Source organism: Candidatus Binatia bacterium (genome assembly GCA_036504975.1).
Classification (GTDB): domain Bacteria; phylum Desulfobacterota; class Binatia; order UBA9968; family UBA9968; genus JAJPJQ01.
Genome location: DASXUF010000049.1, coordinates 1 through 57671, shown reverse-complemented (window position 1 = coordinate 57671; position 57671 = coordinate 1). Strand labels below are relative to the sequence as shown.

The following is a 57671-nucleotide window of genomic DNA, read 5'->3' as shown; positions in this document are numbered from 1 at the left end:
GCGCCGATCGAGGCCACAGTCCAGGGCGAGCCGCAGCAGATTTTTCCTTTTCTCGGCTCCAGCCGTCTCGAGGAGCCGCTCAATCGCTACCCGGTGACGGCGGTCTTTCACGGCCACGCGCATCACGGGAATCCCGAGGGGCGCACCCGGAGCGGGGCTCCGGTCTACAACGTGGCGCTCAAGGTCCTGAAAGAACATTTTCCCGACCGGCCGCTGTTCCGCGTGCTCGAGATTCCTTCCGGAGGGAGCGACGGTGGCGATGGGGCGCGCGGTGAGGCGACGGCATGAATCCAACCGACCCGGGCGCCGATGACTTCGATCATAACGAGGGTCAGCAATTTTATTATCGGGCGCTCACCGCCCTGAACGAATCCAAAGTCCCTTTTCTCCTCGGCGGCGCCTACGCGTTGGAGCGTTATACCGGAATCGCCCGCGACACGAAGGATCTCGATCTTTTTGTTCGCCCGGAGGATTGCCGCCGCGCGTTGACGGCGCTCTCCGACAACGGCTGCCAAACCGAGCTCACGTTCCCGCATTGGCTCGGAAAAGCGTATTGCGGGGAATATTTCGCCGACATCATCTTCAGCTCCGGCAACGCCGTCGCGAAGGTGGACGACGAATGGTTCAGGCACGCCATCGATGACGAGATGCTCGGCGTTCCCGTCAAGCTTTGTCCAGTGGAAGAGACCATCTGGTCGAAAGCGTTCGTCATGGAGCGCGAGCGCTACGACGGCGCCGATATCGCGCATCTCTTGCTTGCCCGCGCGGATAAAATGGACTGGCGGCGCCTGCTCAGCCGCTTTGGCCGGCACTGGCGGGTGCTCTTTAGCCACATCGTTCTTTTCGGTTTTGTCTACCCCTCTAAGCGATCGCAGATTCCCGAGTGGGTTGTGGGCGAGCTGGTAGGGAATCTGAACGCCGAAATCAGCGCGCCCGCTCCGACGGAGCCCGTCTGTCAGGGCACGCTCCTTTCCCGAGAACAATACCTTATCGACATCGAACAATGGGGCTACAAAGACCCGCGCCTGATTCCCGGCGGCACCATGACCCCAGCGGAAACCGACCTCTGGACAGAGGCGATCGACCATCAGAAAAAAAACTAGCGGCATAGCTGCCCGACGAGCCGTGCGCTACAATGGAAAGATGGATCACCACGTCGTCATTCTCGGCGGGGGATTCGGCGGCCTTTACACCGCCCAGTCGTTAAAAGACGCGCCGGTGCGCGTGACCTTGATCGACCGGCGCAATTTTCATCTGTTCCAGCCTTTGCTCTATCAAGTCGCGACCGGCTGGCTCTCGCCCGCCAACATCGCCTCGACGCTCCGGGCCGTTTTAAGGCGGCAGAAAAATACCGACGTTCTCCTGGGCGAGGCGATCGATATCGACGTGGGCGGCCAGCAAGTCGTGCTGAGCGACGGCGCGATCGGCTATGACACGCTGATCGTCGGCACCGGCTCGCGCCATCACTACTTCGGCAACGAGCATTGGGAGGCGCTGGCGCCCGGCCTCAAGACGGTCGAAGACGCGACCGAGATCCGGCGGCGGATTTTTCTGGCATTCGAAGAAGCCGAGCGTGAAGTCGATCTCGGCAAGGGCCGTTCTTATCCGACGTTCGTCATCGTCGGCGGCGGGCCGACGGGAGTCGAGCTGGCGGGGGCGCTCGGAGAAATCACCCGGGACACGTTGAGGCATGACTTTCGCCACATCGATCCCGCCGCCGCGCGAATTTTATTGCTCGAAGCGGGGGACCGGATACTATCGACGTATCCCGACGAGCTTTCCGCCAAGGCGGAAAAATTCCTCGCCCGCACCGGCGTGACGGTGCAGACGGGGACGGCCGTCACGGACATACGTCCCGACGCCGTCGTCACCAAGCGCGGCGAGCGCGTCGAAGAGATTCCGTGCCGGACCGTCGTGTGGGCCGCGGGCGTCAAGGCTTCTTTCCTGGGAAAAACCTTGGTGCAGGCGGCCGGCGCGAAACTGGATCGCGCCGGCCGCGTGATGGTCGAGCCGGACTTGACCGTGCCGAACCATCCCGAGATTTTCGTGATCGGCGACCTGGCGAACTACTCGCATCAAACGGGCAGGCCGCTTCCCGGCGTCGCGCCGGTCGCGATGCAGCAGGGGCGCTACGTCGCCAAGCTCATACGGAACCGCATCGAGGGAAAATCTCTGCCGCCGTTCCGCTACCGCGACCGCGGCAACATGGCGATCGTCGGCCGCGGTACGGCCGTCGCCGATCTTGGGAAACTCCATTTCGCCGGCTATTTCGCCTGGCTCGTATGGCTCTTCGTCCATCTCATCCACCTGGTCGAGTTCGAGGACAAAGTGCTGGTCTTGATCCAGTGGGGCTGGTACTACGTCACCCGCAATCGAGCGGCGCGCCTCATCACCGGCGAGCAGCGGGTGCCGTGAGGGCGGAAGATCGCTCAAAATAGCGGCACGGCTGAGATTCACGATTGCTCCGCTGCTTGGGCCGCAGTCTCTTGCTAAAAAGACGACGCCGACACTATATTGATGTATGGACGCCGGTTTGTGGACCTTGGAGTGTCCCAACTGTGGTGAGCACTTCGTTCTTGTGTTGGGTCACGGAGAAGAGCTGATCACGTTTCTAAAAATCAAATCGTGTCCGAACTGCAACAACAAGCCGACCGTTTCCCCTCCGACCTGGCACCGAATCGTAGATTTCCATTTGCCGAAACACCTCGCCTGACGCCTCTCTTTGCTCGGATAAATTCTCTCTGTAACTCAAGCCGTTTGTCCCTTAGACCTAAAACAGGTAAAGGGACATCATGGCCGAAGCCGTTGAAGAGAGTCGTTTGCCCGCGGCGGCCAATCGGGTACTGCGGCTCGACCTGATCGCTCAGCGGCTCGCGCTCGCCGCGCTGATCGTTGCCGTCTGGTGGTTCGCGTCGCTCTCGATGCCGCACTATATACTCCCCGGGCCGGCGCGCGTCTGGCGGGCGCTCGCTCTCATCGCCGCCAATGGCGACCTGTGGCGCAATCTGGGCGTCACGTTTTGGCGCGTTGCCGTCGGCTTTATCTTTTCCGCGATGATCGGCCTGCCGTTCGGCATCCTTCTGGGCGCGAACCGGCGCGTCGGCGAATTTTTCGAGCCGGTCCTTCCGGTGCTGAACACGGTGTCCTCCGCGATATGGGCGATCTTTGCGATCATCTGGTTCGGGATTTCCAATGCGACGACGATTTTCGTCGTCTTTATGACCGCTATGCCGCTCATCCTCACCAACGTCTGGCAGGGCACGCACACCGTCAATGCCGATTTCATCGAGCTGGCGCGGGTGCTCAGGATGCCGGACCGGAAGATCATGACCAAGATCTACCTGCCGACGATCTTGCCTCACTTTTTTTCCGGGGCGCGTCTCGCCTTCGGCTTCGGCTGGCGCGTCTCGCTGGTCGCGGAGACGATCGGCTCTTCGAGCGGGGTTGGATATCGCCTGCGCCAGGCCGCCGACCTGATTCAGACCGACCAGGTGTTCGCGTGGACGCTCACGCTCGTGATCATGATGGCCACGATTGAAATGGGGATCTTGACTCCCTTGGAAAATCATCTGTTCCGCTGGAAAAAGGAAATGGAAGCGCAATGACCGACGCGATTACTGAAACAGCCCGCCAAACGTCCGCCGGCGCCGGCGCGGCCCTGCCGGCAATCAGTTTGAGCGGCGTCGGCAAAAGTTTTCCCGGCGCGAACGGAAAGCCGCTCGAAGTGCTGAGGGACGCCGATCTAACGATCGCCGAACATGCGATCGTCGGCCTGCTCGGAACGTCCGGCGCGGGCAAGAGCACTCTGCTCAACATCATCGCCGGAATCCTCAAGCCCGATCGCGGCCGCGTCTGCATCTGCGGCGCGCCGAGCGAAGAGCTGAACGACTGGTGCGCCGCGAGCTACATGTTCCAGGACGAGCGTCTGCTGCCGTGGCGCAGCGCGATTCGCAACGTCGAATTCGCGCTGGAAGCCGGATCGACGCCCAAGGCCGAGCGCGTCCAGCGCGCCCGCGAAGCGCTTCGTCTCGTCGGTTTAAACCTCTTCGAAGACGCATTCCCTTTTCAGCTTTCCGGCGGCATGCGCAGCCGCGTGGCGCTGGCGCGCAGTCTCGTCACAGAGCCCCGCATTCTATTGATGGACGAGCCGTTCTCGCGTCTTGACGCTCAGACGCGCGGCCTGATGCACCGGGAGCTGCTCGGCATTTACGAGCTCAAGCGCATGACCGTGGTTTTCGTGACGCATGACGTCGAAGAGGCGGTGGTCCTCGCGGATCGGGTCGCGGTGATGACGCCGCGGCCGGGCACGATTCGCGAAGTGGTGGACATCGCCGCGCCCCGGCCGCGCGATCCGCTGGAGCCGGAAGTGGCAAACTATATCAAGCGGCTGCGAACGCTCCTCTGAACAAGTAAAAAGGCAAAAAGAAAAAAGTAAAAAAGGAGAAGAAAGCGGAGATGAATGTAAAGAACTTTTATGTGGGCCTTGTCGTCCTCGGCGCGGCGGTGTTCGCGTCCGTGCCGTCGTTCGCCCAGAACATGAAGGTCGGATACTGGACCAGCGGCTTCAGCCTGGGGTTCGGCGCCGTCATGGAGCAGATGAAATTCGCCGAGAAGGAGGGACCGAAGGTTGAATGGGTGCGGTTCTCGGAGGTTAACGGGCCGACGCGGGCGATCGTGTCGAACGCAATCGACGTTGCGTTTGCCGCGCCCTCCACCAACTCGATGGGCATCGCCGCCGACGGCGTGCCCGTCACAATCGTTCTCGCGACCCAGATCGCCGAGGCTCAAATCGTCGCGCTCGACGGCTCGCCGATCAAAGCCATGGCGGATCTGAAGGGCAAGAAAATCGGCATGTCTCCTCCCGGCAGCGCAACGCACGCGATTACCACGGCCATTCTCGAGCAAAACTTCGGCTTGAAGCCGGACGCCTACAGCGTCGCGCCGGGGAACGAAGCGCAGCTCGCGCAGTTTCTTACACAAAAAGAGATCGATGCCGGCGCGCTGCGTTCGGTCACGATCGCGCAGATGCGCGAGGCGAAGCTCCGCCGGTTGGCGAGCGTCGTGGACGAGTGGAAGAAGCTCACGAAAGGGAATGCCCCGCCGATTCTCGCGGTGATGATCGTGTACAACAATTATCTCGCCAAGAACGCGGACGCCGTCGCGAAGTTCATCGCCGCGACCCGCAACGCCCTCCAATACGGCTCGAAAAACAAAGACCGCGTCGCCGAAATGCTCGAAAAGGCGGCGAATATGCGCGCGGAAGACGCGAAGGCATACGCCGGGCAATGGGACGGCGCCTATATTGCGAGCCTCGAACCACAGGACATCGCGTCGCTAAAGCGCATCTATGAAATCGTTCGGGCGGCCGGCGGAGTGAAAAACGCCGTGCCGGATAATGTGTTTGATCCCGGACCCTACAATCGCGCCAAGCAAACAAACCGGTGAAAACGCCACGAGGGCGTTGGACCATCCCGAACCGGCAGGGACATAGGTACGGAACAGCGCTCGAAATAAAAACGGGCGGAAGAGAAGGCTTTCTCTTCCGCCCGTCACTGGATGTCGTAGCGATTGCGATTATTGTGTCAGTGGACTTCAACGCCAGCCGCGCCCGGCGCTGCGCCGGCGCTGGCCCCGTGACCTCCTATATCGACTCCGGCCGAGACACACCCGGACATGATCAACAAACCCAGGAGAAGCGGGAGAACCAGTAATCTAGCTTTCTTCATCGCCTTCACCTCCTCTCGAACGGTCTATTCATCACCATCCTACTATTCTGCAGCGAGAGTTAAAAGCGATCAATCGGAGTGAATACCCGAGCAAGGTTAACCGCGACGGCAGAAAAAGCGAGCTCTTCGTTATAAAGCGGCACGATCACGCTAAGAGATGGGTTCATTCTATACCTCCAAGCGGGGATCGGTTGGATTCAACTCCCACGGGAATTCTTTTGATCTCGTCCGCCGGCGCGGCCCCGAGAGCCTCCATGCGGCCGTCGCCGTAAACCATGAGGCAAAGCCGGCGCGCGGAACGAACGTTCCGGCAGCCCTCGGCCGATCGTTCCGGCTCGATCAGCTTCGCGGCCAGCAGCGTGTTTCCATAGACGAATTGCAGCGCGGCCGTGATCGCGCCGTCGTCGTCGCCGAGGGTGTAGATGCCGCGATGCGCGTAAAAGCCATAGGGAGTCCGCCGGGACTCCGGCGCCGGCGCAAAGGAAACGGTCCATCGGGCGCCCGTTGAAAGCTCCGCCGGCAAGGCGCGAATAATTCGCTTCGCGGTCGTCGCGCAATTAAGAACGCGCTCGTTTCTCGTCCAGGTGGCGGCGGAAAGAATGGCCGCAAAAAAAAGAACGGCGACTGCATAGGCCGTCTCTTTCCCAGGGATGGGCATGGCGTCGATGGCCCGGCCCAGCGCGTAAGCCAAGAGGAGAGCGTAGAAGGCGACGGACAGATATAAATAGGTTTCGGAGGGATGGGAGGCAAACAAAAGCACCGGCAACAGCGGCAATGCGATCGCGGAGACCAGGAACGCGATCGCCGCCCGGTCGAGGTTGCGGAACAGTTCCGGGTGTTTAACGGCGTAGCGAACGGCGGCGGCGAGCCCTATGGCCAGTAACACCACCAGGGCGGCGGCCGCAAGAATAAAATTATCAAGATCGATCTCCGAGGGCAGCGGCAGATTCAGCCATTCGTTCGCCAGCACCGAATCGAGCGGAGACAGCAACGCGAACAGGTACATGGCGATATTTTTGACGACGATCCACGGCGCGGGTACGGTCTTCGCCGCCTGGGACCACCCCTGCGACACAAAAACGACTCTCAAGACAAGATACGCGGCCATGAGCGCCGCCGTGAGCCCGCAGCATGCGATCAAGAATCCCCTGGGAAGAATTCGTCTCTGAAAAAGCCAAACATAAATTATTAGATAGACGGCCATCAGCGGGAAGACGACGACGCTGGAGTCGTAGGTCAAAAGCGCCAGCCAGCCGCTGATGATCGCAATCGATAGCCAAAGCGCCCAGCGCTTCGCTCGCAGCGACACGATGAAAGTCACGATCGCCAGGAGGAAGCCGGTATGGGCGATGGTGTTGGCCCATAGCGCGCCGATGACGGGTTGGTTGGCGAGCGGATGAAGGCCGAACCATGCGGCCGCCGCCACGCTCACCGGTGTGCTAGCGAACAGCAGCCAACCGAGCGCGTAAACGAGCGCGACGTTGATCAGATGAAACGCCAGGTTTCTAATTCGAAAGAGGAGCGGGCTCCCTTCGCCGGCCCGGTAGGTCCATAGACTGAGCAAGCGATTCAGCGGGCGGTATTTGGGCGAATTGAAGTGCGGCGTCGTGAAGATCCGGGAAGGGTCCCGGCTGTCCTCGAAAGCCGCCCGGTGAATCTCGAGAAAGTCGTCGTAGGCGCAGAAATAGGCGCGCGTGACGTTGGCGTAAAGGACCGCGGTCGCGAGGCAGATGACAAAAACGAAAATGAGATGCCTCCACTTGTGAGCGTTCATATTAGTCTTGTGTTGAAACCGTTCACTCTGCAGCGACAACCTAGATACCTTTTAAATGTTACCAAGCACCGGACAAGCCGTTGAACCTCCGCGTCCCCGTGCCTGCGGCTTTCAAGCTCGCCCGGAACGGCTCGCGCTTGAGGGCTTGGTGGTGCGACCGTACTTATTGATTTCCCGCGAGGTGGCGCACGTTGGAGTTCTTTTTCTCCAGCCAATCGCGGTCGATGTAGAGGCGCGTGGGCGAGAGCGCGCCTTTTTTCACGCGCTCTCTCAGCGCGGCGTCCTCTTCTCTCATCAAATGCGGGTTGATCAGGCCGCGCGTCACGGCTTCGAAATAAAGCCGTCCGCGGCTTTCGAGCAGTGCGGTCACGCCTTGAGGCGCGTCGCGGCGCGTCGGTATCTTCATCTTTTGGTACAAAGCGGTCAAAATCCGCTCGACGCTCTGGCGCGAAGCGCCGATCAGCCATCCGATGCCGTCGTTGGTGACGCCGAGGCAAATGTAAAGCAAGACAGTAAACTCCAGGTTGCTGACTTCCCGCGAAGGCGAGTCGCGCAAGTTCTGGCTGAAAATATCCGTGAACGACAGCTCGTAAATAAAAACCTGCTCGACGGCGTTTTGCACGAGCCGTTTCGGCATCGCGCCCTTGTCCACGAAGCCCCAAACGACCGGCTTCACCTGTTCGTCGCCGATGAGCTTTTCGATCTGATGGAGATAGCTGGGATCGCCGGCGTGGACGGTGCGGAAAAGAATCCGCGTGCTGAGCTTCTTGTCTCGCGCTCTGGCTTGGAGGATGCGCCGCGCGATCGCCACGCCCGAGACGCGCGGCACGACGAAGTCGAGGTCGAGGACGATGTTCTCCACGCTCTCGTCCGCCGCCTGCGAGAAGGCCTCCTCCGGCGTCTGCGCCCGGTAAATCTCGGCCTCGGGCCAGCGCTCCCGGATCCAGGCGCTCATCTGATCGATGGAGTCGGGCGAGTCGTCGGCGACGAGAATACGGAGGCCTTCTTTTTTGGCCTCTTTCTTGGCTTTTTTTTGTGTCTTCGCCACGGCGGATGAAAGCCGAGCGGTAGAAGCGGCGGCTCCGGTGGGGCGGGATCAGATCGCGCCGGAGAGCTTCGATCCGTTCGTCGCCCGCGAGTTGGACTCTTCCGGCAGGCGGATGACGACGGTGGTTCCTCCCGCTGAGGAGGTTCTTTTGTATTCGATCTCGGCGTCGATGTCCTCGGCGCGCCGCTGCATCAGGTCGATGCCGAAGCTCTGCTCGAACGGACCGCCGCCGCCGCGTCCGTTATCGGCGATCGATATCTCGATGACGCCGGTTCGCGGCCGTCGGATGCGCAGCGCCAGCGTGGTTCCGTGAGCGTGCTTGCGCGCGTTGATCAGCGCCTCCGAAACGATTCGGTAAAGCAGCACCAGATGCGATTTGTCGCGCAGGCTCGCCGCGATGGTCTCGTCGGTGATGTCGGCGGCGCATTCGAACTCGACGCCGAATTTCGCCACGCGCCGGCGCATCTGGATTTTTGCGTCTTCGAGACGCTTGCGGACCGTCGCCACAAACCCCTCGGCTTCCAAATCCTTCGGGTAGAGGTGGTTCATGATCCGGCGCAGTTCCGTGACGACGTCCTTCAGACGGGTCTCGGCGTCGGCAAAGTCGCGCTCGTCGATCGCGGTCGCGAGGTTGCTGCAGAGCGTGTTGAGGACCTCGTGATGGATCTCTTCGCCGATGCGGAGCGCCTGATTTTCCAAGTAGCTCAGCAGGTGCTCGCGCCGGTTTTCGAGCCGGAGCACCTCGCCCTGCAATTCGTCGACCCGCTCCAGCAAGGTCGCGAGACTCACCCCCAGGGCGGTCTCCAGATCGACGCGCGCGCGGTCCTTGTCCTTGACGCGATAGACTTTCTCGGCGAGCTTGCCGGAGACGTCGTGGATGACGGTGAAGATTTCCTGATTGCGAAAAGTGGCCAGCGTCCGGATCGTCCGCATCACGTCGAGCCGGATGCCGTAATGCTCGTCCGAGAGGAGCGACATCAGCTTGATGTAGTGCTTGGGCTTGAACCATTCGGGATGGTGCCGGGCCGACTGATAGCAGAGCGTGGCCGCGTTCCAGCGCACGTAGTCGGATTCTTCGTCCAGCGCCTCGAACAAGAAGTCGATCTTTTCCTCGGCGTCGATGAGGGCGCGATCGTCCTCGTCGCGGAGCCGGTAGTGGATGCCGCCAGCGCGGTGCGGCATGAGAAACAACCGGCAGTAGAACTCGGCGCGCGGCGACAGCCGGACCGTGGAGAGCGCGTAGCTCAACAGCGACAGGAGCGCCGCGGCCATGTTGCGCGTCTTCGGCTGGGACTTCGGATCGACCAGGGCCGATTCCAGCAGCGGCGGGTCGGACGGATTCAGCAAGGTCTCCGCGGCCGGATTCGCTTTCTGCCGAGCGCTCTCCGGCCGCCACGCCGCCCCGGCGATTTCCAGGACGATGGCGATGGCCCGGTCGATGATCAGCGCCAGGACGACTTTAGAACCTTCTCCCGGCGCATCGAGCACGGGGCTCTCTTCTCCGACGCGCGGCTTGACGCCCGGTTGGTATTTTTCGCGGCCGTTCCGTCCCTTGCTAGCGGCGGGGCGCGCGCGCCGGTTCCACGGGGAAGCGGACGGATGCCACGCGGGGAGCGGCGTATTGGCGCGGAGAATTTTGAGAATCGTCCCGGCGGAATCGGCGGCCGCCAGCGTCGCGGACGATTGTTCCAGGATCGCCTGCAGCAGCTCCAGAATCTCGCGGTGCGCCGATGGGATCGGATCCGCTTCGGCGCCGGTCTCCGTCGAACGGTTGCAAGTGAGGCCCGGCAGGAGACGATGGACGGCTTGAAGATCTTTGGCCAAGCGTTCGTGACGTTTGATCGCGCCGCTCACGGTTTCCCGCTTTAGCTGTTGGAGAATCTCGTTGAGAGAGCGGAGCGTGTCTTCGACCCCCGTTCCCGCCTGGAAGGGCCTTCGTCCCAAAGCCAGCCGGGTGAAGAGCCCCTCCAAAGCCCTGACCCTGAGCTGCACCAGCCGGCTTTCCTTCAGAACGATTTCACCCAGCACCGAAATCAACAGCGGAACCCTGTGCGCTGTGTCGAACAGGATCTCGGTCAAGGGGTCCTGATAATGCAGTTTCATCTCGTCGAACAGCTCGCGAAAGGCGAGAAAGATGAGGCTCGGATTCGTGTTGACCAGCGCCGCCAGCATGTCGGGCGCCCAGGGGACCTTGGCCGCCTTGTCGACCCACGCCGCGCGATAAAGCTCGCCGTTAAACCGGATAAGAAAATCCCGGAGCGTTTTGGAATCGCGAGCGACCGCGACCTCGCGCAGGAAGAACTGAAAACCGTCGCTGATGAAGGGATCTTGCGCTCTGAAGATATCCTCGAAACTTGATTTTCGGGCAGCCATTTCCCTCAATTCCTGAGGCCTTTCCCTCAGAGAACGATGTATCACATCGCGCTCGCTAAGGGCAGTCTTGGCCACAGACGCACCAGGAACTCACTTTACCTACGGAGGAGAAGCAAAGGTTATGAAGTTTCGTTTTTTGCCGCCTTCCATCCGGTTGGCGATAGCCCTTACAGCGATGGCGGCGATCCCGCTCTCGGCCGTTCCCGGAGCCGCTCAAAATCCCGGCGGCTTTATCGAAAAAGCGACTAGCACCAACGTCAGACCCACGTACACGGCGGCGCAAATTCAACAATTTCTTCCCACCTCGAGGGGACCTTTCAGTTTTCCGACGCCTTATAACACGGAAGGCATACGACTGACGCTGCCAAGCGACTGCGCCGGCCAGGACTGCGTTTTCTCCGTCGGCTATTCCTATTGGCGCAACATCAACAATCACCAGGCCAGCAATACCATGCTGATTGTTTTAGGGTTGGACGTAAACCATGGCGGCACCGGGCCGACTCTGTTCAGCTACAACAAGGTTACGGATCAGGTGACGAACCTAGGGCCGCTGTTCCCTTCGACGAGCAACTTTAGAAATCACAGCGGCGAAGGCTGGTACTTCAGCGCGACCCAGCCGAACATGCTGTACGTGATCGGCTACGGCCCGCAGCTTTATCGCTACGACGTGATCTCGAAGACCATGACGACCGTGTTCGACGTCTCCACGCAACCCGGGCTGTTCGGGACCAACCGGTACGCGATCCAGATGCACTCGAGCGCCGACGACAAGGTTCACTCGGCCACTCTAAGGGACAAGGCGACCGACCGGGACCTCGGCTGTTTGGTCTATAAGGAAGCCGCCGGTCAGTTTTTATTTTACCCGACCCTCGGGCTTCACTACGACGAATGCCAGATCGACAAGAGCGGCCGTTATCTGCTGATCAAAGACAAGGTATCGAGCGCCACCACAGACGTCGATAACCGCATCATCGACCTCAGCACGAACATCGAGACGCGTCTCCTGGAAGCGAACGGGGCCGTGGGCCATTCGGATAACGGCTTTGGTTATACGGCGGGAGCGCTGATCAATAGCGCGGTACCCGGCGTGGTGACCGTTTGGAAGTACGGCCAGAGTCCCTTGCAGGGCACGCAGGTTTATCGCACGACGACCTGGAACGGCGGCATCGGACACATCGCTCATTCGAACACCAAAGCCGGCCTGGCGCAGAACCAGCAATACGCGTGCGGCAGCAACGCCAATCGCGTCAACGACCCGCGCTTGAATGAGGTCGTTTGTTTTCGTCTCGACACTTCCATGGATGTTTTGGTCGTCGCTCCGGTCATGACCAACTTGAACGCGGCGGGAGGCGATGGCGGCGGCTGCGGTGATTATTGCAAGCTGCCCAAAGGCAACATCGACGTCACCGGACAATATTTTATCTGGACGAGCAACATGGGAAGCAATCGGCAGGATGCGTTCATCGTCAAAGTTCCGTCCCAGTTGCTGGTCGCAGGCACCAGCCCGCCGCCTCCGCCGACGGACACCACGCCTCCGGTCATCAGCGCCGTCTTGGCGCCGCTCATCACATCATCGGGAGCCACGATCACGTGGACGACCGACGAAGCCAGCGACTCGCAAGTCGAATACGGCGCCACGACCGCTTATGGCAGCGTGACGACGCTGAACGGAAGCATGGTGACCTCCCACTCGCAAAACCTGAGCGGCCTGGCGGCGAACACGCTGTATCATTACCGGGTCAAATCTCGGGACGCCGCCGGAAACCTGGCGACGTCGACGGACAAGACGTTCACGACTCTCGCCAGCGCTCCACCGCCTCCGGGAGACGTTACGCCGCCGACGGTCTCCATCACGGCACCGGTTGCCGGCGCCATCGTCCAGGGTCAGATCTATGTCACTGCGTCGGCGTCGGATAACGTCGGCGTCGTAGGAGTCCAATTCAAGATCGACGGCAAAAATCTCGGCACCGAAGACACGGTGCGGCCCTTCGCGCGCTACTGGTACACCGGCAACTTTACCAACGGCGCGCATACGATCACCGCAGTTGCTAGGGACAAAGCCGGAAATACCGCGACCTCTCAGCCGGTCACCGTCACGGTCAAAGGCGCGAAGATCACGGGTCCGGTGACCTGGACCAATCTGGTCAACGCCACCGCGACCGCCAATTCGCTTAAGGAGAGCTGCGGCGGTTGCGGCAACTCCGGGGCGCAGTCGCTCCAGTCGATCCCGTCCGGCAACGGCTACGTCGAGTTCACCGCTTCCGAGACGACGACGCAGCGCGCGGTAGGGCTCAGCCGCGGTAACACCGACACCTCGCGTGCGGACATCGATTTCGCCATCGCCTTATGGAACGGCTCACCCAGCGGCTATGTAGAGATTTACGAGAATGGAGTATACAAGTTCGGCTCGGTCTCCTACGTCCCCGGAGACGTTTTCCGCGTCGCCGTGGCATCGGGCGTCGTCAAGTATTCGAAGAACGGGTCGGTCTTCTACACGAGCGCCAAGGCGCCCACTTATCCGCTGCTGGTCGATGCCAGCCTGGCGGGACCGCAAAGCACGATTGCCAATGCCATGATTTCCGGCTACTGAGCGCGGTCAAGCTCTGCGCGGCGCGGTGCTCCAGAACGGCCGCTCGACGCCGAGAACGAAGCGTCCCAGGCCGACCAGGAGCGCGACGTTGAGAATAAGAAAGTAGCGCATCGCCGAGGCCGCCCGGCCCACCAGCGGCACCCGATGCAAGAGCAGGGCGCCGAAGGCAAGCTCGTAGAGCACGACCTGGCCGAGAAAGATGAGCGCGAAAGCCGGGACGTGCAAGAGGCGCAAGTTGGCCACAAAGCCGGTGAGCATCAGCCACGGGCCGAACCAGCGCAGCACCTTGTGCGAAAAGTAGGCGAGCGCGATGGTTCCCCGCCACGGGAGCAGCAATCTCCACGTCCAGCGCAGCGCCTGAAAATTGCCCGCGCCGATCCGCGCGTGGCGGTAGAATTCGTCTCTGACTTCCTCCGGCGATCTTTCCCACGCCCGCGCCTCGGGAACGAAATAAATCCGGTCGCCCGAAGCGAGCCGCATGAACATCGGAATCAGGAAGTCGTCGACGATCGCGTCTTTGGGCAGCGGCCGATAGCGCTCGCGATGAAACGCGTAAATCGCGCCGTTGGCCCCGACCAGGCTGCCGAAGCGCGATTCGAGCGTCTTGATCCACGTTTCATAGCTCCAGTAGGCCCCGTCGAGATTGCCGTTGTCCGAAGGCGCGCGGAGATCCAAACGCCCGACGGCGATCGCGCCGGCGGGATAACGCAACAGCGCCTTGACCAAGGCGCGCACCGCGTCCGGGCGAAAGAACGTGTTGGCGTCGGTCAGGACGACGATGTCGTTTCTGGCCCGGGCGATGAGATCGTTGAGCACGCTGGCCTTTCCCCTGCGCTGTTCGAAGCAGAGGAGCCGCGCCCCGTGGCTCTCGTAAGCGCGCACGATCTCGCACGTCCGGTCCGTCGAGCCGTCCGACCCGATGAGTATCTCGATCCGGTCGGCGGGATAGTCGAGGCTCAAAAGATTGGCGATGCGCTCTCCGATGGTGGTCTCTTCGTTGTAGGCCGAGACCAGGACGCTCACCCGAGGCCACGCCGCGGGCTCGACGCTCGGCCGTTCTTTGGAGCGAACCCATCGGCTCGCCGCCCAGAGGACCGCCGGATAACCCGCATAGGTGTAAAGCAGGAGCCCAAAGGAGGCGAACATCAAGAAAGCCAACAGCGACTCGTAATCCATGACTATACCTCAACCGCAAAGCCGTACTTTTTCATAGCTAAATTTTACTTTGCCGCCGGCAAGACACAACGCAGGGTATTCCGTAATTGGCGAGGGAAAGAACCCGATTTCGGCAGGGAAAAACTCTTACCGGTATAACGAGACCGTTTTCGTCGGCGCCATGGGTTGCCGTGCGAGAATTTCAGCCGCAGTCTCGCCGATGACGCGATCGATCGCCCGCCGGGCATGGTCCCAGGAAAATCGGCCGGCCCGCTGATGCGCCCGCGCCGAGTAGAAGGAGACCCGATCGGGGGTTTTTACCAGCCGCGCGATTTCATCGACCAACGCGGCGGCGTCGCCGGGCCGGACCAAAATTCCGCCGTCGCCGAGCACTTCGCGCGTCGCTGGAATATCATAGCAGACGCAGGCGTGGCCGCTGGCCATGGCCTCGAGCAGCGAAAGTCCGAAGCCTTCGTAAAACGAGGGGAAGGCAAAGATGTCGGTCGTCGACAGCGCCCACTTGAGATCGCTCTTTCCCACATGACCGAGAAGCTTCACGCGATCGTCCTCGGCGGTGGCTTTTTGCATTCGGTCTCGATCCGGACCGTCTCCCAAGATCAAAAACTCCGCGTCGATATCCCGGCGCCGGGAAAATTCGTCCACGACGGCGGCGATCCCTTTGCCCGGATGAAGACGCCCGACGAAAAGAATCTTGGGCGCCGGGCCGGCCGGCTTCCGATCGTACAACGCCATGTGCTCGGGCTCGGTCCCATGCGGCACCACGGATACCTTGGGATCCGCCAGGCCATGCAATCTCATGAGGTCGTTTTTCAACGCCGACGACGGCACGATCACCCTGGCCGCGCGCTTATTGCAGAGCGTCTCGGGGAGCGCGAAGTGAACCAGCCCGGTCAAAAACCTGGCGCGCCGATAAAGCGGCATCCGCGCCGCGGCGAGGCGGATCTCGGCGAATACCGAGCCGCCCGCCAAATTAATGAACGGCACGCCGCGGAGCGCGAAGCCGACGCTCGACCATACCAGGGCGAGGTCGACGAGCCCGTCGCGATAGAGCCGGTTGACGTCGCTCGACAGCGCGAAGCCGGCGACGTTCATGTGGCGCCGGCGCTTTTCACGAATCACCCGGACGAAATCGGCGTCGGGGATTTCTTCGCCCGCGGTCACGTACGTGATCTCGTGCCGCTCGGCCAGATAGGGCAGCATTTCCTTCGCCAGCGTGCTCATCCACTCCTCGACCCACGCGAGCCTGAGGCGCGGCGCGGCGCGATGTTTGCCGATGAAATGCCTGGGCATGGTCCTGCGGCGCAAGTTGCGGCCGATCACCCGGCCACGAGGTAAGCGAAAACGGATGGCGCTATCGCGCCGCGGCGGCGGAGGATGCGCTTGATCGGAGGCGCGCAGCGGCGGATCAGGGGATTCAATTGCCGGTAGCTCACCGCCGCGGTGGCTGCGATCATGCGCAAGAGCTGCGGATACAACTCGTTGCGGTAAAGATTGACGTCGACGACGCGCCGGCTGGAAGTCGCGAATACCCGCCGGTACTCCGCGGTGCCGGTACCGAGATTCAATTGCTTGACGATCCGGCATTCGTGCAGGTCTTCGAAGATCTTATACAGCAACACCTTCCCGGGATTGAGCTTGATGTAGCGCGCGTCGTGGCCTACCAACTCGACGTAGAGCTCCCCCCAGCGCATCGTCGCGTCGCAGAACGCCACCGGCACGTCGCGAATGAACAGGACATAGGAGCGCCATCTCCCGCGTTCGGCAAGGAACGAGAATTTTTTCAGGTCGAAAGGCGTGGGCTCCATGGGATTCGGTCCCCCTTGCCACTTGTAGCACCGGCTGGCAACCGACGCGCTGTCGCGGAAGAAATCGCTCACCTGATCGGGAGCGTGGTAAACTCTGAGCGTCACCTCGCCCGGCGCCGAGTCCTCCAGCAGCCGGACTTCCCGCTTGAGGTTGTAGCGGGTCTTTTTGGTGAACTGGTTCTTGAGGTAGGTCTCAAAGCTTTCCGCGATCCCGACTTGAAAAGTTTCATAAACGCTGCTGGCGAGAGAGTAGCTCTCGCCGCTGCCGAAGGGCGCGCCGGTGATATACTCGGCCAGCGGATTCTCCATGGGCAACTCGAAAATCTGGCCCACGTGCCAGGGCGTATTTTCGAGCAGCCCTCGACAGAAGCCCTCGAGGATCACGGCGGGCGCGTGGCCGTGACCGGCGTAACCGAACAGCCTCAGCTGCCGGCAGGGAAACCGGCCGATGCCGAGGCCGCCGAACTGCGGACGAAATTCGGTTCTCAAGAGAGCATAGGTCATGTAGCCGACGGGCCGGCCCGCCGCATAGGCGACCATCGCCCCCGGCGTCTTGCCCTCGAAGCCCGCGGTGAGAAATTCCGGATCCATCCCAGCGAGCGGGGCGGGTAAAAAACCGCCGGCCGCCAGAGTCGGCCGGAGCGCGAGCAAGGCGTCGCAACCTTCGTGGCGGCGAATTTCCACCTCTTCCGACGCGCCGGCTATCATCGCGCCGGCCGGCGCTCCGCGGGCCTGAAGTTTCAGCGCCGGATCCATCTCCCGCGCGCGGGCAGTTAAACTTTGCATCGTGGCGATTGCTCCTTTGAGTCTTTTTTAAGCGCGCCGCGTGTGAGATCGATTATGGCGTGCTTCGAAGTCGCCGCCGCCAGGACCTTTGCGGCTTCATCGCCGGAGTTGCCGATCACCAGGACTTCGGCGTGGGCGAGCAGCGCTTCGGCGTTGTCGCACATCAACGAAGAAATGTGCGGGATCTCTTCCTCGATGTAGCGGCGGTTGGCGCCGATCAGGCGCGCCAGCGAGACGTTGCCGTCGAGGATGCGCACGTCGCAGCCTTTGCCGATGAGCGTCTCCGCCAGCGCGACCATCGGGCTCTCCCTGAGATCGTCCGTCGCCGGCTTGAAAGAAAGGCCGGCGATCCCCACGCGCCGCTTGCGCGTCGCCAGGACCGCCTCGACGGCGCGGCGGATTTCGCTCTCGTTGGAAGGCAGGATCGACGAGAGCAGAGGCGCGGCGACGTCGGCGGAGCGCGCCGCGTAGACGAGCGCGCGCAGGTCTTTGGGCAGGCACGAGCCGCCGAACGCAAAGCCCGGACGAAGATAAGCCTCTGAGACGTTCAGCTTTCGGTCCATGAGGAAAACTTTCATGACCTCCCGGGCGTCGACGCCGAGCGCGGCGCAAACATTGCCGATCTCGTTGGCGAAGCAGATCTTCAGCGCGTGGAACGTATTGGACACGTACTTGACCATCTCCGCGGTCTTGACCGAGACGTGCACGAAAGGCGCATCCACGCCCGCGTAAAGAGAGCGCAGCGACGCGGCGGTCGCCGCATCTTCCGAGCCCACGAGCGTGAGCGGCGGATGGGCGAAATCTTTGAGCGCGCTGCCCTCGCGCATGAACTCGGGATTGACGGCGACGCCGAGAGAATCCCCGAGATCGCGTCCGGCGCCGGCGCGGAGCGCCGGAATGAAGACCTCTTCCGTCGTCCCGGGGAGGACGGTGCTTCTTAAGACCACCCGGAAGGGTTCGGCGCGGTTCGAGAGCGCCCTGCCGATGTTCTCGGCGACGCGCTCGAGCGCCGTCACGTCGAGCTGTCCGTTCGAGCGGCTCGGCGTGCCGACTGAGACGAACGCGAGATCGCTGTTTTTCACCGCCTCTCCGGCCGACGCGGTGGCGCGGAGGCGCTGGTTCCACACGACCTCGGCCAGAAGTTCTCCCAATCCCTCTTCCACGACCGGCGGCACGGCGTCGTTCACCATCGCGACTTTTTCCTGGCTCGAATCCACGCCGACCACTTCGTGGCCCGCTTTGGCGAGACAGGCGGCGGTCACGGAGCCGACGTATCCAAGTCCAAAAACGCTAACCCGCATGAGTCATGACCTCCCGGCATCTCGATTCGAATTCACGCGCCGCGCGGCGCCACGAATAACGCTCTTCCACGAGCTTCCTTCCGGAGGCGCCGAGGATCTTGCGTCGCTCCGGGTCGCGCAAGAGCGCTACGACGGCTCCGGCAAAATCGAGCGCCGCGTCAGCTTGAAGAAAATGCTCGCCAGGGACGAGCGGCAGACCCTCGGCGCCCACGGACGTCGAGACGACCGCCTTTCCCATCGCTAGCGCTTCGAAAATTTTGAGCCGCGTTCCGCCGCCGATCCGGAGCGGCACGATGTAAACCGCCGCTTCCGCGACGTAGGGACGGATATCGTTCACGGTGCCTGTCACGCGGACGCCCGCCGCGCCCGCCGCGGCGAGCAAGCGCGGCGTCGGATTGCGGCCGACGACCGATAATGCGACTCCCGGCATCTCACGACGCACCTTGGGCAGAATTCTTTCGATAAAATAGAGGATCGCGTCTTCGTTGGGATACCAGTCCATCGAGCCGGTAAAGACCAGCGCCGCCGGCGCTTCGTGGTACCCGTTGGGCGTAAAGTAGGAGACATCGACGCCGGTCGGAATCGACCGCACGACGGCGCCCGGCGCGCGCGCCGCCAGGATCGCGCGGTCCGCGTCCGAGACCGCCACGGTCAAATGGGCGCGAGCGCAGGCCCGGCTCTCGTAGCGGCGCATCTTCCGCCATTCGATCTCGAGCGGCGCGCGCCGCCACCATCGGGTCTCGATCTCGCAGAGCCGCTTCCAGATCATGTGCTCGACGTTGTGCGAGAAAAAAACCATCGGGACCGGGCCGTCGAGCGGGACGTTGGCGGCGGCGAGCAAGAAATCCGCCACGCAAACGTCGATCTTTTTCTCCGCGATCAGCCGCTCGGCCGCGCTCTTCACCGCCGGGATGCGCCATTTCCACATATCGACCGGAAACGGCGAGAGCCACGAGCGCGCGAGCGCCCCGGCGAAGCCCAAGCTGCCCTGCTTCGGCGCTTCGTACGGCAGCGACACGACTTCCTCGCAGTCGGGAAGCTCGGCCGCGAGATCCCCGGGATTTTCATTCCGCCCGTGCGTCGTCAGCAGAGTGACGTGATTGCGGCGCGACAGCTCGGCGATCGTGTGGAAGCTTCTCAGCCGCCCGCCGGTATTCGGCGGCCAGAGGTTTCCGACCTTGACCCAGAGAATGCGCATGATCACGCGGCGCGGAGGACCGTGGCGCGGTCTTCGCCTTCGAGAAAAATCCGTTGCCACATTTCCAGATTGATCAGCAACCAGAGGCGATCTCCGTGTTGCCGTTCTCCGCTGCGATGCTCTTCGGCCAACCGCCGGAGCATGGCCGGCCTGAAAAATCCGCGCTCGCGAGCGCGCGCGCCGAGGACGAACTCCTCGACGACCGACCAGAAGGGGCCGCGGAGCCATCGTCCCACGGGGACCGGGAAGCCCATCTTCGGTCGCTCGAGAATTTCCCGCGGGACCAAATTTTTGAGCGCCTCCCGGAGCACGGCCTTGGTCGTCAAGCCGCGGACTTTAAGCGCGCTCGGCAAGCGCACCACACGCTCGACGAACTCGTGATCGAGAAACGGCACCCGGCTCTCGATCGACGCCGCCATGCTCATCTGGTCTTGCTTCATCAAAAGCTCCACCAGATAGGTCTGAAGATCGGCGTGGCTCATGCGATCGAGAACGCCGCCGGCCTTTTCTTCGTAGCAGCGAAGGCCTTCGGCGTAGGGATCGCGGCCGTTAAGGCGCGCGCCGTCGGCCAGCAGTTCTTGCCGGAGATGATCGGGAAAGACGGCGAAGTTCTCGTAGAAGAGCCCTCTCGGGCCGGGTTCGAGCGCGAGGATTGTCCGCTCGGCGTAGCGGCGAAGCGGACGCGGCAGGCGCCGCGCGATCTCTCGCGTCGCGTTGCGTAAGGATCGCGGCGCCAGCGGAAAATAGATCCGTCCGAGGCGCGCGTTCCAGGCGGTCACGCGATACCAGGGATAGCCGAGGAACAGCTCGTCGGAGCCTTCGCCGGTGAGCACCACCTTGACGTGGTCGCGCGCCAGGCGCGAGACGAAGTAGAGCGGCACGCTCGAAGTAAAAGCGATCGGCTCGTCTTCATGCCAGATGAGGCGCGGCAGCTCGCTGAAAAACTCCTCCGGCGAGACGACCACTTCGCGGTGCTCGGCGCCGATCGCGCGCGCCGCGAGCCGCGCGTAGCCGAGCTCGTTCGCTTCGGCCTCGGCAAAGCCGACCGAGAACGTCCGGATCGGCTCCTTGACCATCGGCGCCATGAGGGCCGCGAGGCCGCTCGAATCGAGGCCGCCCGACAAAAACAATCCCAGCGGCACGTCGCTCATGAGATGGCTCCGAACGGCGTTCGATAACGCTTCGCGAACGCCGCGGGCCGCTTCTTCGTGCGATGCGCCGGCTTCGTTCGCCGTGAGCGGCAGCCGCCAATAGCGCCGCTCGACAAAACCTTCGCCGGGAGACCAGGAAAGAGTCCGGCCCGGCAGCAGCTTGCGAATGCCGCGGAAAAAGGTCTCTTCGCCCGAGACGAAGCGGGTGGCGAGAAACTCCGGCAGGATCGCCTCGTTGAATGCCGGCCGGAGCGCGCCCGCCGCGAGAATCGCCTTGATCTCGGAGGCGAACAGCAACTCGTCGTCGGTGACGGCATAGTAAAGCGGCTTGATGCCCAGCCGGTCGCGCGCCAATAAAAGTTTTTTTTGCTTCCGGTCCCACAGGGCGAAGGCGAACATGCCCTGGAGCTTTTCCACCGCGCGCTCGCCGTATTCTTCGTAGAGATGGAGGATGGTCTCGGAGTCGCTCCGCGTGCGATAGCGGTGGCCGCGCGCTTCGAGGTCCGGCCGGAGCGCCGCGTGATTATAGATCTCGCCGTTGTAGGTGATCCAGACGGCGCCGTCTTCGTTGGTCATGGGCTGGTGCCCGCCGCCCACGTCGACGATCGCCAGGCGCCGATGTCCCAGCCCCACGGGGCCCTCGCTCCAGAGTCCCGCGCCGTCGGGGCCGCGATGGCTGAGCGCGTCGCGCATGCGCTTGACGCGCGCTTCGTCCACCACTCCGTGCGGATTAAACTTTACGATGCCGGCGATGCCGCACATGCGAGCTTCACTTTTGCTTGAGGACGACGACGCTATCGTCGCGCACGACGATCCGTTCTCGCTCGCGGCGAAAGATGAGACCCGTGGGGCCGATGGGGCTCAAGAGTTGCAATACATCGGGGCAGGGCGCCGACGGATGCTCCAGAGGAAAAAGCAAGGTCATGACGCGGAGCGGGAGCCGAACGGCGGCCGACCAGATCAGAGCCGGCGCCGGAACACGCCGGCCGTAATCCGGCGAGAACCACCCCTCGATCGGGTCGACGCTTCCTTCGACGAGGTCCATCTGGAACGGCGCCGTTGCAAACGGGCGCACGAGGAGAGCCTGGCCGCGTTGGCCGCGCGCCCTCACCCAGTTAGCCGGCTCGATCGCGACCTTCATCGGCGCGAACTGAAATCGAACCTCGACGCGGTGCGTGGCGCCGCCTTGAATATCGTCGACGATGACCCAGTAGCGCGACTTGACGAAAATCACCCGGCGGCGATGCACGACGGGATCGGAAATCTCGCCGTAGGCGTCGTGCGCGGCGTCGGCGAGATCGTAAGCTTCCGTCGAGAGCCAGCGGCGGAGCCGCGCGCTCGGATGCGCTTTCCAATCGAAAGGTCCGGCGGGCGCCGCTTGGCCGAGGCCGTCGACCGTCACGGTGCTGTGCGCCCACGTGCCGCGAAAAAAATCCCGCCACTCGGCGTCGGCAGTGTAGCAATAGGTTCCCGGGTCCACGAGGTACGGCTCGCCGAAGACCGAGCATTGGATGCTGAGCAGATCGGCGTGGCCGTGGCCGCTCTTCGGACCGTTCACGGCGCCGGCGTCGAAGATCAGGTGATGCGAGTCGCGCCGCCAACCGCTGCGCATGACGACGTAGCCGCCGTCGGCAAAAACCCGCGAGCGCTCCGTTTGCGGCGGCGCCGGTTCGAGCCGTTGGTACGACTTCAATCCGGCCGGGCCGAGCAGCCACAGCGATTCCGGGGTCGGGCCGCCGCCGGCCCACGCGTAGTCGGCGCGGCGGAAAAAAGCCGCCGCGACCGAGAAGACGCCGCGAAAATCGTCCGGCTGGCGGATCGCGAGCGGCGCGAGCCCGCCCCCGTCGGCGTCGCCGATTTGCGGCACGGAGCCGTCCGGGCGGCGCACCGCGACGAGAAAATCGAGCAGGCGCTCGAGGCGCTCGCCCACTTCGGCCGGCACGGCTAACCGGTTGCGCTCGGAGAGGATAAGAAAGTGGAGGTAAATCTCCGCCGTGTAGCGCTGGTAGCAGGTGGACTGCTCGAAATAGACGCCGTCGGAAAAAATCTGCCGCCCGCTCTGCTCGATCAAGATGCGCGCGCCGAGATCGCGCCAGCGGCCGGCCCACGGCAGCTCGGGGTAGAGAACTCCGGCGTAGAAAAGGCCCAGGGCCTCGCCGGTGAGATGGGTGTTGGGCGCGAAGTAGTAAGATAAATATTTTTCCACGTGCGCGGCGTGGAGCGAGAGGCCTTCGAGCAGCGCGGCGAAAAGCTCCGGCGAAAGCTCCTCCGAGTCGCGGAAGAGAGAGAGCGCCCACGACCAGGAGACGATGCGCAGCGCCGCCTCCAGGCTGCTCGCCCAGTTGATGCCGATGCCGGGCGGATTCGCCTGCATCCATTGAACCAGGTACGCCGCAAAGGCTTCGGCGTACCTGGCGTTTCCGGTGAGACGGTAGGCGATGCCGAGATGGATCAGCCACTGATGGCGGTTGAGCTCCCACACGATTTTGCTGTCGCCCACCATCGCGGGATCGAGCGGTCTCACGCGGCTCCAGTGCACGAGCGGGCTTCTCTGTCCGGAGACCGGATCCAAATGCCAGTCGATCGGAGCGCCGAAGGAAAGCCCGCGGTAACCCAGCAGATCGAAGCGTCCGCGGCAGATTTCATCCGCGGCGGCGATCGTCTGCTCGCAGGCATGGGCCATTTTTTCGCTCGCGAGGTCCGGCGTCTCGTCGCCGGCGGCGCCGGCGAAAAAGCGGCGCGGGCCGACTTCGTGAAATCGGTCCCGCACGAGCAGGGCGGTTCGGTCGGGATTCCCATCGCGCGCATGGAAAGAGAGTTCCCCGTTGCCGTTGACTCCGACTCGCTCCAGCCATTTGTTCGCTTCCTGACGGCCGCGATAGGCGATCTCGGTAATGCCCATATTCTTGAGTCGCGCCAGTTTCATTGCCATTCTCCCGTGTAAGCCGCCGCCCACTCGCCGCGCACCTCCGGCCAACTGTACTTTTGGACTTCTGCTCTTGCGTTGCGCGCCAGCTCTCGGGCGTGATCGGGATTCTCCAACAGATCCTCGACCGCTTCGGCCATCGCCCGCGGATCGTCCGCGGGAACGATCGAGCCCGTCTCGCCGTCGCGCACCATGCCGGCGACTTCGCCGGGCGCGGTCGTGACGACCGGCAGCCCGGCTGCGAACGCTTCGAGCACCGACAACGGCTGGTTGTCCACGACGGAAGAGTTGACGAAGATATCTCCCTGGTCGTAGAGGCGGGGCATGATCCAAGGCTCCACGCGGCCGACGAAGCGGATTTTGTATCCCACGAGCGCAGCGGCCAGACGCTTCAGCCGCTCGTCTTCGCTGCCTTGTCCCGCGATGGTCAGCGTGGCGTCCGGATAGCGATTTGCGAGCAAAACGAACGCCTCGATCGTGTTGTCGACGCGATAATAGGGTTCGAGATTGCGGGTGGAGACGAGCCGGGGACGCAGCGGATCCCGCTCGCGATAGCGGTAACGCGAAGCATCGACGACGTTGCGGATGACGCGCGCCCGGTAGCCGTGACGGGCAAAGACCTCTTTCAGATAATCGGACGGCACGACGATCTCGTCCGCCAGGCGCAGCCACGGGTGCACGAGCCTTCCCCAGTTGGCCAAATGGTCCGCGGCTTCGCCGCTGTGATAGTTGAGGACGACCCGCTTGCGGAGGCTCTTGGCCGCGAGCATCGCCGGCAGCGGCGCGAGAAGAAACGACCAGTAGGAAGCGGAGAAGACGTGCACCACGTCGGCGCGCTGCAACTGCAACAGGCTCGGGAAATAAAGCGCCTGGTTGAGCAGCGTCCGCGCATAGGGATATTGGCGGATTCCCTGCAGCGGCGCGGGGAAGCGCGGGTTGATCGGAATGAAAGCGACCTCGTAGCCGTCGCCGCGCAGCCGCTCGAGCAAAATATTCGCCTGCACGCCCTGGCCGCCGAGGATATCGAGACTCGCCGCGACCAGCGCGATCCGCGGGCGACGCGCGCGCGTGTAGATCAAGGGAGCGCTCGCCAGGGACTCAACGGAGAACATCGGATGCCGGCATTGTTAAGGCAGATTTGGCGCGAGCAACTGCGCAGGTACCTTGACGATAAACGCGTCCAGCCGGTTGCCGCCCATGTTGCTCGTCCAGATAAAATAGCGGCCGGTGACGTCGATATTGCCTTTCGGCTGCTTGCAGTACTCGCCGCAGCCGCCGTCAATATCGCCTCCCCGCGCTTTGAGGTCGGTCATGACGGGAGCTACCGGAAGCGCGTTCAGCGACCCGTCCAGCCGAAAGCAGATGATCTCGTCGCGCCGCCCCGCGTCGCCGCCGGCGCCGCTGCCGCAAGCGTACTGCTGCTCGGCGAGGACATTCGGTTTGGCGTTGCCGTGCGCGATGTGAAGGAGCGAGGAGGCGGAGCCGGGCGTCGCATAGTAGGCGAGCACGCCGTCGAGCGGCTCTTTGGCGAAGTTGTAGACGACCTTCGTGTAGGGCCGGCTGTCCGCGCTGTCGCCTCCGACGACGTAGCCGTAGCCCATGTCGACGTGGACCACGGCGCCGAATTTCGTCCCGAGAATTTTTTGCTGGTTGGAGAGCAGCGTTCTTTGCTTGCCGGTGTCCAGATCCACGACGCGGTTGTCCATGTCGTGGAGTCCGTCCCATTGCTCCAGGATAAAGAGCCAGCGGCCGCTCTTGTCGATCTGACACTCGTCGAATTCCTTTTTCTTGGGGAAGTAGGAGAACCGGCGCGTGTTTTCGTTGTACACCAGGCACCCCATTGCCTCTTGATCGCCTTTCGCGGTATTCACGCCGTCGCTGCACCCGGCCTTGACGCACTGGAGCGTCCCGGAATGAACCCGGTCGTCGCTGCTCGAATGCGTCTGCCCCACCGTCTTGTCCTTGCCGAACTTCTCGGTGACGTCGAAGACGGTCGAGAAATTTTTCGCCAAGACGTCGTAGCGCTGGAGCTGCGGCCCATTATTGGAGACATAGAGTTTCGTCGGCTGAGTCGCGCTGAAATACCAGCCGTCGCCGCTGTGCGAGTAGAACGGGCTCGACGGCGGAAACAGCGGCCCGAGCTTTTTCACTTCGTCGGTCGGCTTATGGTAGCTGAACAGCGTCGGGCCGGTACCGCCGTATTTCTGCTCGAGTCCGAGAAAAATCAACATCGTATCGCTGCCGGCGTGGTTGTTGATGTTGCTCCAGTACGAATATCCCACGGGGAAAAGGCAGGCGTTGCCGCCGCAGTCGGAGGGAACGGTGATGCGGATTCCTTCCGTGTTGTACGGCGCGGGAAACTTGAACTTGCCTCTCCCGGACGGAACAAAGCTTTGAATCTGCGCTTGGGTCAGCCTTGGGCGCGCGGCGGTGTTGGTGGATTTCTCGATAAACCCGCCGGGAAACGAGGGCGCTCCGGCCGCGGACGCGCGCCAAAGCAAAACTCCGGCCGTCAACAGGACCGCGGCGAGAGGACGAAGATCGAACATCGGACTCATCGAGATGGTTCCTACAATCAGCCTGTCGATGAAAGTTGCCGCGCGGCGCCGCTTTGAGCCGCTATTTGAGATTTGAGATTTGAAATTTGAGATGCCGCAGGCCTTCCGTCGAGAAACGTCCTGCACCACAGCTCGAAGGAGATCAACGTCCAGATTTCCAGGTCGGCGATCCTTCCTCTTTCGTGCTGTTTCAGAAAGTTATCGATGAAGTCGAGGTTGAAGATCCCGCGCTGCCTGCTCCGCTCCGAGAGCAGCAGGTCATGGACGAAGCCGCTCAGCCGGCCGCGAAACCATTGCCCCAGCGGAATCCCGAAGCCCTGCTTGGGCCGGTCGATGATCTCGTCGGGCAAGAGCCCGCGCAGCGCCTGCTTGAAGATATACTTCGTCACGCCGCCGCGCAGCTTCAGCTCGGGCGGGATCGTCGCGGCGAACTCGACGAGCTTGTGATCGAGCAAAGGATCGCGCGCCTCGATGGAGTGGGCCATGCTCATCCGGTCCACTTTGGTCAGAATATCGTTCGGCAGGTAACCCATCAGGTCCAAGTATTGGAGGGCCGGAAGCCAATTGCCGTTGGCTTGCGATAGCGCGTCGAGCTCCCGCCGCCACGGCTCGTAAGGGTCGGTCATCGCGATCGCCTCGGGACGAAATAATTTTTTCTTCTCTTCCTCGGTGAATAGGATGACGCTGTCCAGATAGCGCTCGGCCCCCGCGAGGGAAAAATGGTACAGCAGGTTGCGCCCTCTCATTCCCTCGGGCATGAGCCGGGCCGTGGCGCCGAAAATTTTCCGCAGCAAAAGCGGCACCCGGTAGCGCCGGTCGTTGCCTTCGACGACGTACTTGTCGTAGCCGCCGAATAGCTCGTCGCCGCCGTCGCCGGAAAGCACGACTTTGACGTGGCGCGCCGCCAGCTTCGACACCATGTACGTGGGAATGCACGACGGGTCGCCGAACGGCTCGTCCAGATGCCAGGCGAGATCGTCGATGATCTCCAGGACGTTGGGCTCGAGCACCAGCTCGTGGTGCTCGGCGCCGAACCTCCTGGCGATGGCGCGGGCGTGCGCCAGCTCGTTGAATGCGGATTCCTTGAAGCCGATGGAAAAAGTTTTCAATGGAGCGGAGCCGAGATGCGCCATGGCGGCGACGACCGCGCTCGAATCGATACCGCCGCTCAAGAACGCGCCGAGCGGGACGTCGCTCACCATCCGGAGACGGACCGACTCTTGCAGAAGCTCACGCAGCCGCTCGACGAAATATTCCTCGCTCCGGCCGTAATCCGGCTCGAAGCAGACGTCCCAGTAGCGCTCGACGACCGGCTTTTGTCCCGCCGCGGCGATCAAGAGATGCCCCGGCGCGAGCTTGTGGACGCCCTCGATGATGCTGTCGGAGCGGGACGTGCACATGAAGGTGAAAAGGTGGTTGACGCTTTTCCAATCGAGCTTGCGCTCGACCTCCGCGAGCTGAAGGATCGCCTTCAGCTCGGAGGCGAAGACGAGCCTGCCGCCGATTTCGGCATAGTACAGCGGCTTCACCCCCAAACGGTCGCGCGCCAGGAGCAACGTTCGCTTGCGCGCGTCCCAGAGGGCGAAGCCGAACATGCCGCGCAGTTTTTCCACCGAGCGCGCGCCGTACTCCTCATAGAGATGGACGATCGTCTCCGTGTCGGTCGCGGTGTAGAACGAGTGGCCGCGCCGCTCGAGATCGCCGCGCAGCTCCTTGAAGTTATAGATCTCGCCGTTGAAGACGACCTGGATCGAGCCGTCCTCGTTTCTCACGGGCTGGCGTCCCGTCGCGAGATCGATGATGCTCAAGCGGCGCATGCCGAGACCGACGCCGGGGGCGACGTAGAAGCCCTCGTCGTCCGGCCCGCGATGCGCGATCGCGGCGCACATGCTTTGCACCTCTTCCAGCCGAACCGGTCTGTCGCCGAGACTCATTATTCCTGCGATGCCGCACATAAGAAATATTCCTCTAGTACGAATTAATACGAATTAGTCACCCCAACGCGAACCATCTTAGTCAGAGTGAGATCGACGGTTCCTCAGGGACGAGCCTTCAAGCCGCAGGCAATAGGGCAGTGCCTCGTAGACTTTTTGAATCGTCTCTCTGCAGCGAGCAACCTAATTCTGTGTTTCAGAGTACCAATCACCACGCAAGTCATTGCACCTTTGCGGCCCCGTGCCTGCGGCTTTCATTCTCGCCCCCTGCGGACCCGCACCCGCGTGTAGGAGGGGGGCAGCCCGAGAGTGCGAGCCCGAAGGGCGAGGTCACAGGGACGTGTGGTGACACGGCAGGCCCTGGCGGATGGAGTTGGCACCTCTGGGGTGGCCGGCGAGGGTGGCCCTCGAGCCACAGAAACTATTGAGCTCGCCCGGAGCGGCTCGCGCTCTCGGGCTGCTCGTGGAAAATATTGCTAGTACCCCCTTATCAGTTGTCCTACTTTTGAAGCGCTGGTTGGGAATCGTTGCAGCAAGCCGATGAGCGCGATGCGCTCGTCCACGGTGATGAGACGAAGCGCGAATGCAAGAATCAACCACGCGATGCCGTAAGCCGCACACGCGACGAACATCAGGAGAAAAGGCGGCAGCTCCAGATGCGTTTTGACCAGCATCGCCGGCGCCGCCGCCGCGACGCTCACCGCCGCGTTCAACGCCAGGCTTCTCCAGGGGAGAAACTCGGAAAGCCCGGCTTGCATGACTTGCTTCAGTCGAACCAAAGACCAGAGCTTCGTGGCGAAAGCGGCAAAGACGGTGACCATCGCCGCGCCCGCCAGATGAAACCAGGGAATGAACCAGTGGATCAGCGCCACCGTCAGAACCAGCTCCGCCGCGCGCACCCAGAAAAGAAAGCGAGTCTTGGCGTAGACGCGCAGCGCGCCGTCGGTCTGCAGCACCGGCAGCAAAACCGTGACCGACCAAATCATGAAAATCGGCACGCTAGCCAGGTAATTTTCGGTGAACAGAAGAACGATCAGCTCGCGGGCGCTTACCAGGAGCAGCCCGAGCAGCGGGAAAAAGACCAGGGCCATTTTCCGCGCCGTGTCGTTCCAGATGGGAAGCACGGAACCGCCGCGCCCGTCCCGGATCTCCTCGGTCATCCTGACCATCATCACGTTGCTGACCGGCCCATGCACCAGCTCGACCAACGGGATCTGGAGACAGCCCACGGCGTAGATCGCGAAGGTCGCCGCGTCGAAGGAATACGACACGGCGTAATTGTGGTATTGCCCCGCGGAGTAGGTGAGCAATTCCGAGGCGGCAAAGGGCAAGGCATAGGCCAGTTGACTTTTGAGCGCCGGGGCGTTGAAAGAGGTATCGCCGCGAAATTCGCGTCCGATGTAGAACAGCGTCGCGATCAAACGGATCGAGGCGAAGAAAATGGCCCCGAGCAGCAGCCATTCCAATCGGCGCGTGAGGACCGCGGGAATAATGAAGCAGAGGCCTTTCAGCATGTCGGAGAGAGCGTACGCCGAAGCGGTCAAGAAGAAGCGCTTGCGCGACGTCATGACGATTTCCAGGATGGATGAGACCATCGTCAGCAGCAGAAAGAAGCCGACGTACGGAATGTAGGGGATCAGCGCGCTGTTGCCGAGCAACTGCGCGATTCTCGGCGCTCCCAGGCTGAGGAGCCCCAGGCAGACGAGCCCCGCAATCGTCAGAGCGATGATGGAATTCGCCGCATACCGGCCGCCTTTTTCGCGCTCCGAAGGGAGGAAGTAAAAAAGGCTCTCCGCCATTCCGATCTGGGCGACGCCGAAAAGCGTGGCGTAAATCAAAAAGAGCTGCTTGTACGTGCCGAATTCGGCCTGGTCGAAGACCCTGACGAGCACCACCGGAATGAAAAACGTCACGGCGAACGCCATGACTCTTCCGGCCATCAACAGCAGCGCGGGCTTAAAGGTCGAATCCATTTCCATTCGTTCTGCGGTGATCCCGCAGGCAGTTATCCGTGAAAGGGAAGAGTCCCCTCACGAGGCACTTGAAAATAGCGGGAGAAAAATCCCCGCGCGCATCGAGGCAGGAGTTCTCCCACAGGAGGATTCTCGGTATCGTCAACAGAGGATGGCGCGCATCCCGGTGCCGGCAAGTGGTGTATCCGAACCGGTAGCCGCACGCGGCCGCAGCCTGGACCACGGCGGCGTTGAACTGCCCGTCGGGATAGGCGATGTGCGTCACTTCCGTTCCGAGCCTCCGCTCCAGCTCGCTGCGCGAGCCCTGGATCTCGTCGAGAATCGTTTGCGGCTTTTCGTTGGTGAGCTCGACGTGTGTTTTGGTGTGCGATCCGACGGTCACGCCCGCTCGGTGCATCGCGACGATCATCTCCCACGTCAAGGCGCGATGCGCGTTCCATGCCTCGGGCCCAATTTCGATCTCGGTCTCCAGCGTTTCGATCAACCGGTGAACCTCGTCTTGCGGCAAGGAGCCGAGCAGCGAGCTGACGGCGTTCGGCGGCGTCCACTCGTCGAATCCGATCCTCTGCGCGTAGGCGGCCGGTTTCCCACGGTCGAGATACGACCGGACGAAACCCACGGCGGACCGATACCCCCAGCGCTCGAAGGCGCGCGCGAGCAGGAGGAAGAGACGGTCGTGGATCTGCAGAGCGGAAGTCCCGGCCAGATCGGTCGGCACGAAAACCGCCGCCGGAATTCCCTTGCGCTGCAACAGTGGAAACGCGTGGTGATAGAAGTCCGCGTAACCGTCGTCGAAGGTGACGGCGGCGGCCGACCGGGCGAAATGTTTTTTGCCTTCCAGCCAGGCGCCGAGGTCGTCGAGGGAGACGAAATCGAACCGGCGGCCCAGGCAATCGAGGTGGCGCTCCAACATTGCGCGGCTGGTCAGCATCGAAGGGAGAGATTGACTCGCGCCGGCGGCAAAGTCTTCCACCGTCCGGTGATAACACAAGACCACGGGCCTCCGGATAAGGAGATCCGGCCCGTCCAGCAGCCGGTCGGTTCCGCTCCAGTTCAACGCGGAGGCTATGCCCGTTTTTACCAGCCGCCGCAGCGTATGATTAGTTCCGAGATCCATGTCGCTTGGTCGCTTGCAGCAAACTATCTCAGGCCCGAGAGCGGTTGAGCCAGCACCTGGCGCGCCATCTTTCTGGCCGCGCGGTTGAGATCGACGGCTTGTTTGTAGACCCGCCCGGCCATGCTGGGCGGATACATCTCCAGGCATCCCAGCTCGCGCGCCCGGCGCGCCCAAAGAAACTTGTAGGGCTCGTCGCCATAGAGGAAATCGTACTCCGATGCTCCTTCTTCGATAGCGTTCTTGATCGCCAGGCCCATCGTCACCAGACCGACGCTGAATTTGCCGTAGGCCGGATCGAAGCCGGACTGGTAAAAATAAAAAACGCCTTTGTAGCGGAAGCCGTAAAGAGCGGCCGCGGGCTTGCCGTCGAGCCGGAGAACGAAGAGCCTGAGCCAGCCGCGCTCCAAAGCCAGCCGGCTCATCTCCTCGTGGAAAGAGAGCAAGCCCGGCGCGCGAAAGACCCCGCCGACGCCGTTTTGTCGCCAGCGCATCCCGTGTAACTCAACCAGCAGAGAAAACGCTTCGCGGCGCTCTTCTTCCGTGCCGGCGGCTTCGAAGCGGACATCGAACTGCTTCGAGAGGTTTTTCATGCGGCGCCGGACATTGTAGCGATGCTCGGGTCCCAGGCCGGCGAGATACGATTCCCACGAATGGCCGGCCAGCTCGATGTACGGGCTCACGCTGCGTCTGGCCTCGTAGAGACTCCAGCCGAGCTTCTTCAGTCGTTGGGCCAACTCGGCGGCCGAGGAGGAGCGCCGGTTGAGATGATCGAGCTTGAGCGCGCGCTTTTCATGGGCCAATTCTTCCGCCAGCGCCGCCAAGGCTGGTTCTTCCTTGCCGCGCTTGAGGATGACGTCCAGGTAATCCGAGCCGATGCTGCCGGCGCCGAGAAACTCGAGAGAGCGAAAAGGCGAAAAGAATCTCAGCCCGGGAGGACTCGACGCGAACGGCGCGAGCGCGATCAATTCCGGACCCTCGCGCAGCGCCAGTATGGATAACTTCCTCCCTTGAAAAAAATGTTTCCACCAGGTGAAGAGCCACTCCCAGGTCAAGAAGACGCAATCCGACGCGCTCGTCTCCAGGAGACGGCTCCATTCCTCGCGGAGCGTCTCGAAGCTCGAAGCGTCTTCTACGATTTCTGTCTGCGCGTGCATGGCGACTACGAAACGGATCGGAGCAACGCGCGCCGGCCGCGCGCCCGGCTGCGATTAAACTCCTCGCGGGCGAAGCGGGAATATGGCAGCTTCACGACCTGTTCCGCCATGTGCTCGATCTGGGCCGGCGTGATGTCCTGATGGATGGGAAGCTCCAGGGCATGATCGCGAAGGAAGCGCGCGTCCGGGGCCGTGTGTTCGTCCGCTTCGGGATAGCCGTAATTCCAAAATTCCACGGCGCGGATTCCCTGTCGCCACAGCGCTTGAGCGGCCGAATGTTTTTCGCTCACGAGAAGCGGGAAAAACAGCGGGCACACGCCGTCTTCCAGCTCCCGGGGCAAGGACGGGACCTTGCCCGCGAGCAGCTCGTGGAGACGCGAATAATTGTCCCGCCGCGTCTGCCGGATCGACTCGTAGTCGAATCGGTCGAGCAAGGCGGCGGAGAGAGACGACAGGCCGACGTTGAGTTTTTCCACGTGGTAGCCGGCCGATTGAAACTCCGGGGTGATGTCCGCCACCGGCAGTCGTTCCCTGCCGAGCGCGGTGAGCGCTTTGCCGGCCGCGCCTTTCGCCAGGCGCAGCGCTTGCCCGATAAATTCCGAACGGGTCTGGAGCCAATCCAGCATCAGCTCCGCGCTGCGAGCCATGACCGAGAGCTTATCGCACGGCTTCGTCTCGAGGTCCGCCAGCGCGTCGAGCGGCGCGCCGTTCTGGACCAAAATCCCGCCGTTCGGAACGGGCAGTGTTTTGTACAGGCAGAACACGGCATAGTCGCCGAAGGTTCCGAGCGGTTGTCCGTCCAGCTCGCTCAGGAATGAAAGCGCGCAGTCTTCGATCAAGATGAGGCCGCGTCTTCGGCAGATCTCTCTCATTTCTTTCACCGGCTGCGGCCAGCCGAGATAGTGGATCATATAAATCGCCCTCGGGTTGGACCGGCACAGATCTTCGATCTCGTTCAGATCCGGCTCCATGTTTCGATCGACGTGATAATATTCCACGCGGGCGCCGGCCGCCCGCACGGCCCAGACTTCGACGCCGCTGTGGTAGTCCGGCATCAACACGGTTGCGCCACGGTCAAAACCGAGGGCGCGGATAAGATGGTAGATCCCGCTCCGCGCCACGTAGAAGGACGTCCGGTTGGGAGCGTCGAGAGGGAACGGCCGCCCGCAGCGGCGAGCGGCGCGGAAGAAATACCTAGGACTGAGCAATTGCCAGGCGGGAACGTACATGGACTATCTCCGAAGAAAAACCGCGGGCCAACTGCGCTTTATTCTCGGCGCCGCTTGAAACTTGAGCCAGTGGAGCAGGCGCGGGCGCGGGGCATTCCTGAACACGTACAGCCAGCAGTGCGCTTTGGTTGTTTTCGTCCAGCTAAGCTTCCAGCTATCGTCGACTCCTAAAAATTCGTATTCCGCCAAGCCGCGCTCGCAGGCGTCGCGAAAAAGCAGGTAGCAGAGAATGTTGTACGGGGAGTAGGCCGCATACTCCGGGTGGTAGCCGGTCTTGAGGACAAAAAGCTTGTTCTTGTAGCCCATACCGTAGGCGAACGCGATCCGCGTTCCACCGACGGTCAGAAAGATCAAGCGCAGCGCGCCGACCGCCGCCGCGTTCCGGGCCAGTTGACTATAAAAACGCACCAGGTCCGGCTGGCAGCGAATGGCCGTGCCCGATTCGCTTTTCCAGCCCGCGGCCTCGAGCCTAAAGCCGTCCGCCAACGCGGCGTCCATGTTTTCGTTCGTGGCGACGATCTCGAGCTCCACCCGGCCGAGAAGCTCGAGCTGTCTCAAACGCCGGCGGATTTTCCCTTTGTGATGAGAGCTCAGGCGCGCCTGGTAGGCGTTCCAGCCCGGAGCCAGATCGATGTACGGCGAATGGTCCGAAGGCCAAATGCCGACGAGAAGGCCCTCCGCCCGCGCCAGGCCCGACAGCGCCGCGAACGTCGGCGAGCAAGTTAGTATCTGCGAGACCTGCAGCACGTCCCAAAATTTCCGGCGCCTGGAGAGGTAATTCCAAATGGCGCCGTAAACGTCTTCCGGCAAGCCGCCGACGATGAGGTCGAAGCGCGGGCTGTGGTCGTTATGAATCGATTGGAGCCGGCGCATCTTGAGACCATAGATGCGGGCGGGGCTCAGCATGAGCGGGGCTATGCCGATGGTTTCCGCGCCCCTCCTGACGACGAGAATGTGGAGCTGTTTTCCGGTTCCGAAACTGTCCCACCACGCGCGGAACCACTCGTGGCGGAGAAAGGGATGATCGATTTCGGCCTCTTCGACCAGCCGATTCCAGTCAGGCGCGAGGTCGAGAAAGGCATCGTACTCGGTGACGGCTTCGACCGATATCTCGGCATCGGTCGAAGACTGTTCCAAAGAAAGGGCTGTTGCCGGCATCATAGGGCTCTCCGTGAGCGCGCTAAAACCCGATCGTCCATTCGCCCTCCGCCCCCGTTGGAAGCGCAGCGCCGCGGTCGATCGCATACTCAACCTCCCTCGGGGAACTTCGCTTTCGGCGGCTGTTTTAGATTGTCGGGAGACGGGCCTCAGCGCGGCGACCGCAACAGATTGCGCGACCGACGCCAGCGTCTGGAAAAGCGCCCGTCCGCGTTTGCGGACGCGGTCCTGCGGCGGGCGGTTTCCAGAAGCTGGCTGTAGAGTTCTTCCGTATCCCGGGTCATTCGCTCCAGAGAAAAGTGCCGCGCGACCCGTTGTCTCCCCGCCGCGCCGAATCTGCGCGCCGTCTCGGGGTTGGCGAGCAGCAGTGAAATCGCCCGGGCCAGCGCTTCGGGCTCGCGCGGCGGCACGAGCAGGCCGGTCGTTCCCTCCTCGACGACTTCCGGATTGCCGCCGACCGTCGTGGCGACGACCGGCAGGCCGACCGCCATGGACTCGAGCAAAGAATTCGACAGCCCTTCGGCGCTATGGCAGGGGAGGACGGAGATCGAAGCTTCCGAGAGTACCTCCGGCACGTCGAGCCTGAAGCCGGTGAAGATGACGCGCCTGCCGATGCCGAGACGAGTCGCCTGACGCTTCAGCTCAGTCCTGTAGGCTTGGTCGTATTTAAGATCCCCGACGATCAGGAAGCGCGCCTCCTCGATGCGCTTGGCTACGATGGCCGCCGCTTGCAGGAAATATTCGATTCCCTTGAATCGGCTGAGACGCGCCAGCACGACCACCAGGGGCGCGGCGGGAGGCAGCCCGAACTCCAGACGCACTTTGCAGTCTTCATTTTTCTTTGCGAACCTGGAGAGATCGATGCCGTTCTTGATCACTCTGATCTTGGACCCATTGTATCCTTCCGCGATGAGCCGCTGTTTGATGACCTCGGCGTTGACCAGAACACAGTCGGCCAGGCGGCAAACCAGTTTGTGCGCCCGACGCTGCAGCGGCGGACCTTCCACCGTGTCGCGAATCGACCCGATCACGACCGGGACGCCCGCCAGCCGCGCGGCCGGAATGGCAAACACGTTGGAATAAAAACCGTAGGCGTGAACGATCTCGGTCCGGTCGCGCCTTAGGTCGCCGGCGCATCGGAGCGCTTCTCTGAAAGCCGTGGCGCTGCGGAGACTTCTGACCCCATATTCCTTGAGCGGTATCCGGCGCCGCTCGATGTCTTGCAGGAAGGGTCCCATCTTGTAGAAGCAGGCCATGCTTAAATCGAACTTGGCCGGATCGAGTTTTCGGGCGAGCGTCACCACCTGCCTCTCGGTGCCGCCGATCTCGAAGGTGTGAAGAAACTTCAGCAGCTTGATTCGATTTATTTCCACGATCCGCTTTCTGATCGGCACAGGGCCTGGGCTGCAACCGCGAGGCCGGCGATGTAGTAAAAATGAACGTGATACGCCACGGGATAAAACAAGCAGGAGACTGCGAACGCAATCAGGCTCGTCTGTATCCCTTCCGCGAGATAGAACAGCTCGCCGCGCTCGCCCCGCGCTTCTTTGGTTTCCCTTTGAACGAGGGCGGCGGACTTGATGCCGCCGGCGAGCAACAGGAGAAAGAGCACGAGGCCCGGGATTCCCAACTCCGCGGCGTATTCCAGGTAGACGTTGTGAACCAAGTAGCCGGAGGGCCCCCGCAGCTCGCGGACGGCCTGCAAGTTTTGGCCGATTCCGGCGCCGATGATCGGATGTCTAAGCGTGAATTCGGCGGCGGCCGCCATGTCCCCCCAGCGCTGCTGCGCCGAGCCGGTCTCGTCCGCTTTTATGTCCGTGATGGTCGACAGGCGCTCGAGATATTCCGGACCCGCCAGGGGGATCGACACCAGCAGAAAGGCAAACAGCGTCCACATCCAACGGCGCTCCGACCGGCGGCGAAATTTCCACAGATAGAGGAGGAAAAGCGTCGTCAGCGTAACGAATCCGCCGCGCGAAAAGGTGACGATGACCGCCACGGCCGAAAGGCCGATGCCGGCCGTCAAGAGGAACCGCGCGGCGGGTCTGCTGCGATGGATCAGCAAGAGCGCGACGCTGAAAGGAAGAATCAGATTGATCATCAAGGCGAGATCGTTCGGATTCCCGGCGACCGCGCCCTGGTAGCCCGCGATGCGCTGCTTCACCGTGGGATCGAGAAAAACGCCCGAATAAAAATTATAGACCGCCGTCAGGGCGAGCGGGATCGCTATCAGGCTGAGCTCCCAGGCGACGGCGCGGAGCCTTGTGACGGAGCTCACGATGTTCGCCAGCAACCAGAAGACGACCAGGCTCTTGACGTAGGCCTCGAAAAGAAAGGATAAGCTCGCTCCCGGCGAGTAGGAGAAGGGAACGGTGACGAGCGCCCACGCCGCCAGCAGAGCGGCGAGCCAAATCTCGCGCGACCGAATGGTAAGAGGCTGCCGGTAGACCAGGCAGTCCCAAAAATAGGCGGCCGCCGCCAGACCGGCCGTGAGGAGCGCGATGCGCAACTTCTCGAAGATCGGGAAGTAGCTCTGGGGCGAGATCAACAAGATGGCCGTGAAAGCCGCGAGCGCCCAGAACGGGACCGAGCTGCCGCGCGTGACGGCCGCGGGGGCCGTCCGAGCCGGAGCGGCGCTGTCCGCCGAAATATCCGGGCGCCACCATTCGAGCGATGAGCTGCGCTGCATGGACTCTTTCACCCGTAATTTAAATTTTGTTGTAGGGGCGACCCTCCGTGGTCGCCCGAAAGGAAGGGCAGGCGCAGGGGCCTGCCCCTACATGTGACGCCGGGGCGAAACTCTCAGGCGGCGCTTTCCAGCCGGGGCTCGGGCCGGCTCGCCGGAGGATCTTTGGAACACGAAGCGCGCCGCGATTCCTGCCCGAAGAGGACGACCTTGATCGTTTGGACAAGAATGCAGAGGTCGAACCAGAACGACATGTGTTTGATGTAGTAGAGGTCGTAGCGCATCTTCTCGATCTCTTCCTCCAAGCCGTTGGCATAACGATACCGGATCTGCGCCCAGCCGGTGATTCCGGGCCGGACCATCGAGCGCAGAGAGTAATAAGGAATCGGCTGGCCGCATTCGGGGGCGTTCCTCGACACCAGAACGAAAAGCTCGAAGTTCGACACCGGGTGGGGCCGCGGACCGATCAGATTCATATCGCCCTTGAAGATGTTCACGAATTGCGGCAGCTCGTCGAAACGGAACTTTCTCAGCCACTTGCCGACCCGCGTGATCCGGTCGGCGTTATCCTCAGCCCATTCGGAAGTGCTCCGGCGGGCCGGGTGCATCGTGCGGAACTTGAGCAGCTTGAAAGTCCGGCCGCGCCGGCCGACCCGCTCCTGAACAAAAAGGACGGGGCCGCGCGAATCCAGTTTGATGGCCACGGCGATCCCCGCCATCAGGGGCGCAAAGACGATGAGTCCCATGATGGCGGCTACGAGACTGCTGATGCGCGCCAATGCCTGGTCGAAGCCGGAGCGGCGAAAGTTCTTGGAAAAGACGAGGCTCTCCGGCGTCAGCCACTCGATCGGCACTTTTCCGGTGAGGCGCTCATAGACCTCGGCGCCGTGTTCGACGACGATTCCATGGGAGCGGGCTTCGAGGAGGATCTGGCGCACGAAAGGACGATCCAATCCAACCGCCGGCGCGACGATGATGCGCTCGGGCCGCACTTCCTCGACGATCTTGCGCAGGTGCCTCAGCGGACCCATGTAGGGATAGCCGAGCTGCTCGAGAATCCTTCTCACGGTGCGGCGGACCAGCGGCCGTCCCAGAGTCACCGAGTCGTCGACGATCGCGGCAATGACGTACTGACAAGGAATTTGGCGCTCGATTTCACGGATGAGTTTCCCGACCAGCGGGCAGTTGCCGAGAATGACGACCCGCTTGAGAAAAGCCCGGCGTTGTAGAAGACCATAGATGCTCGCGCGCAGAACCCACAAGAGACCGGTCACGGCCGCGACGCCGGAGATGAGCGCCGCCGTGGGAATCGTGCTTTGCGGAACGAGAGTATAGATCAGCCCCAGAAACAGCAGCATCAGGGGCACGGATCGAAAGAGCCGCGGCGATACTTCGGCGAGGCTCCGGACGGCGCCGCGACGGTAGAGACCGTTGGTGTATAGAGCGGCGAGGCAGCAGAAAGAAAACGCCAGCGCCCGCTCGGGCGGCGCCGTTAGGAAGCCTCCGTCCTTCGGCGCGGCGCTCCCCCAAGCCGACAGCAGCGCGTAAGCCGCGCCGAAGATGGCGCCGCCTTCGAGCAAGAACAGGATCGCGGCAATGCTGTTTTTGAGCGCGGTCATTTCTGGGCGAGCCGAAAAGAAGTTTGGGAAGAAGCCGCGGCTTTTTTCAGCCGGTCGCTCCACGCGGCGCCATTGCCGCCGTGGGAACGGCCGGAAGCGTAGTAATAGTAATCGTAATAACGCGAGAGCGGGACGTCGTCGCCGTTGAACACGAGACCGACGACTTTCGCCGGATCGACGATGTTCAAGGCTTCCTCCAGTAATTTTCTCGGCGTTTGGTGCGCGGCGACGACGATCAAGAATCCCTCGACCCACCGGCCGATGACCCGGCAGTCCGGAACCGGAACGATCGGCGGCGTATCGACGACCACATAGTCGTATCTCCGGCGCGCCTCTTGGACGAGCGCCGCGAGCTTCGGCGATTTGAGCGCCTCGTACGGGGGATCGAAGCTGTGCCCGGCGGTTACGATGGAAAGGTTGAACGTCGGCAGAGCGATCTCGACGTCTCGAAGCGCAACGTCCGGATTCAGAACGGCATCGATCAGACCCGGTTGCTCGAGATGATCCATCCCGAAATGGACCGCCACCGACGGGTGGCGCAGATCGGCGTCGATCAGAAGAACGCGGTTCTGGGCGGCTTGGGACAGCGTGGCCGCTATGTTGATCGCCGTGAGCGTTTTGCCGTCGCCGCCTCCGGGGCTGGTGATCGCGACGACGCGAAGGTTCGGATCCTGTTCCAGCGCGCAGCAAAGAGTTCGATACTGCTCGGACTCGGGCGACGCCGGGTCGAGAAGGCTTACCAGGTGATCGTCGAGGCCGCCGAGCGGCGCTTCCATAGGCGGCTTGGGCCGCGGCGCGGGTTTTTCCCTGGCTGCGGTCTTGGCCGCCGCGTCGGCCGGGCGATCGTAGACCGCAGCGCTTTTGCTCGGACCCGCTTTGGCGGCCCGGCTCGGGGAAATCTCGCGCGGGCGCTCCGGGACGCGCCGCCGCTCGGCCTCTTCCTCCCGCGCCCGCTCCAGCTCCGCTTGCTCCAATGCCTCGAAGAATTTACTCATAACATTCGCTTACGTAAGAAAAGACGTGAACCTGAATCGAACGGATTCTTGCAGAAAGGCCGCGAGCGCGCTGAACAGGGAGCGTAGCGCCTCGATGACGGCGCCCTCCACCTGAAGCGAGAAATCTTCAAGCGCGCCCAATCTCAATACGAAAAATACCAAGCCGAGAACCAACACGGCCGCCAGCGCGCCGGAGAGCCAATGAAGCGGCGCCTTGACCATTCGCCACCCGGCGCGGCCGAGCGCCGGTTTCCGCTGCGGGCGCTCGCCTTGCTCGAGATAGCCCACGACCTCATCCACTGTTTCCGCATCGATGCGCCGCTTCTGTTCGGCGTAGCCGAAGAGGAGCGAGTGATCGCAGACGATGTTCACGAGCCGTGGAATGCCGCGCGCATACTTGGCGATCCGGCCGAGCGCGGCGTCGGTGAAGATGTCGGCGTTCCTGGCGCCGGCGATCTTCAGCCGATGCTGAACGTAGTCGCAGGTCTCGTCGGCGGTGAGCGGCCGGATGACCGAGCGGAGCGCGATCCGCTGCTTCAACTGGCGCAACTCGGGCAAATCGAGCTTGGCCTGAAGTTCGGGCTGTCCGGAGAGGAAAATCTGCAAGAGCTTGTCCGTCGGGGTTTCAAAATTCGACAGCAGCCGCACCTGCTCCAAGGCCGGCGGGTCGAGGTTCTGCGCCTCGTCGATGATGAGCACGGTATTTTGCCCGGCGCGCCGCCGATCGATCAGAAAGCTGTTGAGCGCGAAGAGCCGCTGGGATTGGGAGCTGAGGTTGTCCATGATGCCGAAGTCTCTCAGCATGTATTCCACCAGCGCCTCGAACGGCAGCTTCGAGTTGAAGATGAAGGCGACTTCGGTCCTCTCGTCCAGGCGGCGGAGAAGCGTCTGAATCAAAGTCGTCTTTCCGGTTCCGACCTCGCCGGTGAGAACGATGAAGCCTTTTCCTTCCTGAACGCCGTAGAGAATCTGCGCGAGGGCCTCGCGATGGCTCGACGTCAGATAGAGAAACTTGGGATCCGGCGTCGGATTGAAGGGCTTGAGCTTGAGTCCGTAAAAGTTCAGATACATGGCCGATTCACTGGCGCGCCGGAGTCTCGGCGGCGGGCTTGCGGCTCAACTTATGGACGAGCCCCTCGTTTTCGTGGGCGAAATAATAGGAAAAGCCGATCATCAAGACCACGCCCGCCATCGCCGCGGCGATCTGAAGACCGAGGCGCCGTCGGTCCCGCGCGCGGTCCTTTTCCGTCACGATGCGGCGAATGCTCGCGAGCACCGGCACTTTGGTAAAAGCTCTCAGATGATCGATCGTGTGAAATGAAGGATCGATCTGCTCGGCGGCCATCACCACGGCCATGGCCAGGCCGATGGAAAAAACCAGGCCGAGAAGCTTGAGGAAGAACCGGTTGGGCGCCTCGGGGAGCTTCGGTGGAAGGGCCGAATCCAAAACGCGGAACTTCTCGCCTTTCTGATTTTGCTCCACGTTCTGCGACTGCTCGGCCTCCGCGTAGCGCTTCAAAAGCGAGGCGTAGAGCTCCTTCGTCGCCTCGTAGTCGCGTATGGCCTCCGGCGAGTCGCGCGCGGCTTCGAGCTTTCTCTGATAGCCGGCGATGTTTCCTTGCAGGCTTTTTCCTTCCTGCCGGAGGCTGGCAATCTCCGTCTCCACTTCGCGAAGCTCGTTTCGTACCTTCTGCACCGTCGGGTCGGAGGAGGCGCCCGCTTTCGACTTCACCCCTGATTTCACGTCGCCGCCGCCGCTCTCGAGCGCGGCGATCTCGTTTTGGGCTCGGATCACGTCGGGATGCTTGTCGGTGAGCCGGCTCTGAAGCTCGCCGAGCTCGCGCCTGAGCTTGCCGAGATATTCGCTCCGGCCGCGCGGATCGCCGATGGGATCCAGCTCCGATAGCTGCTTCGAAAGCGCTTCGCGGCGATCGCTGGCGCGCGCCAGGCGCTCCGCGTTCAGCCGGAGCTGATCGCCCATGCGCTCGTAAGTGACGAGCGCCGACCCGCCCGCTTCACGCCCGCGGATGCCCGCGACTTTCGCTTCCTGCGCGTCGAGCTTCTTTTTCATCTCGTCGAGCTGCGTTTTGAGAAACGCGGCGGTCTCGGCCGCTTGCTGCCCGCGCATCTTGCCGTTTTCCTCGACGAAGTAGGACGCCAGCGCGTTGGTCACGAGCGCGACCGTCTGGGGATCTCTTCCCTGATAGCTCAAAGCGAACGCGACCGTGGCGCGGTGGCCGGGCTCTTGCTCGACGTTTTTGAGCTCGAGACGAATATCGCGCCGCATCACATCCACGATGTCCTCGATGGGGACGCGGTTCTGGAGCTTGGGATAGGGATTGAAGCGGAGAATCGCCTCCTGGAGCCGGGCGCGGCTCAAGACCTGTTGATTGATCGTCTGCAGCCGGGTTTCGACCTCGGCGGGCAAGGCGGCGGCCTTGCCGGAGATATCGCGCAGTTGGTCCTGACGCACTTGTTCCTGATCGACCAGCACGGTGGCCGTGGCCTGGTAAAGGTCGGGAAGAAAGGCGGCGACGCCGAAGAAGAGAGCGAGCCCTATGACGAAGGCGGCGAGCGCCAGGAACTTGCGCCGCTGCCACACGGCCCGGAGCCACTCCAGACTAGCGCCTTTTTCTAGCTGTTCTTCCATGATCGCTTCTCTTTCAGACTTGCGCTTCTTTTATCCCCTCAGCCCTCATCCTTCCTTTTTACTTTACGCCGCTACGACCAGCGTGCAATCGATTTCGACCGCGACGCTGCGCTGCAAGAGATCGATCGAGACGACGAACAATCCTTTATCCGGCTTGATCCTGAGCAAAATGCCCTCGACGTCTTTCAGCGGTCCGCGGCTGATTCGGACGCGTTGGCCTTCGCGCACGAAGGAATGGGGCACGGCCCGGTAATCGCTGTTCAGCACTCTCTGGATGCTCTCGATCTCGTTTTCGGGAATCGCCGCCAGCCGGTCCCAGCGCTCTCCCAGTATTCGCACCAGGCCTCGGGCCTTGCAGATCTCGCAATAACTCCGTTTATCGATCGCGCGGCGAACGAACAGGTAGCCGGGAAACAAAGGGACCTGGGTCAGGCAGCGGAGTCCGGCGCGCCGCGACCAGACGTTGATTTTGGGCAAAAATAAATCGAATTGCTTAGCGGCCAGTTGGTCGTGAACCAACTGCTCGCAGTGGCTGTGGGTCCACAGGGCATGCCACTTCGGCTCTCCGACTTGGACATTCTCCCCTTCGTCGTCGCCCGGCCAAAGGGCCGGGTCCATCATAAGTTTCGCGTCGAGCGGCAAGGCTTCGCCCCCTTCGGTTCACATCCTCATCGCCAGGAGGAACCGACCCCGATGATTTTGACTTTTTCTCCTCTGGCCATTTGCCCCAAAAAAAAGCGAGGCCGGCCCGGTTAGCTTCCCGCTTGATTCACGGGATTGAGATCATTTTTGTTCGCAACAAATTCTCGGGCTCGCCGACAATTTAATTTTGCCGATTACGACTTGAACGATGAGTCGCTCTGAAGGTTGACTTCGTAGATGGCATCCGGCTCCGGTTCGGCGCCGTCCTCGACGACTTGTTCGAACATCTTGCGCAAATCCGCGCGCGCCCGTTCCCGTCTCCGTTTATAGGCGATCAAAGCCCGTGGGTCGCTGGACCAGGTGCGGCCCCCGTCGACCGAGCAAAACTCGAAACGCTTGCCCTGGAGTTCCACTTGCTTGAGCATGAAGGCCTCCTTTATCACTGCGCGCTGCTTCTAATTTGGATTTCACACCGTTCATGAGAATACCCGATGAGGGCCAGTATAGTTGCCTAGGGAAAAATCAACAGGGGGGGAATCATGGAAATGCCCGCAGGAAATGCCTGACCCAATTAGGGGAAATCCCCGACTGCCGTGAATCAATTTTGAACTTGCACTTTTTTTCCGGCCGGTATTTAAAAGCGCGGGCATGTTATGCGCTGGCGCGGCTTGGCGCCGCCGCTCGATGATCCGCTTCGCCCGACGACCTGTAGAGCGCCAATTTCGTATGGAGAGTCTTGGACGTGATGCCGAGAATGCGCGCGGCCTGGGCCTTGTTGCCTGCGGTCGCGGCGAGCGCGCTTTCTATCGCCTGGCGCTCGGCGTCGGCGAGAGTTACGGGGGCGATATCGTCGGACTTTTTAGGCGCCGGGCCGAGGCACAGCGGCATCAGTCCGCCGCCGGTCAGGGCCGGACCGGGTGCGAGCACCGCGAGCTGCTCCATCGCGTTGCGCCGCTCGCGCACGTTGCCGGGCCAGGAATGTTCCTTCAAGGCGGATGCAAAATCCGGCGTCCACGGAAGCACCGGCCGGCCGTACTTCTCGGCAAACTGCTCGAGAAAATAACGCGTCAAGAGCGCGATATCGTCGCCCCGCTCGCGCAGCGGCGGCAGCTCGAGGTGAAAAACGCTCAGGCGGTAAAACAAATCGGATCGGAGTTTTCCATCTCGGACCGCTTGCGTCGGCGCGTGGCTGGTCGCGGTCACGACGCGCTCCAACACCGGCACGGCATCGGCCGCGCCGATGCGGCGTACCTGATTTTCCTCCAGCACGCGGAGAAACTTCGCCTGCACCTCGGGCACCATCTCGTGATCTCGTCGAGAAACAGTGTGCCGCCGTCGCACTGCTCGAGGCGCCGTTCCTGGTCCATGCCCTTGGATCCGGGCTGTGTCCGGGACAGCCCTTTAACCGAGGCTTTTGAGCGCGCGGCATCCATTTTGTCCGCGTGCCTTTCTCTCATGGTTGCGGGCACATTCTAAGCTTCCCCGGCGAAACGACCCAATGAGGTGGATTCTCTAAATAGAGAAAGAAAAACCCTGAGCGGGGCGCGCCACTCTCGCTCCGCGAGGAATCTCAAATTTCAAATTTCGGATCTTGCGATTGGCCATCCCCAGGGCTTGGGACGCGCTTTCATGGTCCGGGTCCTGGAAGAGATTTGAAAACTCGGCCGGGAGGAAAGATGAGCGAGAAAGAGAGATCAAGCGCCGAACTTGATCCAGTTGTAGAAGATGTCGAAGCGATAGCCGACGTTCTTAACGGTGAGGATGTGTCCGCCTTCGTAGCCCAATTTTTGCCTGAGGCGCTGGATGTGGACGTCGATCGTTCGGGAATCCACTTCGGAGGCTTTGCCGTAGCCCCATATTTTTTCCAGGAGAAATTCGCGGCTGAGCACCTCGCCTCGGGTTTCCATCAGCGCTCTCAGCAGCTCGAACTCCTTGGCCGTCAGCTTGATCGATTTTCCGTGGATCGACGTTTCCGCGCGCTGGAGATTCATCTCGATGGCGCCGGCGCGAAGCGTGCGCGTCGATGAAGCGGGAGAGACGCCGCGGCGCAAGACTTTGACGGCTTTATCGTTCATACGATCTTGACGCAAAAGTTACGGATCGTTGTTCGCATGGTTTTGCCGCCGCTCGATCAAGAATGCGCCCTTCGCATCGTCGAATTCAGATCCGACAGGATGCTCTTTTTCAGAACGAATCCGTCGGCGCCGCTCTCGGTCGCCGCCTTGCGATAGGCTTCCTCTTCGTGAACCGTCAGAATGATGACCTTCACCTGAGGCCGGCGCGCCTTGATCCGGCGCGTCGCTTCGAGGCCGTTCAGTCTGGGCATGGTGATATCCATGAAGACGATTTCGGGCCGGAGCTCATGCTCCAGACGCAACGCTTCTTCTCCATCCGCCGCTTCTCCCACCAAGCGAAACTCTTTTTCTTTTTCCGAGAGCCGTTTGACCGCGCGTCGAAATCCCGCGTCGTCGTCGGCCAATAGGACAGAGATCGACATTACCTTACATATAAACGGCGGCCCGGAAAGGAACAATCGGGTAAAACCTGAAATTCACAAAAGGAATTCCTTGAGTGCAGTTACGGTTATCGGCGATTTTGCAACGATTTCCCCGGGAAATCCCTGCAAAAAGCGTCCGTCCGGAACACCTAAGGCTGCTCAAAAAAGTACAGGCTGCAAAAAGATCTCAGTGGCAAGCGCAATCGCCCGCACGTGGGTTTCTCGAAGGGCCGATGCGTGGGACGGGGCGCGTCAAGCGTACTTCAATATTTTTCTTATAAATCTCGTGCCGCGTATCACAGACGTATCGCATCGGCCCGGAGCGAGACCCGCGGGCGGGCGGCATATGAGATTTTTGAGCAACCTGCTTTACGGTTGTATCAAGCCCGTGCGTATGGCGTAGCGCACGAGGCTCGCGGTCTCGTGGACGTCGAGCTTCTCCATCAGCCGCGTGCGGTGAGACTCCGCAGTCTTAACGCTGACTCCCAGCACGACCGCGATCTCCTTGGTCGTCTTGCCTTCGGCGACGAGTTGCAAAACCTGCCGCTCGCGCGGCGTCAATGGATCGGACGGAAGATGCGTCTTGGAAAGATAAGCTTCAACCAACGCGCGCGACACCCCGGGACTTAGGTAGACCGTTCCGCGATAAACTTCCTGCACGGCTTGAATCAGGTCCGGAGTCGCCTGCGTCTTCAGCACGTAGCCGCGTACGCCTGCGCGCAGCGCTTCGATGACGTACTGGTCTTCGGTGTGCATGGTCAAAAGGATCGTTTTCGTCTTGGGCGAGCTCTGAATAATCTCGCGCGCGGCGTCGAGTCCGTTCAAGCTCGGCATGGCGAGATCGAGCACGGCCACGTCGGGATGAAGCGAACGGGCCAGCCGGATCGCCTCGTGGCCGTCCGACGCCTCGCCCACGACTTCGAGATTTTCCCTTTCGAGCACGGCCTTCAGGCCCTGGCGAAACATCAGATGATCTTCAGCTAACAAGATTCTCATTCTCATTATTTACCCCTCCAAAGGCACCGTGATCACCATCTCCGTGCCTTGCCCCGGCTTGGAATGGATTTCCAATTTTCCTCCCAGGACGGCGATGCGCTCGCGGATTCCGAGGAGACCGAGACTCGGCTGTCCCTTTCGCACCATCGTCGCGGACACGTCGAACCCGACGCCGTCGTCTTTGATCAAGCAGAGAACCGCGCCTGCCTGGCGCTCGATGTGAATCGAAGCGTGCTTGGCCTGCGCGTGTTTGGTCGCGTTGTTGAGCGCCTCCTGGACTGCGCGGTACAGAGCCGTCTCCACGGTGGCCGGCAGCCGGCCGTCGCGCCGGCCCTCCACGGTGATCGGCAGGCCGGCCCGCTTCGAGACGCCGCCGGCGAGAAATTCCAGCGCCGGTAAGAGCCCGAGATCGTCGAGGATCGTCGGCCGAAGCTCGTGCGAGAGCCGGCGCAATTGACCTTCGACCTTGTCGAGAAGCCGGCGGACTTCTTCGATCTGACGGCGCGACTTGGTCGGCAGGTCGCGGGAGATCTCTTCGAGCGCGATGTGGACGCAGGCGAGAAACTGCCCGGCTTCGTCGTGGATCGCGTGGGCGATCCGCTTGGCCTCTTCCTCGAGCTTGTCGTTCAAGCCCCTGAGCGCGCTCGTCGCGTCGTGGAAGCCGCGGTACGCCATCTCGAAGGGCGTCAGGCTCTCGGTGAAAAAGTTTTTCGCCTCCTTGAGCACGCGCTCGGTTTCTTCCGGCCCGCTCACCGGCAAAATCCCGGCGAGCGCCTCGTGGTGCAGCGTCGTTATATCCAGAAGCCCCAGCTCCTGGGCCACCGCCGCGCGCCCCAGCTCGTAGGCGCGCGTGAGCGCGGCCTCCCCGGGACTGGCCAGATAATCTTTGAGCGCGGAGGCGTATTCGGCTTCCAGTTGTTGCAGCGTCATGATCGACTCTTCCGCTCCGATCCCATGTAGCGCACGACCAGCACAAGCGCGTCGTCGTTGCCCTTGGAGTCCTCCGAGAGAATTTGGCTGGCGATTTTTTGCGGCGGGTTTTTCAAGTGCGGCGCCGCGTTGAAGCCGTGGCGGATGCCGTCGGTGGCGAAGATGAGCGTATCGCCAGCCGTTACCGGAATCGCAGCGGCGGCGAGCGGCGGCAACTGATGCCCGAGGACGCCGCCGCGCAGCAGCAGAGATTTTCGCAGAGGACTCCCATGGTCCGCGCGGAGCAGCAGGCCCTCGACGTTGCCCACTCCGGCCCAGGTCATCACTCCCTTGGCTCCATTGAACGACGCGAGACTCATCACCGCGCCGCGAGTCCCGCGGAGCGTTTCATGACAGCGCTTCAGCAAAGCGAGGATATTATCCTCGGCGTGGGCGACGAGAATTTCCGAGGCGCACTCGGCGGCGCGATGCGCCTCGTCGCCGTGGCCGATGCCGTCGAGCACCGCCACCAAGGCACCCTTGGGAAACGGCTGCACCACGTGGCAGTCGCCGCACTTGGGATTCCCTCCCAGCGCGGCATGGGCCACGCCCCAGTCGAGCACCGTGTCCGTCAGAGCTTCCATTTTTTCACCGTTACGGTGGTGCCGTGCCCGATCTCCGAGACGATGTCGAACTCGTCCATCAGGCGCCGCACTCCCGATAGGCCGAGCCCCAGGCTGCGCGAGGTGCTGAATCCCTCTTCGAGGGCGCGCTCGACGTCCGGAATGCCGGGACCGTCATCGCGGGCGACGACCTTGATGCCGCGCTTGGTGCCGTTTTCCGAAACGCCGAGGATGATCTGGCCGGTGTTGGCGTAAAGAATGATGTTGCGCGCCAGCTCCGAAATGGCCGTGGCGATGAGCGCGAGATCGGTCGAGGTAAAGCCCAGCTCCCGCGCCAGCTCGCGGCCTTTTTGGCGCGCCGTCACGATGTCGATGTCGGCGTTGACCGGGACGGTTATTTCCTGGCTGGCCAAGGTTAGATCCTTTTCTTATTCGCCGGCGCGGTGATCGTCCGAAGTTTTTTGTCCAGGTAGGCGAGACCTTCCTCCAGGTCCAACGCGGTGGACACGCCTTCGAGAGTCAAGCCCAGTTGCACCATCGCGAACGAGACCTCGGGCTGGATGCCGACGATGACGGTCTCCGCGCCGCGCAGCCGGATCATGTGCGCCAGGTCGCGCAAGGTGCGCACGGCAAAGGAGTCCATCACGTCCAGCGCGGTGACGTCCACGATCACGCCGCGCGAGCGATACGTGCCGACCTGGCTCACGAGCGCGTCGCGTAGGTGCAGCAAGTCGGCGTCGGTGAGCGCGGCCTGGATGCTGGCGATGAGATAATCGCGTTGCTTTAGAATCGGAACTTGCACGGCGGCGCCCTCTAGCTTTCCGGCGGCGGCTCTTCGATCGGCGTGACCTTGTAGCCCAACAGTCTTTCGGCCTCTTCGATGCCGCCTTGCAGATCGCCGACGGTATTCATCTTGCTCAAATCGACGCCGATGTTGACGAGCGTTTGCGCCAGCTCGGGCGACAGGCCGGTGACGATCACCACGGCGCCCAGGAGCCGCGACGCCTCCACGGTCTGGACCAGATGGTTCGCCACCGTCGCGTCCATCGCGGGCACGCCGGTGATGTCCATGACCACGACGCGCGCGCGGTTGGTGCGGATGCCGCGGAGCAATTGCTCGGTCAACTGGCGCGCGCGCAGCGGATCGACCATGCCGATGATCGGGAGAATCAGCAGCCGCTCGCGCACCGGCAGCACCGGCGTGGAAAGCTCGCGGATCGCCTCCTGCTGCTCGCGGATGATGCGCTCGCGCTCCTGCACGAAGCTCACGGCGACCGTGCTGCCGATGCGGTTGGCCGCCGGCTCGTAGGCGTCGAGCACGCGGGAGAGCTTGTCGAAGTCCTGGCGGTATTTGGAAAACAGCGAGCGCGCGAGAACGTCGCGCAGCAAGAGCACGATGCCGACGACCTCGTGGGTTTCGACGCCGCGCGGGATGATGCGCTCGGAGAGATTGCGCGCGTAGTCCTGCAGCGCCTCGACGGCGCCGGTCTCCAGCACGTCGACGTAATTGTCGTAGACCGCGGTCGCTTCGGCGAAGATCTCTTCCTTGCTCATCGCCGTGAGCAGTTGGGCTTCGGTGATGCGCCGCGCCCATTCCTCGCGCAGCTGGGTCCGGGATTGGCGCAAGTGGGCGACCAGCTCGCGCAGCAGCGCCGCCGTCGATTCGGTGACTCGATGTACGGGAATAGGGTGGGGATTAGCCTCGGCCATGCGATACCTCCTCATCTGATGCAGTTTCTTCCTCTATTAGAAGTTGTCAAGATGCAAGTGTGCATTGGCAACTAATCTGAGGTGAATACCGGAAAAAATCGCGCCGAACCATCAGGTGATTCCCTGAATTCGGCTCTAGAAACACCTGAAGTCCGCCGGCGGTAAAGCACGGCAAGGGATGACGAAAATGGACCGGATTCTTTAAGGGGCCGGCTTTACGCCCGATCCCAATTTCTGCCGCAGGGCCGAGAGCCTGTGCTTGAATTCGTCGCTCTGCCGGCCGCCGCTTAGAACTTTCTTCAATTCCTGAAACTCCTCGGGTGTGCCGTAGATCACGAGCGAGCCGGAGACCGGATCGAGAACGATCCGCGGCGAGTTGGTTTTACTCGAGGTCAATTTTTCCGCCAGCTCGCCCGCCTGATTCCGTTCGACGGGATAAACGAAGATGCGCCGCCGCGAGCCCGACCAAGCGTCGATGCGCTCGAGCCACGGGCGCGCTTGCTGCCAGGCGCTTTCGCCGCGGGCGACGACAAGGATTTGATTGGCACGAGGCAACGGGATCAGCTCCACCGGAGCGACTTCGTCGGGCTGGACGGAGAAGAGATAAGTCCGCGTCAACTCGGTCATCGCGGCCGCCAACTCCTCGGCGCTCGCCTTCTTGGGCGCGAAGATCTCCAGGCGCGCGCCGGCGAAGGCGGGTGCGTCGATCAGCTCTTTGATCTCTATGATATCTTTAATGTTCGACGGAGCGTCGACGATCGTGAGGGTTTTTCCGCCCGACTGTTCGAGCACCGAACCCCCCGGCGTCACGAGCGGCGCGAGCAAATTTTTTATCTCCGCCGCCGGCCGATGGTTGACCGGAACGGCTTGGGTGACGAAACCCGCAGGCACCGGCTGGGCGGGCGCGCCGGATGAATTACCGAGTCCGCCGGGCGCTGTTCCGGGAACCGGCGGGCGAAGTTGAATCTCCTGGGCCGTCGCCGCGGCCGCATCGCTCTTTATGAGAGGCAATAAAAGGAGCAGAAGAATCGGGAAGGCGATAGAAGGTGAAAGGTTGAACCATTTCATCCTTCATCCCTCATCCTTAGACCAAGCGCACCCAGGCTTTTTGCAGGGACGTGGCGTAGCCGATCGCGGCGGCGGCCTTGATTCCGTTCGCGTGCAACTCGGCGACGAGCGCAGGCGCGTGTTTTTCCGGCAAGGCGATGAGCAGCCCACCCGAGGTCTGCGGATCGAAGGCGACTTCCACCACGCCCTCGCGGATGGCGCCGTCCACGGTGACCTTGTCCTTCAAATATTCCCGGTTTCTTTTGCAGCCGCCCGTGAGATAGCCTTTTTCCGCCAGGCGGTGCGCGCGGCGCAGCAGCGGCAGCTTGGCCGACTCGAAGATCAAGGTGACGCTGCTGCCGCTCGCCATCGCCAGCGCGTGGCCCAAAAGACCGAAGCCGGTGATGTCGCAGCAGGCGTGAACGGGATATCCGAGCATGATCTTCGACGCCGTGTTGTTGAGCGTGGTCATCGCGGCGACCGCCGCCTGCACGCTCTCCTTGGGCGCCTTGCCTTTTTTGAGAGCGGTCGTGATGATGCCGGTTCCGAGCGGTTTGGTGAGGACGAGCGCGTCGCCCGCCTGCACGCCGACGTTGCGGATGATCTTGTCGGGATGAATGACGCCGGTCACCGCCATGCCGTATTTGATCTCCTCGTCGATGATGCTGTGGCCGCCGATGACGGCGACTCCCGCCTCGCGCGCCTTTTCGGCGCCACCTTTTAAAACCTCGCCCAGCACCCTCATGTCCATTTTGCCTTTGGGAAAGCAGACGATGTTGAGCGCGGTCTTGGGCTCGCCGCCCATCGCGTAGATGTCGCTGAGGGAATTGGCGGCCGAGATCTGGCCGAACGTCAGCGGGTCGTCCACGATCGGCGTGAAAAAGTCCACGGTGTTGACGATCGCCAGGTCGGGGCGCAGGCGAAAAACTCCGGCGTCGTCGGAAGTCTCCGTTCCCACGATCACGTCCGGATAATCGAATTTTGGAAGGCTGTGCAATACCTGCATCAGGTCGGCCGGGCCGAGCTTTGCCGCTCAACCCGCAGCCGCGACGTGACGCGTGAGACGCACTGCCTTCTTTTTTCTTCTGATGAGCCTCATCGTTGACAGCTTAGCAGCTTCCTCGGCCGGATCGCGAACTACCGTTCGGCGCTCTGCCTTGCGGCGGGCGCCGGCGCTTTGAGCCGCCTGGCATCTCCGACCCTGACCGTGATCCCTTCCCGATCAAAGTGTTCAAGGAGGGCAATCGTGTATTTGCGACTGGAACCTAAAAGGTCGCGGAAGGTGGCCGCCGTGATCTCGCCGTTTTCGGAGAGATATTTATATAAAACGGTCCTGACCTTGTCAACGCAATCGGCGAGGAAGTAAAGATCCGTCGCCACGCGAACGATCGATTTTTCCCGCTCCATCACGCGCATCACCTCGGCGACCTTGCCGCGCTCGGCGCCGAGATCTTTTTCCATCTGCTTCAACTCCGGCGGCGCCATGGGATTGACGCCGAGCATCTTCTTGATTTTTTCCGTGAGCGTCTTTTCCTCGGCGCGGAGCTCGACGCGATGGCCGGGAAGGCGGAGGATGCTGCCGTCGCGCGCGACGGCCTTCGCCGACTCCAGCATCTCGACGAGAATGCGAAAGAGCCGCGACGGGATCGCGTAGGGCAGCTTCGCGCGCAGCTCTTCCATGTCCATGCCGGCGGCCAGCGGGTGCGCGGCGTGGTGCGCCTTCAGCGTCTCGGCGATTTTTGTTTTGAGCTCGCGCCATTTTTTTTCGGTCGTATAGAGCTTTTCGCCTTCGGCGCTGATCGTGAGAAGGTTCGGCGTGCGGCCGATCCAATCGCGGACTTCCTCTTCTTTCAGGTTGAGAAAATGGTACAGCGGCGCGATCGCCGCCGCGAACTCCTCGCTCTCTTCCATGAAGCGCTCGATCAGACGCGGCACGTCGTCGCCGGACAGCGCCGCCAATCTTATTTCGAGGTCGGCCTCGCCGCGTTTGTGCCGCTTGGGCCATGGGTGGATCACAATGCCGCCGCCGAGCGTGCGCTGCGCGGTCTCGTCCCGCACGATGAAATGATCGCCGCGGAGCGCGAGCAGCGGCTCGCCGAGCACGATCTGGCAAAACGCCGCCTCTTTGGGCTCGAGCTTTTCCTTAGGGCCGAGAACGATGAGCTTCGCCAGCCGCTCCGCCGTGCCCAGATGAATCCGGACGCGCTGGTGATTCTTGATGCCTTTTTTCGCCGACGGCCTGACTTCGAGGCGGGCGTCGAAGCGGTCGGTCGTAAGAGTTAACTTCTCGTGGCAGACGACGTGGCCGCGCTCGACGGAGGATTTTTCCAGCCCGGCGAGATTGAGCGCCACGCGCTGGCCCCAGCCGGCGGATTCGACGGGTTGGTTGTGGACCTGGAGGCTGCGGACGCGAAACGTCTGCCCTCCCGGCAGAGCGCGCACGTGATCGCCGGTTTTGACTTCGCCGCTGAGGCCGGTGCCGGTGACGATGACCCCGTGTCCTTGCAGGAGAAATACGCGGTCCACCGGCAGACGGAAATAACCCTGGGGCGGCGGCTTCTTGACCGCCTGAAGCCTGCGGACGATCTCTTCGCGCAGCCCGGGAAGACCGCGGCTGGTGACGGCGGAGAAGGGGAGGATCGGAGAATTTTCCAGAGCAGTTCCGAGGGTAAGAATCTTGATCTCATCCTCGACCTCTTGAATCCGGGACTCCGGAACGAGATCGACCTTGGTGATGAGAAAGATGGCGTGCTTGACACCGAGCAGATGCACAATGTCGAGATGCTCTTCGGTCTGCGGCATGACGCCGTCGTCGGCCGCCACGGTGAAGAGAACGAGGTCGATGCCGTGCGCGCCGGCGAGCATGTTCCGGATGAAGCGCTCGTGTCCGGGCACATCGACGATGCCCGCCTGTGTTCCGTCCGGCAGATCGAGGTGAGCAAAGCCCAGGTCGATCGAGATGCCGCGCTCTTTTTCTTCTTTGAGGCGGTCGGTGTCCTCGCCGGTAAGGGCCTTGATCAGGCTCGTCTTGCCGTGGTCGATGTGGCCGGCGGTGCCTATGATAAACGGCATGTTTCGATTTTAGATTCTTGCTTTTGAAAAGTTGAACACAACGGCTTCAAGAAAATTTATCGCGCCAAGACGCCAAGGACGCAAAGGAAGAAAATATTTCTCCGAACTTGGCGCGCTTTGCGCCTTTGCGCGAGACATCTTTTTTCCCGATTTCGTGAGCCAAATTCAAGCGAAAATTTCAAGAATCTTTGGCCAGAATTTGATTCTCAACTCAAAAGTCAACCTTTAAAATTCGGAATCAAGTCGTTCGGGTCGAAGATCGCGCGCAGGTCCAGCAGAAAACGGTCGTCCTTGATGCGGCCGATGATCGGCGGGTCGGCGCGGCGGAATTTCTCGGCGATCCGCTCCGCGCCTAGACTCTTGTGCTCGATGGCGACGACCTTCGTGGGAATTTCTTCGGTCGGGAGTGCGCCGCTGCCGATCTGAGAGGTGGAGTTCTCGAGCGCGACGCGAAAATCTTTTCCGAGCGCGTTTTGAAGCGAAGGAACCAGCCGCTCGCCCATTTTTTCGATATCGCCGAGCGGGCGGGTGAACGCCTTCAGCGTCGGTATCTCGGCGGCGACGTCGGTCGATTGCCGGTAGAGTCTCAGCGTCGCCTCCAGCGCCGCGAGCGTAAGCTTGCCGCAGCGGAGCGCGCGATGAAGCGGGTTCTTGCTCGTCTGCTGGATCAGCGCTTTCTTCCCTACGAGGAGTCCCGCCTGCGGCCCGCCCAGAATTTTGTCGCCGCTGAACGTGACGACGTCGGCGCCGAGGGAGATCCGCTCTCCGACCAGCGGCTCCTTGGGCAGGCCGTAGCGGCTGAGATCGATAAACGCGCCGCTGCCGAGGTCTTCCATCACGGGAATTTTATGTTTCTTCCCGATCGCTGCGAGGTCGGGGAGATCGACTTCGGCCGAGAAGCCGACGATTTTGTAATTGCTGGTATGAACTTTGAGGAGCAGCGCCGTCTTCTTGCCGATGGCTTTTTCGTAATCCTGCGGATGGGTCCGGTTGGTGCTGCCGACTTCTTTCAGCACCGCGCCGCTCTTTTCCATGACTTCGGGAATACGGAACGCGCCGCCGATCTCGATCAGCTCGCCGCGCGAGACGATCACCTCTCTGCCGTCCGCCAGTGTATTCAGCGCCAGAAGAACGGCGGCGGCGTTGTTGTTGACGACCGTGGCGGCCTCGGCGCCGGTAAGTTCCACGAGAAGACTTTCGATCATCTCCTCGCGTTTCCCGCGCTTGCCTCGAGCCAGGTCGTATTCGAGATTGACCGGACTGCCGCCGACGCGGGCGACCGCGTCCATCGCCGCCTGCGGCAGCAGCGCCCGCCCGAGGTTCGTGTGCAGGATCGTCCCGGTCGCGTTGACGACGCGAACGAGGCTGGAATCGTTATTCAAGGTGATTCTTTTTTCCAGGCGGGTCAGAATGGAGTCTTCGTCCAATTCTTCGGCCGAGGCGACTTTTCCCTGCCGCACGGTGGCGCGAATTTCGTCGAGGATACCGCGGCATTGTTGGGCCACGTAGTCGCGACTGAAGCGCGCGAGCAGGAGATTGCTTTTGGGATGATTGAGAAGGCGGTCGATGGAAGGGAGTTCCCGCAGGAGATTTTTCCCGGCGTCCATATATAGCAGGAAGCTTCCTACAAAGAGGGGTCAATTTCAACCAGGATGGATCAGGCTACTTTACGGGAATCACTACGAACCGGCGCGTTTGGCCGCCCACTACTCTGCTGATGTGGCCGCGACCGGTCGTGTCATCGGCCAGCATGACGTCGCCGGGTCCGAAGCGCCGCTTGGTGCCGTCGCCGATCTCGATCTCTACCTGACCCGAGAGCGTGATGACGTACTGGCGTCGGGGGGCCGGGTGCCAGTCCTTAAAGTAGATGGATGGCTCCTCGCGAAAGATGATGCCTTCGCCGGCCTGAAGCTTCTCGATTTCCACCTCGATCTCCTCGAAGTGCGAATGGCCGTCCGTGCCGGCGTAGATTCGCGTGACTTTCATAGTGTGGTTGTTCTAGAAAAGTTCGAGTGGAAAAGCAAGATGAACGTCACTCGCGGAAGCGGGAGCCCAGGTGACGCCCAAGGTCTGTCGGCAGTTGCAAACGGCTTGGTTGATATTCGGAGCCAACTCGGTTAAGCGAATCGGAATGCTTTTCTCCAAGTCTTTCCGCCAGGGCGTGAGAGCCGCCGTGCCGGTATGGATCGCGTTCATCCCTTCGTCGTTTGCTCTGGGAATGGCGGCCAAAGGCTACGGCCTCGGCATGGAAGAGATCGTCCTCATGTCGGCGCTCGTGTACGCCGGCCCGGCGCAATACGCCGTGGTCGAGCCGCTGGCGGAAGGCAGAGCGGCGCTGCAAATTCTTATCGCCACGGTGCTGATGAATCTCCGCTTTCTTCCGATGAGCGCAACGATGGCGCCATATTTTCGCCGTGTAAAATGGACACGGCTTCTCTGGGCGGCGCATTTTATCAGCGCCAGCAGTTTCGTCCTGCCGTACGTGCGCTTCCAGAAAGAGGCGGAGGAAGCCGCCTCCACCGGCGCCGCGGCTCGGACGAGCGACGAGCACCTGAGCTTTTTTCTCGGTATCGGGATGACCGCGTGGTGCGTCTGGGTGGCGGGCACCGCGGCCGGTTACTGGGCGGCTCTCAGTATCCCGGCGGGATTTGAAGAGGTCTTTAAGTTTATTTTGCCCGCTTACTTCGCCTGCATCCTTGTCGTGGACTTGCGGGAACCAATTGCCGCCGCCGTTTGCATTGTAGCTTTTTTAGCAGCGGTGCCGGCGGCACTTTGGAATCTCGATTGGGGGTGGATGATTGCGGCGATCGTCGTGGCGACGATCGCGTGGAGAATCGAAGAATGGCGCCGCGCTTAGCTATTATCGTGGGGATGGCGCTCGTGAGCTACGCGCTCCGCGTCGTCCCGCAGCTTCTGTTAACCGGGTGGAGTTTTCCTCCGGCCTGGGATCGTTATCTCCGCTATCTGGCTTATGCTCTGGTCGCGAGCATCGTCTCGACCACGCTCTTTATTTCCGCTGGGCACTTCGACGCCGCTCCGGCGCCGCGCCGCCTGATCGCGCTGGCGATCGCCGTCGCGATCGCCTGGCTGACGCGCAACGCGGCCGTGGGCATGCTGACCGGAACGGTGGTCGCCCTGCTTCTCTCATGGCTCGCAGCGCCGTAAGGTAAAAGCATGCCGGAGCTGCCGGACGTAACCATATATATAGAGGCGCTGAAGCGCCGCATCCTGGGCCAGACGCTTCAGCG

The 57671-nt window shown here is 62.0% G+C and carries 49 protein-coding genes and 1 pseudogene (1 of these 50 running past the window's edge); 9 read left to right on the top strand and 41 right to left on the bottom strand.

Going from position 1 to position 57671, the window contains the following annotated elements:
* The 6 genes from VGL70_06405 to VGL70_06380 form a co-directional block, all read left to right on the top strand.
* Positions 1–288 carry the 3' end of a metallophosphoesterase gene (locus VGL70_06405; protein HEY3303151.1) on the top strand. 459 nt of this gene lie to the left of the window's left edge, so only the last 288 of its 747 coding nucleotides appear in the window; its start codon lies off the left edge, out of view; the stop codon is at positions 286–288.
* Positions 285–1103 (top strand): hypothetical protein, encoded by an 819-nt coding sequence (locus VGL70_06400; GenBank protein HEY3303150.1) that lies wholly within the window; start codon positions 285–287, stop codon positions 1101–1103. The genes VGL70_06405 and VGL70_06400 overlap by 4 nt, the downstream gene beginning before the upstream one ends.
* 40 nt (positions 1104–1143) lie before the next feature.
* Complete coding sequence (locus tag VGL70_06395; protein ID HEY3303149.1) at positions 1144–2415, top strand: NAD(P)/FAD-dependent oxidoreductase; 1272 nt, start codon at positions 1144–1146, stop codon at positions 2413–2415.
* 377 nt (positions 2416–2792) lie between these two features.
* Positions 2793–3605: an ABC transporter permease gene (locus tag VGL70_06390; protein ID HEY3303148.1), complete on the top strand. Its 813-nt coding sequence runs from the start codon at positions 2793–2795 to the stop codon at positions 3603–3605.
* Positions 3602–4405 carry an ABC transporter ATP-binding protein gene (locus VGL70_06385; GenBank protein HEY3303147.1) on the top strand — a complete coding sequence of 268 codons (804 nt, stop codon included), beginning with the start codon at positions 3602–3604 and terminating at the stop codon, positions 4403–4405. Before VGL70_06390 ends, VGL70_06385 begins: the two co-directional genes overlap by 4 nt.
* Before the next feature lie 50 nt (positions 4406–4455).
* Entirely contained in the window at positions 4456–5445 is a 990-nt protein-coding gene (locus VGL70_06380; protein HEY3303146.1) for an ABC transporter substrate-binding protein, read from the top strand.
* 137 nt (positions 5446–5582) lie between these two features.
* Here the strand turns inward: VGL70_06380 and VGL70_06375 are convergent, their stop codons facing one another.
* From VGL70_06375 to VGL70_06360, 4 genes are all read right to left on the bottom strand, one after another.
* Positions 5583–5726: a hypothetical protein gene (locus tag VGL70_06375; GenBank protein HEY3303145.1), complete on the bottom strand. Its 144-nt coding sequence runs from the start codon at positions 5724–5726 to the stop codon at positions 5583–5585.
* A gap of 163 nt (positions 5727–5889) precedes the next feature.
* Entirely contained in the window at positions 5890–7500 is a 1611-nt protein-coding gene (locus VGL70_06370) for a hypothetical protein (GenBank protein HEY3303144.1), read from the bottom strand.
* A gap of 163 nt (positions 7501–7663) precedes the next feature.
* Positions 7664–8548, bottom strand: a complete 885-nt coding sequence (locus tag VGL70_06365) for a hypothetical protein (protein HEY3303143.1) — start codon at positions 8546–8548, stop codon at positions 7664–7666.
* 48 nt (positions 8549–8596) lie between these two features.
* Entirely contained in the window at positions 8597–10921 is a 2325-nt protein-coding gene (locus VGL70_06360) for an ATP-binding protein (GenBank protein ID HEY3303142.1), read from the bottom strand.
* A gap of 121 nt (positions 10922–11042) precedes the next feature.
* On the opposite strand from VGL70_06360, the gene VGL70_06355 reads away from it, so the two are divergent.
* Positions 11043–13511 carry an Ig-like domain-containing protein gene (locus VGL70_06355; protein HEY3303141.1) on the top strand — a complete coding sequence of 823 codons (2469 nt, stop codon included), beginning with the start codon at positions 11043–11045 and terminating at the stop codon, positions 13509–13511.
* 6 nt (positions 13512–13517) lie between these two features.
* Here VGL70_06355 and VGL70_06350 read toward each other — a convergent pair whose 3' ends face one another.
* From VGL70_06350 to VGL70_06170, 37 genes and pseudogenes are all read right to left on the bottom strand, one after another.
* The gene (locus VGL70_06350; protein ID HEY3303140.1) at positions 13518–14687 is read right to left on the bottom strand and encodes a glycosyltransferase family 2 protein; all 1170 of its coding nucleotides are present in this window, start codon (positions 14685–14687) and stop codon (positions 13518–13520) included.
* Positions 14688–14813: 126 nt separating this feature from the next.
* Positions 14814–15977 carry a glycosyltransferase family 4 protein gene (locus VGL70_06345; GenBank protein ID HEY3303139.1) on the bottom strand — a complete coding sequence of 388 codons (1164 nt, stop codon included), beginning with the start codon at positions 15975–15977 and terminating at the stop codon, positions 14814–14816.
* 26 nt (positions 15978–16003) lie between these two features.
* The gene (locus VGL70_06340) at positions 16004–17278 is read right to left on the bottom strand and encodes a GNAT family N-acetyltransferase (protein ID HEY3303138.1); all 1275 of its coding nucleotides are present in this window, start codon (positions 17276–17278) and stop codon (positions 16004–16006) included.
* On the bottom strand, positions 17266–18579 hold the full coding sequence (locus VGL70_06335; protein ID HEY3303137.1) for a nucleotide sugar dehydrogenase: 1314 nt from the start codon (positions 18577–18579) through the stop codon (positions 17266–17268). The genes VGL70_06340 and VGL70_06335 overlap by 13 nt, the downstream gene beginning before the upstream one ends.
* Positions 18569–19777, bottom strand: coding sequence for a glycosyltransferase (locus VGL70_06330; GenBank protein HEY3303136.1), 1209 nt, complete (start codon positions 19775–19777; stop codon positions 18569–18571). The genes VGL70_06335 and VGL70_06330 overlap by 11 nt, the downstream gene beginning before the upstream one ends.
* 2 nt (positions 19778–19779) lie before the next feature.
* Positions 19780–21690, bottom strand: a complete 1911-nt coding sequence (gene asnB, locus VGL70_06325; GenBank protein HEY3303135.1) for an asparagine synthase (glutamine-hydrolyzing) — start codon at positions 21688–21690, stop codon at positions 19780–19782.
* Between the two features lie 7 nt (positions 21691–21697).
* A complete protein-coding gene (locus VGL70_06320) occupies positions 21698–23854 on the bottom strand; it encodes an alginate lyase family protein (GenBank protein ID HEY3303134.1) in 2157 nt (718 codons plus the stop codon).
* Complete coding sequence (locus tag VGL70_06315; GenBank protein ID HEY3303133.1) at positions 23851–24966, bottom strand: glycosyltransferase family 4 protein; 1116 nt, start codon at positions 24964–24966, stop codon at positions 23851–23853. Before VGL70_06315 ends, VGL70_06320 begins: the two co-directional genes overlap by 4 nt.
* A 15-nt stretch (positions 24967–24981) precedes the next feature.
* Positions 24982–26412 (bottom strand): hypothetical protein, encoded by a 1431-nt coding sequence (locus tag VGL70_06310; protein HEY3303132.1) that lies wholly within the window; start codon positions 26410–26412, stop codon positions 24982–24984.
* 17 nt (positions 26413–26429) lie between these two features.
* A complete protein-coding gene (gene asnB, locus VGL70_06305) occupies positions 26430–28367 on the bottom strand; it encodes an asparagine synthase (glutamine-hydrolyzing) (GenBank protein HEY3303131.1) in 1938 nt (645 codons plus the stop codon).
* 455 nt (positions 28368–28822) lie between these two features.
* Positions 28823–30319 (bottom strand): oligosaccharide flippase family protein, encoded by a 1497-nt coding sequence (locus VGL70_06300; protein HEY3303130.1) that lies wholly within the window; start codon positions 30317–30319, stop codon positions 28823–28825.
* Entirely contained in the window at positions 30303–31436 is a 1134-nt protein-coding gene (locus tag VGL70_06295) for a polysaccharide deacetylase family protein (GenBank protein HEY3303129.1), read from the bottom strand. The genes VGL70_06300 and VGL70_06295 overlap by 17 nt, the downstream gene beginning before the upstream one ends.
* 23 nt (positions 31437–31459) lie before the next feature.
* Entirely contained in the window at positions 31460–32590 is a 1131-nt protein-coding gene (locus tag VGL70_06290) for a GNAT family N-acetyltransferase (GenBank protein ID HEY3303128.1), read from the bottom strand.
* Positions 32591–32595: 5 nt separating this feature from the next.
* Complete coding sequence (locus VGL70_06285; GenBank protein HEY3303127.1) at positions 32596–33819, bottom strand: aminotransferase class V-fold PLP-dependent enzyme; 1224 nt, start codon at positions 33817–33819, stop codon at positions 32596–32598.
* 3 nt (positions 33820–33822) lie between these two features.
* Positions 33823–34980 carry a GNAT family N-acetyltransferase gene (locus tag VGL70_06280; protein HEY3303126.1) on the bottom strand — a complete coding sequence of 386 codons (1158 nt, stop codon included), beginning with the start codon at positions 34978–34980 and terminating at the stop codon, positions 33823–33825.
* Between the two features lie 146 nt (positions 34981–35126).
* On the bottom strand, positions 35127–36350 hold the full coding sequence (locus VGL70_06275) for a glycosyltransferase (protein ID HEY3303125.1): 1224 nt from the start codon (positions 36348–36350) through the stop codon (positions 35127–35129).
* Positions 36341–37666, bottom strand: a complete 1326-nt coding sequence (locus tag VGL70_06270; protein HEY3303124.1) for an O-antigen ligase family protein — start codon at positions 37664–37666, stop codon at positions 36341–36343. Before VGL70_06270 ends, VGL70_06275 begins: the two co-directional genes overlap by 10 nt.
* A 113-nt stretch (positions 37667–37779) precedes the next feature.
* Positions 37780–39282, bottom strand: a complete 1503-nt coding sequence (locus VGL70_06265; GenBank protein HEY3303123.1) for a sugar transferase — start codon at positions 39280–39282, stop codon at positions 37780–37782.
* On the bottom strand, positions 39279–40277 hold the full coding sequence (locus VGL70_06260) for a CpsD/CapB family tyrosine-protein kinase (GenBank protein HEY3303122.1): 999 nt from the start codon (positions 40275–40277) through the stop codon (positions 39279–39281). The genes VGL70_06265 and VGL70_06260 overlap by 4 nt, the downstream gene beginning before the upstream one ends.
* A gap of 9 nt (positions 40278–40286) precedes the next feature.
* On the bottom strand, positions 40287–41348 hold the full coding sequence (locus tag VGL70_06255; GenBank protein ID HEY3303121.1) for an AAA family ATPase: 1062 nt from the start codon (positions 41346–41348) through the stop codon (positions 40287–40289).
* 7 nt (positions 41349–41355) lie between these two features.
* Positions 41356–42927 (bottom strand): hypothetical protein, encoded by a 1572-nt coding sequence (locus tag VGL70_06250; protein HEY3303120.1) that lies wholly within the window; start codon positions 42925–42927, stop codon positions 41356–41358.
* 63 nt (positions 42928–42990) lie between these two features.
* Positions 42991–43548 carry a transcription termination/antitermination NusG family protein gene (locus VGL70_06245; GenBank protein ID HEY3303119.1) on the bottom strand — a complete coding sequence of 186 codons (558 nt, stop codon included), beginning with the start codon at positions 43546–43548 and terminating at the stop codon, positions 42991–42993.
* 215 nt (positions 43549–43763) lie between these two features.
* Positions 43764–43994: a hypothetical protein gene (locus VGL70_06240; GenBank protein HEY3303118.1), complete on the bottom strand. Its 231-nt coding sequence runs from the start codon at positions 43992–43994 to the stop codon at positions 43764–43766.
* Positions 43995–44220: 226 nt separating this feature from the next.
* Entirely contained in the window at positions 44221–44871 is a 651-nt protein-coding gene (locus tag VGL70_06235) for a sigma 54-interacting transcriptional regulator (GenBank protein HEY3303117.1), read from the bottom strand.
* A 392-nt stretch (positions 44872–45263) separates the two neighbouring features.
* Positions 45264–45644, bottom strand: a complete 381-nt coding sequence (locus VGL70_06230) for a response regulator transcription factor (GenBank protein ID HEY3303116.1) — start codon at positions 45642–45644, stop codon at positions 45264–45266.
* 56 nt (positions 45645–45700) lie between these two features.
* Positions 45701–46066: a response regulator transcription factor gene (locus tag VGL70_06225; GenBank protein ID HEY3303115.1), complete on the bottom strand. Its 366-nt coding sequence runs from the start codon at positions 46064–46066 to the stop codon at positions 45701–45703.
* A gap of 369 nt (positions 46067–46435) precedes the next feature.
* Positions 46436–47068, bottom strand: a complete 633-nt coding sequence (locus VGL70_06220) for a response regulator transcription factor (protein ID HEY3303114.1) — start codon at positions 47066–47068, stop codon at positions 46436–46438.
* Between the two features lie 3 nt (positions 47069–47071).
* Positions 47072–47992, bottom strand: coding sequence for an ATP-binding protein (locus tag VGL70_06215; protein HEY3303113.1), 921 nt, complete (start codon positions 47990–47992; stop codon positions 47072–47074).
* Positions 47989–48615 carry a SpoIIE family protein phosphatase gene (locus tag VGL70_06210; protein ID HEY3303112.1) on the bottom strand — a complete coding sequence of 209 codons (627 nt, stop codon included), beginning with the start codon at positions 48613–48615 and terminating at the stop codon, positions 47989–47991. Before VGL70_06210 ends, VGL70_06215 begins: the two co-directional genes overlap by 4 nt.
* Positions 48603–49007: an anti-sigma regulatory factor gene (locus tag VGL70_06205; GenBank protein HEY3303111.1), complete on the bottom strand. Its 405-nt coding sequence runs from the start codon at positions 49005–49007 to the stop codon at positions 48603–48605. Before VGL70_06205 ends, VGL70_06210 begins: the two co-directional genes overlap by 13 nt.
* 2 nt (positions 49008–49009) lie before the next feature.
* Entirely contained in the window at positions 49010–49396 is a 387-nt protein-coding gene (locus VGL70_06200) for an STAS domain-containing protein (GenBank protein ID HEY3303110.1), read from the bottom strand.
* Positions 49397–49407: 11 nt separating this feature from the next.
* On the bottom strand, positions 49408–50304 hold the full coding sequence (locus VGL70_06195) for an STAS domain-containing protein (GenBank protein ID HEY3303109.1): 897 nt from the start codon (positions 50302–50304) through the stop codon (positions 49408–49410).
* Positions 50305–50505: 201 nt separating this feature from the next.
* Positions 50506–51372, bottom strand: coding sequence for a hypothetical protein (locus VGL70_06190; protein HEY3303108.1), 867 nt, complete (start codon positions 51370–51372; stop codon positions 50506–50508).
* Between the two features lie 16 nt (positions 51373–51388).
* Positions 51389–52372: pseudogene (selD, locus tag VGL70_06185) on the bottom strand (selenide, water dikinase SelD).
* A gap of 116 nt (positions 52373–52488) precedes the next feature.
* Positions 52489–54423, bottom strand: a complete 1935-nt coding sequence (gene selB, locus VGL70_06180; protein ID HEY3303107.1) for a selenocysteine-specific translation elongation factor — start codon at positions 54421–54423, stop codon at positions 52489–52491.
* A gap of 218 nt (positions 54424–54641) precedes the next feature.
* Positions 54642–56030 (bottom strand): L-seryl-tRNA(Sec) selenium transferase, encoded by a 1389-nt coding sequence (gene selA, locus VGL70_06175; GenBank protein ID HEY3303106.1) that lies wholly within the window; start codon positions 56028–56030, stop codon positions 54642–54644.
* Positions 56031–56085: 55 nt separating this feature from the next.
* Entirely contained in the window at positions 56086–56409 is a 324-nt protein-coding gene (locus VGL70_06170) for a hypothetical protein (protein ID HEY3303105.1), read from the bottom strand.
* A gap of 145 nt (positions 56410–56554) precedes the next feature.
* Here VGL70_06170 and VGL70_06165 point away from each other — a divergent pair, with 145 nt between their 5' ends.
* Positions 56555–57280, top strand: coding sequence for an AzlC family ABC transporter permease (locus VGL70_06165; GenBank protein HEY3303104.1), 726 nt, complete (start codon positions 56555–56557; stop codon positions 57278–57280).
* The gene (locus VGL70_06160; GenBank protein HEY3303103.1) at positions 57265–57588 is read left to right on the top strand and encodes an AzlD domain-containing protein; all 324 of its coding nucleotides are present in this window, start codon (positions 57265–57267) and stop codon (positions 57586–57588) included. The genes VGL70_06165 and VGL70_06160 overlap by 16 nt, the downstream gene beginning before the upstream one ends.
* Positions 57589–57671 lie beyond the last annotated feature (83 nt).

Bases quoted from the DNA above. Each gene is read 5' to 3' on its own strand.
- VGL70_06400 (HEY3303150.1), top strand. From the start codon at position 285: ATGAATCCAACCGACCCGGGCGCCGATGACTTCGATCATAACGAGGGT.
- VGL70_06395 (HEY3303149.1), top strand. From the start codon at position 1,144: ATGGATCACCACGTCGTCATTCTCGGCGGGGGATTCGGCGGCCTTTAC.
- VGL70_06390 (HEY3303148.1), top strand. From the start codon at position 2,793: ATGGCCGAAGCCGTTGAAGAGAGTCGTTTGCCCGCGGCGGCCAATCGG.
- VGL70_06385 (HEY3303147.1), top strand. From the start codon at position 3,602: ATGACCGACGCGATTACTGAAACAGCCCGCCAAACGTCCGCCGGCGCC.
- VGL70_06380 (HEY3303146.1), top strand. From the start codon at position 4,456: ATGAATGTAAAGAACTTTTATGTGGGCCTTGTCGTCCTCGGCGCGGCG.
- VGL70_06375 (HEY3303145.1), bottom strand. From the start codon at position 5,726: ATGAAGAAAGCTAGATTACTGGTTCTCCCGCTTCTCCTGGGTTTGTTG.
- VGL70_06370 (HEY3303144.1), bottom strand. From the start codon at position 7,500: ATGAACGCTCACAAGTGGAGGCATCTCATTTTCGTTTTTGTCATCTGC.
- VGL70_06360 (HEY3303142.1), bottom strand. From the start codon at position 10,921: ATGGCTGCCCGAAAATCAAGTTTCGAGGATATCTTCAGAGCGCAAGAT.
- VGL70_06355 (HEY3303141.1), top strand. From the start codon at position 11,043: ATGAAGTTTCGTTTTTTGCCGCCTTCCATCCGGTTGGCGATAGCCCTT.
- VGL70_06350 (HEY3303140.1), bottom strand. From the start codon at position 14,687: ATGGATTACGAGTCGCTGTTGGCTTTCTTGATGTTCGCCTCCTTTGGG.
- VGL70_06345 (HEY3303139.1), bottom strand. From the start codon at position 15,977: ATGCCCAGGCATTTCATCGGCAAACATCGCGCCGCGCCGCGCCTCAGG.
- VGL70_06340 (HEY3303138.1), bottom strand. From the start codon at position 17,278: ATGCAAAGTTTAACTGCCCGCGCGCGGGAGATGGATCCGGCGCTGAAA.
- VGL70_06335 (HEY3303137.1), bottom strand. From the start codon at position 18,579: ATGCGGGTTAGCGTTTTTGGACTTGGATACGTCGGCTCCGTGACCGCC.
- VGL70_06330 (HEY3303136.1), bottom strand. From the start codon at position 19,777: ATGCGCATTCTCTGGGTCAAGGTCGGAAACCTCTGGCCGCCGAATACC.
- asnB (HEY3303135.1), bottom strand. From the start codon at position 21,690: ATGTGCGGCATCGCCGGCATCGTAAAGTTTAATCCGCACGGAGTGGTG.
- VGL70_06320 (HEY3303134.1), bottom strand. From the start codon at position 23,854: ATGAAACTGGCGCGACTCAAGAATATGGGCATTACCGAGATCGCCTAT.
- VGL70_06315 (HEY3303133.1), bottom strand. From the start codon at position 24,966: ATGTTCTCCGTTGAGTCCCTGGCGAGCGCTCCCTTGATCTACACGCGC.
- VGL70_06310 (HEY3303132.1), bottom strand. From the start codon at position 26,412: ATGAGTCCGATGTTCGATCTTCGTCCTCTCGCCGCGGTCCTGTTGACG.
- asnB (HEY3303131.1), bottom strand. From the start codon at position 28,367: ATGTGCGGCATCGCAGGAATAATGAGTCTCGGCGACAGACCGGTTCGG.
- VGL70_06300 (HEY3303130.1), bottom strand. From the start codon at position 30,319: ATGGATTCGACCTTTAAGCCCGCGCTGCTGTTGATGGCCGGAAGAGTC.
- VGL70_06295 (HEY3303129.1), bottom strand. From the start codon at position 31,436: ATGGATCTCGGAACTAATCATACGCTGCGGCGGCTGGTAAAAACGGGC.
- VGL70_06290 (HEY3303128.1), bottom strand. From the start codon at position 32,590: ATGCACGCGCAGACAGAAATCGTAGAAGACGCTTCGAGCTTCGAGACG.
- VGL70_06285 (HEY3303127.1), bottom strand. From the start codon at position 33,819: ATGTACGTTCCCGCCTGGCAATTGCTCAGTCCTAGGTATTTCTTCCGC.
- VGL70_06280 (HEY3303126.1), bottom strand. From the start codon at position 34,980: ATGATGCCGGCAACAGCCCTTTCTTTGGAACAGTCTTCGACCGATGCC.
- VGL70_06270 (HEY3303124.1), bottom strand. From the start codon at position 37,666: ATGCAGCGCAGCTCATCGCTCGAATGGTGGCGCCCGGATATTTCGGCG.
- VGL70_06265 (HEY3303123.1), bottom strand. From the start codon at position 39,282: ATGACCGCGCTCAAAAACAGCATTGCCGCGATCCTGTTCTTGCTCGAA.
- VGL70_06260 (HEY3303122.1), bottom strand. From the start codon at position 40,277: ATGAGTAAATTCTTCGAGGCATTGGAGCAAGCGGAGCTGGAGCGGGCG.
- VGL70_06255 (HEY3303121.1), bottom strand. From the start codon at position 41,348: ATGTATCTGAACTTTTACGGACTCAAGCTCAAGCCCTTCAATCCGACG.
- VGL70_06250 (HEY3303120.1), bottom strand. From the start codon at position 42,927: ATGGAAGAACAGCTAGAAAAAGGCGCTAGTCTGGAGTGGCTCCGGGCC.
- VGL70_06245 (HEY3303119.1), bottom strand. From the start codon at position 43,548: ATGATGGACCCGGCCCTTTGGCCGGGCGACGACGAAGGGGAGAATGTC.
- VGL70_06240 (HEY3303118.1), bottom strand. From the start codon at position 43,994: ATGCTCAAGCAAGTGGAACTCCAGGGCAAGCGTTTCGAGTTTTGCTCG.
- VGL70_06235 (HEY3303117.1), bottom strand. From the start codon at position 44,871: ATGGTGCCCGAGGTGCAGGCGAAGTTTCTCCGCGTGCTGGAGGAAAAT.
- VGL70_06230 (HEY3303116.1), bottom strand. From the start codon at position 45,644: ATGAACGATAAAGCCGTCAAAGTCTTGCGCCGCGGCGTCTCTCCCGCT.
- VGL70_06225 (HEY3303115.1), bottom strand. From the start codon at position 46,066: ATGTCGATCTCTGTCCTATTGGCCGACGACGACGCGGGATTTCGACGC.
- VGL70_06220 (HEY3303114.1), bottom strand. From the start codon at position 47,068: ATGAGAATGAGAATCTTGTTAGCTGAAGATCATCTGATGTTTCGCCAG.
- VGL70_06215 (HEY3303113.1), bottom strand. From the start codon at position 47,992: ATGACGCTGCAACAACTGGAAGCCGAATACGCCTCCGCGCTCAAAGAT.
- VGL70_06210 (HEY3303112.1), bottom strand. From the start codon at position 48,615: ATGGAAGCTCTGACGGACACGGTGCTCGACTGGGGCGTGGCCCATGCC.
- VGL70_06195 (HEY3303109.1), bottom strand. From the start codon at position 50,304: ATGGCCGAGGCTAATCCCCACCCTATTCCCGTACATCGAGTCACCGAA.
- VGL70_06190 (HEY3303108.1), bottom strand. From the start codon at position 51,372: ATGAAATGGTTCAACCTTTCACCTTCTATCGCCTTCCCGATTCTTCTG.
- selB (HEY3303107.1), bottom strand. From the start codon at position 54,423: ATGCCGTTTATCATAGGCACCGCCGGCCACATCGACCACGGCAAGACG.
- selA (HEY3303106.1), bottom strand. From the start codon at position 56,030: ATGGACGCCGGGAAAAATCTCCTGCGGGAACTCCCTTCCATCGACCGC.
- VGL70_06170 (HEY3303105.1), bottom strand. From the start codon at position 56,409: ATGAAAGTCACGCGAATCTACGCCGGCACGGACGGCCATTCGCACTTC.
- VGL70_06165 (HEY3303104.1), top strand. From the start codon at position 56,555: ATGCTTTTCTCCAAGTCTTTCCGCCAGGGCGTGAGAGCCGCCGTGCCG.
- VGL70_06160 (HEY3303103.1), top strand. From the start codon at position 57,265: ATGGCGCCGCGCTTAGCTATTATCGTGGGGATGGCGCTCGTGAGCTAC.